The organism is Pseudomonas sp. xss_2 (assembly GCF_043104195.1).
GTDB classification, from domain to species: domain Bacteria; phylum Pseudomonadota; class Gammaproteobacteria; order Pseudomonadales; family Pseudomonadaceae; genus Aquipseudomonas; species Aquipseudomonas urmiensis.
On the sequence record NZ_JBICKL010000117.1, the window covers coordinates 56,133 to 97,315 of the forward strand.

The 41,183-nt window shown below is 60.3% G+C and carries 37 protein-coding genes (1 of these 37 only partly in view); all 37 read left to right on the top strand.

What is annotated here, in order from left to right; translation table 11 throughout:
• Positions 1-188: the final stretch of a flagellar basal-body rod protein FlgG gene (gene flgG / locus ACF8K2_RS26260; protein ID WP_186555947.1), read on the top strand. 598 nt of this gene lie to the left of the window's left edge; only the last 188 of its 786 coding nucleotides appear in the window; the start codon falls outside the window, past its left edge; its stop codon occupies positions 186-188.
• Positions 189-235: 47 nt separating this feature from the next.
• On the top strand, positions 236-931 hold the full coding sequence (gene flgH / locus ACF8K2_RS26265; RefSeq protein ID WP_186555948.1) for a flagellar basal body L-ring protein FlgH: 696 nt from the start codon (positions 236-238) through the stop codon (positions 929-931).
• A 12-nt stretch (positions 932-943) separates the two neighbouring features.
• Complete coding sequence (locus ACF8K2_RS26270) at positions 944-2,053, top strand: flagellar basal body P-ring protein FlgI (RefSeq protein WP_392468885.1); 1,110 nt, start codon at positions 944-946, stop codon at positions 2,051-2,053.
• A gap of 9 nt (positions 2,054-2,062) precedes the next feature.
• Positions 2,063-3,259 (top strand): flagellar assembly peptidoglycan hydrolase FlgJ, encoded by a 1,197-nt coding sequence (gene flgJ, locus ACF8K2_RS26275; RefSeq protein WP_392468888.1) that lies wholly within the window; start codon positions 2,063-2,065, stop codon positions 3,257-3,259.
• 12 nt (positions 3,260-3,271) lie between these two features.
• Positions 3,272-5,305 (top strand): flagellar hook-associated protein FlgK, encoded by a 2,034-nt coding sequence (flgK, locus tag ACF8K2_RS26280; protein WP_392468891.1) that lies wholly within the window; start codon positions 3,272-3,274, stop codon positions 5,303-5,305.
• A 13-nt stretch (positions 5,306-5,318) separates the two neighbouring features.
• A complete protein-coding gene (locus ACF8K2_RS26285) occupies positions 5,319-6,917 on the top strand; it encodes a flagellar hook-associated protein 3 (protein WP_392468894.1) in 1,599 nt (532 codons plus the stop codon).
• Between the two features lie 158 nt (positions 6,918-7,075).
• Positions 7,076-10,636: a glycosyltransferase gene (locus ACF8K2_RS26290; RefSeq protein ID WP_392468897.1), complete on the top strand. Its 3,561-nt coding sequence runs from the start codon at positions 7,076-7,078 to the stop codon at positions 10,634-10,636.
• A 56-nt stretch (positions 10,637-10,692) separates the two neighbouring features.
• Positions 10,693-13,425, top strand: coding sequence for a glycosyltransferase (locus ACF8K2_RS26295; protein ID WP_392468903.1), 2,733 nt, complete (start codon positions 10,693-10,695; stop codon positions 13,423-13,425).
• A gap of 154 nt (positions 13,426-13,579) precedes the next feature.
• Positions 13,580-14,962 (top strand): methyltransferase domain-containing protein, encoded by a 1,383-nt coding sequence (locus ACF8K2_RS26300; protein ID WP_392468905.1) that lies wholly within the window; start codon positions 13,580-13,582, stop codon positions 14,960-14,962.
• 48 nt (positions 14,963-15,010) lie between these two features.
• Positions 15,011-15,760 (top strand): methyltransferase domain-containing protein, encoded by a 750-nt coding sequence (locus ACF8K2_RS26305; protein WP_392468907.1) that lies wholly within the window; start codon positions 15,011-15,013, stop codon positions 15,758-15,760.
• A gap of 403 nt (positions 15,761-16,163) precedes the next feature.
• Positions 16,164-17,099 (top strand): ketoacyl-ACP synthase III, encoded by a 936-nt coding sequence (locus ACF8K2_RS26310; RefSeq protein ID WP_392468909.1) that lies wholly within the window; start codon positions 16,164-16,166, stop codon positions 17,097-17,099.
• Between the two features lie 297 nt (positions 17,100-17,396).
• Positions 17,397-18,248: a flagellin domain-containing protein gene (locus tag ACF8K2_RS26315; protein WP_392468912.1), complete on the top strand. Its 852-nt coding sequence runs from the start codon at positions 17,397-17,399 to the stop codon at positions 18,246-18,248.
• Between the two features lie 71 nt (positions 18,249-18,319).
• Complete coding sequence (locus ACF8K2_RS26320) at positions 18,320-18,691, top strand: flagellar protein FlaG (protein ID WP_392468915.1); 372 nt, start codon at positions 18,320-18,322, stop codon at positions 18,689-18,691.
• A gap of 78 nt (positions 18,692-18,769) precedes the next feature.
• Complete coding sequence (gene fliD / locus ACF8K2_RS26325; RefSeq protein ID WP_392468918.1) at positions 18,770-20,170, top strand: flagellar filament capping protein FliD; 1,401 nt, start codon at positions 18,770-18,772, stop codon at positions 20,168-20,170.
• A 132-nt stretch (positions 20,171-20,302) separates the two neighbouring features.
• On the top strand, positions 20,303-20,698 hold the full coding sequence (fliS, locus tag ACF8K2_RS26330) for a flagellar export chaperone FliS (RefSeq protein WP_392468920.1): 396 nt from the start codon (positions 20,303-20,305) through the stop codon (positions 20,696-20,698).
• 15 nt (positions 20,699-20,713) lie between these two features.
• Entirely contained in the window at positions 20,714-21,010 is a 297-nt protein-coding gene (fliT, locus tag ACF8K2_RS26335) for a flagellar protein FliT (RefSeq protein ID WP_392468922.1), read from the top strand.
• Positions 21,011-21,176: 166 nt separating this feature from the next.
• Positions 21,177-22,652: a transcriptional regulator FleQ gene (gene fleQ / locus ACF8K2_RS26340; RefSeq protein WP_264235056.1), complete on the top strand. Its 1,476-nt coding sequence runs from the start codon at positions 21,177-21,179 to the stop codon at positions 22,650-22,652.
• Between the two features lie 203 nt (positions 22,653-22,855).
• The gene (locus ACF8K2_RS26345) at positions 22,856-24,073 is read left to right on the top strand and encodes a sensor histidine kinase (protein ID WP_392468928.1); all 1,218 of its coding nucleotides are present in this window, start codon (positions 22,856-22,858) and stop codon (positions 24,071-24,073) included.
• Positions 24,073-25,449 carry a sigma-54-dependent transcriptional regulator gene (locus tag ACF8K2_RS26350; protein WP_392468931.1) on the top strand — a complete coding sequence of 459 codons (1,377 nt, stop codon included), beginning with the start codon at positions 24,073-24,075 and terminating at the stop codon, positions 25,447-25,449. The genes ACF8K2_RS26345 and ACF8K2_RS26350 overlap by 1 nt, the downstream gene beginning before the upstream one ends.
• Positions 25,450-25,557: 108 nt before the next feature.
• A complete protein-coding gene (gene fliE / locus ACF8K2_RS26355; protein WP_186555971.1) occupies positions 25,558-25,890 on the top strand; it encodes a flagellar hook-basal body complex protein FliE in 333 nt (110 codons plus the stop codon).
• Between the two features lie 14 nt (positions 25,891-25,904).
• The gene (fliF, locus tag ACF8K2_RS26360) at positions 25,905-27,683 is read left to right on the top strand and encodes a flagellar basal-body MS-ring/collar protein FliF (RefSeq protein WP_186555972.1); all 1,779 of its coding nucleotides are present in this window, start codon (positions 25,905-25,907) and stop codon (positions 27,681-27,683) included.
• Entirely contained in the window at positions 27,676-28,695 is a 1,020-nt protein-coding gene (fliG, locus tag ACF8K2_RS26365; protein ID WP_186555973.1) for a flagellar motor switch protein FliG, read from the top strand. The genes fliF and fliG overlap by 8 nt, the downstream gene beginning before the upstream one ends.
• Before the next feature lie 144 nt (positions 28,696-28,839).
• Entirely contained in the window at positions 28,840-29,607 is a 768-nt protein-coding gene (fliH, locus tag ACF8K2_RS26370) for a flagellar assembly protein FliH (RefSeq protein WP_392468951.1), read from the top strand.
• Positions 29,597-30,955 carry a flagellar protein export ATPase FliI gene (gene fliI, locus ACF8K2_RS26375; RefSeq protein ID WP_186555975.1) on the top strand — a complete coding sequence of 453 codons (1,359 nt, stop codon included), beginning with the start codon at positions 29,597-29,599 and terminating at the stop codon, positions 30,953-30,955. Before fliH ends, fliI begins: the two co-directional genes overlap by 11 nt.
• A gap of 6 nt (positions 30,956-30,961) precedes the next feature.
• Positions 30,962-31,414 (top strand): flagellar export protein FliJ, encoded by a 453-nt coding sequence (gene fliJ / locus ACF8K2_RS26380; protein WP_186555976.1) that lies wholly within the window; start codon positions 30,962-30,964, stop codon positions 31,412-31,414.
• 92 nt (positions 31,415-31,506) lie between these two features.
• The gene (locus ACF8K2_RS26385; protein ID WP_186555977.1) at positions 31,507-31,812 is read left to right on the top strand and encodes an STAS domain-containing protein; all 306 of its coding nucleotides are present in this window, start codon (positions 31,507-31,509) and stop codon (positions 31,810-31,812) included.
• Between the two features lie 8 nt (positions 31,813-31,820).
• Positions 31,821-33,512, top strand: a complete 1,692-nt coding sequence (locus ACF8K2_RS26390) for a SpoIIE family protein phosphatase (RefSeq protein WP_392468966.1) — start codon at positions 31,821-31,823, stop codon at positions 33,510-33,512.
• A gap of 58 nt (positions 33,513-33,570) precedes the next feature.
• Positions 33,571-33,918, top strand: a complete 348-nt coding sequence (locus ACF8K2_RS26395) for an Hpt domain-containing protein (RefSeq protein WP_392468972.1) — start codon at positions 33,571-33,573, stop codon at positions 33,916-33,918.
• 72 nt (positions 33,919-33,990) lie between these two features.
• A complete protein-coding gene (locus ACF8K2_RS26400) occupies positions 33,991-35,310 on the top strand; it encodes a flagellar hook-length control protein FliK (RefSeq protein WP_392468977.1) in 1,320 nt (439 codons plus the stop codon).
• A 244-nt stretch (positions 35,311-35,554) separates the two neighbouring features.
• On the top strand, positions 35,555-36,052 hold the full coding sequence (gene fliL, locus ACF8K2_RS26405; RefSeq protein WP_186555981.1) for a flagellar basal body-associated protein FliL: 498 nt from the start codon (positions 35,555-35,557) through the stop codon (positions 36,050-36,052).
• Between the two features lie 9 nt (positions 36,053-36,061).
• Positions 36,062-37,030, top strand: a complete 969-nt coding sequence (gene fliM / locus ACF8K2_RS26410; protein WP_186555982.1) for a flagellar motor switch protein FliM — start codon at positions 36,062-36,064, stop codon at positions 37,028-37,030.
• A gap of 47 nt (positions 37,031-37,077) precedes the next feature.
• Positions 37,078-37,542: a flagellar motor switch protein FliN gene (fliN, locus tag ACF8K2_RS26415; protein ID WP_186555983.1), complete on the top strand. Its 465-nt coding sequence runs from the start codon at positions 37,078-37,080 to the stop codon at positions 37,540-37,542.
• A 12-nt stretch (positions 37,543-37,554) separates the two neighbouring features.
• Complete coding sequence (fliO, locus tag ACF8K2_RS26420) at positions 37,555-37,989, top strand: flagellar biosynthetic protein FliO (RefSeq protein ID WP_392468995.1); 435 nt, start codon at positions 37,555-37,557, stop codon at positions 37,987-37,989.
• Entirely contained in the window at positions 37,989-38,756 is a 768-nt protein-coding gene (gene fliP, locus ACF8K2_RS26425; protein WP_264235045.1) for a flagellar type III secretion system pore protein FliP, read from the top strand. Before fliO ends, fliP begins: the two co-directional genes overlap by 1 nt.
• A gap of 21 nt (positions 38,757-38,777) precedes the next feature.
• Entirely contained in the window at positions 38,778-39,047 is a 270-nt protein-coding gene (gene fliQ / locus ACF8K2_RS26430; protein WP_392469000.1) for a flagellar biosynthesis protein FliQ, read from the top strand.
• A gap of 7 nt (positions 39,048-39,054) precedes the next feature.
• Complete coding sequence (gene fliR, locus ACF8K2_RS26435) at positions 39,055-39,831, top strand: flagellar biosynthetic protein FliR (RefSeq protein ID WP_392469003.1); 777 nt, start codon at positions 39,055-39,057, stop codon at positions 39,829-39,831.
• A 2-nt stretch (positions 39,832-39,833) separates the two neighbouring features.
• Positions 39,834-40,976, top strand: coding sequence for a flagellar biosynthesis protein FlhB (gene flhB / locus ACF8K2_RS26440; protein WP_392469005.1), 1,143 nt, complete (start codon positions 39,834-39,836; stop codon positions 40,974-40,976).
• Positions 40,977-41,183 lie beyond the last annotated feature (207 nt).

A 41,183-nucleotide genomic window follows, 5' to 3' on the forward strand; every position in this document is an offset into this window, starting at 1 on the left:
CGCCGCAGGTCGGTACCCCAGGCCTGAACGGCTTTGGCACCACCCTGCAGCAGACCCTGGAGAACTCCAACGTCAGCACCGTGGAAGAGCTGGTCAACATGATCACCACCCAGCGTGCCTACGAGATGAACTCCAAGGTCATTTCCACCGCTGACCAGATGCTGTCGTTCGTTACCCAGCAGCTCTAACCCTAAGGTCGCTGTCGCAGCGTCTGTTCCACCGTGAGGTAAGCGTCATGAATCGTCTGTTGTCCGTATTCGCCCTGGGGGGGGCGGTGTTGTTGGCCGGTTGCGTCGCGCCGACGCCCAAGCCTAACGACCCGTACTATGCGCCGGTATTGCCGCGCACCCCGTTGCCGGCGTCGGCCAACAACGGTTCGATCTACCAGGCCGGTTTCGAGCAGAACCTGTACAGCGACCGTAAGGCGTTCCGGGTCGGTGACATCATCACCATCACCCTCAACGAGCGCACCTCGGCGAGCAAGAGTGCCAACTCGCAGATCGACAAGGACAGCACCGCCAACCTCGGTCTGACCTCGTTGTTCGGCGCGGTACCCAACACCAACAATCCGTTTGGCAGCGGCGACCTGTCGCTCGAAGCCGGCTACAGCGGCAGCCGTGCGACCAAGGGTGACAGCAAAGCAGCCCAAGGCAATACCCTGACTGGCTCCATCACTGTGACCGTGGCCGAAGTGCTGCCCAACGGTATCGTCGCGGTGCGCGGTGAGAAGTGGATGACGCTCAATACCGGTGACGAGCTGGTGCGTATCGCAGGGTTGGTGCGCGCCGATGACATTGCCACTGACAACACCGTGCCCTCGACCCGTGTCGCCGATGCGCGCATCACCTACTCGGGGACGGGTTCGTTTGCCGACGCCAGCCAGCCCGGATGGTTGGATCGCTTCTTCATCAGCCCGCTTTGGCCTTTCTGAGTGCGGATGCCCATGTTCAACTTCAGGCAGCTGATTGCCGCAACCGTTCTTTTGTCCGCAGCGTTCGGCGCTCATGCCGAGCGCCTGAAGGACATCGCCAGCATTTCTGGCGTACGTACCAACCAGCTGATTGGCTATGGCCTGGTGGTGGGCTTGAACGGCACCGGTGACCAGACCACGCAAACGCCGTTCACCCTGCAGACGTTCAACAACATGCTCTCGCAGTTCGGCATCAAGGTGCCGGCGGGCTCCGGTAACGTGCAGCTCAAGAACGTCGCCGCGGTGTCGGTGCATGCCGACCTGCCAGCGTTTGCCAAGCCGGGCCAGGTGGTCGATATCACCGTCTCCTCGATTGGTAACTCCAAGAGCTTGCGCGGTGGCAGCCTGTTGATGACCCCACTCAAGGGGATCGACGGCAACGTCTACGCCATCGCCCAGGGCAACCTGGTGGTCGGCGGCTTTGACGCCGAAGGCCGCGACGGCTCGAAGATTACCGTCAACGTACCGTCGGCCGGTCGGATTCCGGGTGGCGCCAGTGTCGAGCGTGCAGTGCCGAGCGGTTTCAACCAGGGCAATAGCCTGACCTTGAACCTCAATCGCCCTGACTTCACCACCGCCAAGCGTATTGTCGACAAGGTTAACGAGCTACTCGGCCCAGGTGTTGCCCAGGCTTTAGATGGTGGTTCGGTGCGCGTGACTGCGCCGATGGATCCAAGCCAGCGGGTCGATTACCTGTCGATCCTGGAGAACCTTGAGATCGATCCGGGCCAGGCGGTGGCCAAGGTCATCATCAACTCGCGCACCGGCACCATCGTTATCGGTCAAAACGTCAAGGTTTCGCCAGCGGCGGTCACCCACGGCAGCCTGACTGTAACCATTACCGAAGATCCGATCGTCAGTCAGCCAGGGCCATTCTCCAATGGCCAGACTGCCGTGGTGCCGCGTTCGCGGGTCAACGCCGAGCAAGAAGCCAAGCCGATGTTCAAGTTCGGCCCGGGCACCACGCTGGATGAAATCGTCCGCGCGGTGAACCAGGTCGGCGCGGCACCCAGCGACTTGATGGCGATCCTTGAAGCGCTCAAGCAGGCTGGCGCGTTGCAAGCTGACCTGATCGTGATCTGAGGACCGAGCATGAACTCCAAGAGCCTGGTTTCCAGCCCAGCCGACAGCGGTGCCTACACCGACCTCAATCGCCTGACGTCACTCAAGCACGGAGATCGCGACAGCGAGGCCAACGTGCGCAAGGTGGCTCAGGAGTTCGAGTCGCTGTTCATCAGCGAGATGCTCAAAGCATCGCGCAAGGCCACCGATGTGCTGGCCGAAGACAACCCGATGAACACCGAGACGGTCAAGCAGTACCGCGACATGTACGACCAGCAGCTGGCTGTGAGCATGTCCCGCGAAGGTGGCGGTATTGGTTTGCAGGACGTGCTGGTGCGCCAGCTATCCAAGCAGAAGAGCCCAGTGGCCAGTACCAGCCCGTTCCCTCGTGGCGAGGGCGCTGGCCCGGCCCTGTGGGGTAACAGGGTGGCCGAACCTGTGCATGCCAATGCCGGCAGCGCCACGCGCAACGATGTGGCGGCGCTCAATTCGCGGCGCCTGTCGTTGCCGGGCAAGCTTACCGATCGGTTGCTGGCGGGTATCGTGCCGTCGGCGGGCAACCCTGCGGTTGCAACCAATTCAGCGGCGATTCCTGCCCGCGATGGGCAATTGGTCAATGGTGTGGTCAAGGGCGACTGGGAGCCGGCGCAGGCCTTCGCTGCTGCCGATGGCGGCACGCGCATCCTCGGCCGGGCCATGGCCCAGCCACCGCTGGCGCCGAAGAAAGCCTTTGGCAACAGCGACGAATTCGTCGCCACCATGTTGCCGATGGCCGAGCAAGCCGCCAAGCGAATCGGCATCGATCCGCGCTACCTGGTGGCCCAGGCGGCGCTGGAAACCGGTTGGGGCAAGTCGGTCATGCGCAACACCGATGGCAGCAGCAGCCACAACCTGTTTGGCATCAAGGCCACCGGGAGTTGGCAGGGCGGTGAGGCGCGGGCGATCACCAGCGAGTTCCGCGATGGCCAGTTCGTCAAGGAGACCGCAGCGTTCCGTTCCTACGACTCCTACCAGGACAGCTTCCACGACCTGGTTAGCCTGCTGCAGAACAATTCGCGCTATCAAGATGCGGTGAAGTCAGCCGATAACCCAGAACAGTTCGTGCGAGAACTGCAAAAGGCCGGGTACGCCACCGACCCGAACTACGCCAGCAAGATCTCGCAAATCGCAAGACAGATGAAGTCGTACGAGAGCTACGCAATGCTCGGTACCACAACGCAACTTTAAGGGTAGGGATCCATGGCGAGTTTGATCAATATTGGCATGTCCGGGCTGGGAGCTGCCCAGTCCGGGATGTATACCCTGGGTAACAACATCGCCAACGCCGATGTCGAGAGCTACTCGCGCCAGCAGAACGTGCAGAAGACCAAGGGCGGCCAGCAGACCGGCCAGGTCTTCATCGGTACCGGGACAACCCTGGCCGACGTGCGCCGGGTGTACAACGCCTACCTGGAAAACCAGCTGCGCACCACCACTTCGCTGTCTAGCGACGCCACTTCCTACCTGAACCAGATCACGCCGCTCGATACCGCCCTGTCGAGCGCCGACACCGGTATCACCGCCGCCCTGCAGAGCTTCTTCAGCGCCATGCAGGATGCCTCGGCGAAACCTACCGAAGATGCTTCGCGCCAGTTACTGCTGACCAGTGCCCAGACCCTGGCCAAGCGCTTCAACACCCTGTCGTCGCAGCTCAATCAGCAGAACAGCAATATCAACAGCAACATGGCCTCGCTCGCCACTCAGGTGAATAACCTGACCAAGACCATTGCCGATCTCAACGAGCAGATCTCCAAGGTCGGCGCCATTACCGGTCAGCCCAATGACTTGCTCGACCAGCGTGACGGCGCAGTGCGTGAGTTGACCGCACTGATCGGTGCCGATGTCGTCGAGCAGAAAAACGGCAACTACGACATCTACCTGAAGAACGGTCAGGCACTGGTGCTGGGCAGTACCACCCAGACCATTGGCGTTGAGCCAAGCGCGACCGATCCGACCCGCATGAGCCTGATCCTCAATCGCGGCTCGACCAAGATGGACATCACCAACAGCACCACCGGTGGTGAGCTGGGCGGGCTGATTCGCTACCGCAAGGAAACCCTCGACCCTGCGCTCAACGAGCTCGGCCGGGTGGCCTTGGTCGTCGCCGATGCGATCAACAGCCAGCTGGCCCAGGGCATCGACAAGAACGGCAACTTTGGCGCCAGCCTGTTCGGTGACATCAACAGCCTCAAGGCCATCAGCGAACGCAGCGTACCTAAGCTGGGCAACAGTGCAGGCTCCGGCAACCTCGATGTGACCATCAAGGACACCGGCAAGCTGACCACCAACGACTATCAGGTGACCTTCACCAGCGCCACCGAATACACCGTGCGCCGCCTGCCCGACAACACCGAGATGGGCAGCTTCGACCTCACCACAACGCCGCCACCGGTGATCGACGGCTTCACCCTGTCGCTCAATGGCGGCGGCTTGGCGGCCGGTGACAGCTTCAAGATCACCCCGACCCGCAATGCTGCAGCGAGCATCGAATCGGTGCTGACCGATCCCAAGCGCCTGGCCTTGGCCTCGCCGTTGACCGCCACCAGTGGCTCGGGCAACAAAGGTACCGGGGTGATCACCCAGCCGACCCTGACCACTGAACTGGACATCTACGATTCGGCCCAGCTCAGCGCCATGCAAAATGGCCTGAAGTACTCGACGCCGGTCAAGCTGGTGTTCGGTGACGACGCCAGCTCGCCGCAGTCGTACACAATGTTCGACGCCCAGGGTAACTCCATCGGCAGTGGCACCATCATTCCAGGCCAGGAAAACAAGCTGCAGCTGTCGGTGCCGATGCGCGACGCCAGCGGCAACGCGACGGGCGAAAGCTTCAGCTTCGAGATGAGCGTCTCCGGTGCGCCGAAGAATGGCGATAACTACACCGTATCGCTGACCGGCGCAGGTTCTGCCGATAACCGCAACGCCCAGTCGGTGATCGACCTGCAGACCAAGTCGACCGTCGATGTCGGGGACAACGGCAAAGGCATCAGCTTTACCGATGCCTACGCCAAACTGGTCTCCAACGTCGGTGGCAAGGCCGGCCAGGCGAAAATGGACAGCGATGCCACCACCGCGCTGCACACCTCTGCACTGGACAGCCGCAACTCGTTGTCGGGCGTCTCGATCGACGAAGAAACCGGCAACCTGATCAAGTTCCAGCAGTACTACACCGCGTCGTCGCAGATCATCAAGGCGGCCCAGGAAACCTTCGCCACCTTGATCAACAGCCTTTAAGGAGCCGTAGACCGTGCGCATTTCCACTTCGCAGTTCTACAACACCAACAGCGCCAACTATCAGCGCAATTTCGCCAACACGGTGAAGACCCAGCAGGAAGCCAGCGACGGCATCCGCGTGCGCACTGCCGCAGACGATCCGGTTGGCGCTGCGCGCCTGCTGCAGCTTGAGCAGCAGCAGAACATGCTCAAGCAGTATTCGGGCAACATCACCAGCGTGCGCAACGCGCTGGGCACGGCCGAAAGCACCTTGAACTCGATTGGCACCATCCTGCAGCGGGTCAATGAGCTTGCGATCAGTTCCGGTAACGCCGGTTTTACGGATGCTGACCGCCAGGCCAATGCCGATGAGTTGGCGTCTCTGGAAACCCAGCTGTTTTCGCTGATGAACAGCAAGGACGAGAACGGCGCCTATCTGTTCTCCGGTTCCAAGGGTGATACCCCGCCCTATGCGCGTAACGCCGATGGGACTTACACCTACCAGGGCGACCAAAGTAATCTGATGCTCCAGGTCGGCGACATGCTCAGCCTGGCTGCCAATGAAACGGGCTACGACGCTTTTGAGCAAGCGCTGAACACCAGCCGTAGCGAAACCAAGCTGACAGCGCCGGCAACCGACGATGGACGCGTGAGCCTGTCCAACGGACAGGTCTCCGGGAGCTCGGTTTTCAATGACCGCTTCCGCAGTGGCGAGCCCTACACCATTGAATTCACCAGCAGTACTCAGTTCAAGATCACCGATACCAATGGCAATGATGTGACGTTGGAAGCTACCCAAGGCGGTCAGTTCGACCCTAAGGGCGCCAATACCTCGATCAACTTCCGCGGCGTCGACCTGCGCCTGAGCGTTAGCTTCCAGGCCGGTGACGAGGCTGACTACGATGCCGCCATTGCAGGCCATACCTTCACTCTTGGCGCCAAGGAAGACACCATCAGCGGTACCCGTAGCCCTGGCAATGGTCCGTCCGGTAGCCAAGTCACCGGCGCCAGCATCACCGATGAGACGCTGTACAAAGCGGCATTCCCCGGTGGCGGCGCGGTGCTTAAATTTTCCGATACCGACCCGACCCAATTCGAGCTTTATGCCGCTCCAGTGAGTGCCAACAGCCGGCCAATCGGCAGTGGTACGCTGGCGGGGACAGGTACCACGGCCGATCCCTACACAGCCACTGCTGGGGGTATCACGTTCACACTGTCAACGGCTCCGGATGCCGGGGACTCGTTCGCGGTGAAAGCTGACACCCATCAGACCCAGAACGTTCTCGACACCATCAGTCAGTTGCGTAAAGCACTCGCCACTCCTGTGGATTCCGATCCGGTGGCGCAGAAGAACTTCCTGGCCTCGCTGGATTCGGCAATCGGCAACATCGCCAGTGCCCAGAACCAGGTCAGCTCCTCGATCAGTGCCATCGGTGGCCGTGGTCAAGCGCTTGACGTACAAGCTGAAACTAACGAAGCGCTGAGTACGGAGAACCTCAAGACCCAGAGTTCGATCCGGGAAAGCGATCCGGCCGAGGTGATGCTGCGCCTGCAGATGCAGACCAACATGCTGCAAGCCTCCCTGCAGGCTTACGCCAAGGTCGCAGGCTTGTCGCTGGTCAATTACATCTAATTGAGTTGCTTGGCGGTAAAAGCCGTTTTGTCTTGAGTTGCCCAAGGCTCGCTTTCTCACGATGGTCGAGAAGGCGAGCTTTCTCTTAGAAACAGCGCAGCGCTGTGATGGAGCAGGCGTTGCTCCGAAAGACTGATTAATTGTCTAAGTGAGTCCTCGTGAGCGCACATCCTCTCGTCAGTATCGCCATTCCAGCGTTCAATTCGGAATTCTTTCGCGGCACGCTAATTAGCGCAGTCAGTCAGGACTATCCAAACCTGGAGGTCATCGTTTGTGATGACAGCGCCGGACCTGAGATCGAAGCGATCTACCAAGAGCTAGCCAACAGCTCGCCAGTGCCCCTGCGCTATGTGCGTAATCCAGGGCGTCTGGGCTTTGCCCGCAATTTGCTGAGTTGTTTGGGCCATGCTCGCGGAGACTTGGTCAAGTTCCTCTGCGACGATGATACGCTGCTCAATCATTGCATCAGCCGCCAGGCCAGCGTGCTGCGCGAGCACGACGATGTCAGTATCGTCATTGGCCAGCGGCTGCTCTGCGATGCGAGTGATACCCTGCTTCCTTCCCGCTTGCTCAACTGCTTGATTTCGCCGACAAGCGCCGTGCTTCACGGTACTGACTTGCTGGCCTGCGTAGCGGATAACACCGTCAACTTGTTTGGTGGAATCAGCCATGCATTGTTCCGTCGTGCTCAGGTCGCAGAGTACCTTGCGACGCTGGTGCAAGAGGGGCAGGGCTTTGCTGCACGGCTGGATATGGCCTTGTATATCTGCTTGCTGCGCCGCGGTCACTTCGCCAGCCTCGATCAGGTACTGAGCTTTGAGCGCATTCATGCGGGCAGGCTCAGTCATCAAGTGGCAATGACCGAAGCCGCAGTCACCGAGAGTGAGTGGTTGTTGCAGATGCTGGCAGCGCGTACCAGCGAGAATGCACCTGCCGAGGGTTATGTGCGTTATCTGCCGCTAAAGCTGTACAGCGCCACTGCCGATCACGCCTGGGAAGAGCTGGATGTACGCAATTACCTGACCAAGCAGATGGCTTCCTTCAGGCAGCAGGTGGGTACGCAAAGCGTCGATTTTTCTGATGTGTATGCCGAGTGGCTGGACTGTCGAGCACTGTCGCAGGGGCAGCTGCGGCTGCTGCCCAAGCGTATTCAGCAGTGGCCCAGTCAGCCACGGATCATGCCTGTGGTGCTGTGTGATGAGGGCGAAGAGCTTGCCCTTCGCGCAACCTTGGACAGCCTGGCTGCGCAGTCTTACCTTGCCAGCTCTATCCTGGTGTTGGGGCCGAGCGACTTGCCAGTCTCTGCCTATCCAGGCGTGAAGCAACAGCTTCGGCAGGGCGATGGCTTCGAGCAGCTCAACAGATTGTTGGGCAAGGGCGATCAGGCCGACTGGATTATGCTGCTGCAAGCCGGTGATCGCTTGCATCCCCAGGCGTTGATCATCATGGCTGAGCGCATGGCACTGCGTACGCAGAGCTTGTGTTTGTACTGCGATGAAGGCGCGCACGATGGGCGTAAGTCCACGCAGCCGGTCTTCAAGCCGGATTTCAATCTCGATCTGATGCGCAGCCTGCCCTATGTCGGGCGGCAGTTGGCGTTCAAGTGTGAGGCTTTGACCGCGCTGGGTGGTTTTGACCCGCAGTTCGCAGCCTTGGCGCCCCACGACCTACTCTGGCGTCTGGTCGAAGCTCATGGCCTGCATGTGGTCGAGCACGTTGGCGAATTGTTGGTTCAAAGTCAGTTCAGCTATGCCCAGTGGATGGAGCAGCCATCCATTCAGGCCTATGCCACTCCTGTGGTGAGGGCGCACCTTCAGCGCCTGGGGATTGATGCTCAGGTAGAGGCGATCGCCGATAGCGCGACGACGCGGGTGCGCTATGTGCATCAGCAGTCCGCCAGCGTATCGATCTTGATTCACGCTGGGGCTGACTTGGCGACATTGCAGCGTTGTGTCGAGTCGCTGTTCGAGCACACCCGCTATGGTTCGTATGAAGTGCTACTCATCAGTAGTGGTGACGAGCCGCCGCAGGTCCGTAGTTGGCTGGCGGCGATGCAGGGGATGGGCGGAGATCAGTTGCGGGTGATCCAGGTTCAGGGGCCGGACCGAGCGCAGAGTCTGAATCAGGCGAGTGCATATGCCCGTGGCGAGTATCTATTGCTACTCGATGCCGGTTGCGCTTTGTTTGATGGGATGTGGCTCGATGAGCTGATGCGTCAGGCCCAGCGTCCAGAGGTCGGAGTGGTCGGGCCGAAACTCTATGCACCTGACGGTGCGATTGCCTCTGGCGCTTTGGTGTTGGGGCTCAGAGGCCCGGCAGGCAACCCGTTTCAGGGGTGTGCGGCCGATGACTGTTACCTAACGCGCCTGCGCCTGGTGCAGAACTGGAGTGCCTTGAGCCTGGATTGTCTGGTTGTGCGGCGCGAGCTGTTCCATGAGTTGCAGGGCCTGGATACGACTGCGCTGCAAGATTGCTGGCTGGATGCTGATCTGTGCCTGCGCGCGCGTGAACTTGGTTATCTGGTGGTTTGGACGCCGTTTTCCAAGGTAGCCCGCATGAATGCGACAGTCAGCGGCGCTCATCAGGCGTTAGATCAACAGGCTTTCTACCAGCGCTGGTTATCCCGCATTGCTTGTGATCCCGCGTACAACCGCAACCTTAGCCTTACCCAAGGCAGTTTCAATCTTGAGCCAGGCACGCTGAGCGGCTGGGATCCTTTCATTGCCCGAGCGATGCCTTCGGTATTGGCATTGCCTTTCAATACCACGGGCGTAGGTCATTATCGAGTCATTCAGCCGTTCACTGAGCTTGAGCGTGAGGGTTGGATTCAAGGGCGGCTCAGTTACAGCATGCCTAAACTGATCGAGACTGAACGTGAAAAGCCGGATGTGATGATTCTGCAGTTGCGTTACAACAGCGACAGTATCAAAGAGATCACTCAGCTCAAGCAGTTTTCCAATGCGCGTCGCATCTTTGAGATCGATGATTACATCCTCGATCCACCAAAAAAGAACGACCATGTGCGAAATTGGCCGAGCAATATCGGGGCATTACTCAGCCAGGCAGTCGGTCTGTGTGATCGCTTGGTAGTCTCTACCGAAACCTTGGCCGATGCACTGTCGCATATGCACCATGACATTCGGGTAGTCCCCAACATGCTCGCCGCGCCCCTGTGGGCGGGGCTCACCAGTCAGCGCCAGACCAGCGTCAAGCCGCGTGTCGGCTGGGCTGGAGGCACCAGTCATCGGGGCGACTTGGAGCTGATGCTGGAGGTCGTCAAGACGCTGGCCGATCAGGTCGACTGGGTGTTCTTTGGCATGTGCCCGCAGATCCTGCGCCCGTATGTAAAAGAGTTCCACAAGGGCGTACCGCTGGCGCAGTATCCGCAGAAGCTGGCCAGCCTCAACCTCGATCTGGCCTTGGCACCGTTGGAGCGAAACCTGTTCAACGACTGCAAGAGTAACTTGCGCCTGCTGGAATATGGCGTTTGCGGCTATCCAGTGATCTGCACCGATACCAAAGCCTATGCCGGTTACCTGCCGTGTACTCGAGTGCCTGACAACTCGACCGAACAGTGGTTGGCGGCCATTCGTATGCATCTGGCCGACCCACAGGCCAGCTACCGTCAGGGCGATGCGCTGCGTGAAGCGGTACTGCGAGATTACGTGCTTACCCCGAGCCATTTGCAGCATTGGGCAAATGCCTGGTTGGCTGACTGAATTCTGATGCTCGGCAAGTCCGGGCGATGAACCCATTTTTTAGAAACAGGTATTTTATGAACGCAAATGCAACTGGGGCGCGCAGTGATGTGACGGTCGTGCTGCTTGGGCACCAGGCCGAACTGCGTGCGCGGGCGCAGCACTTCTACCAACAAGCAGGTGTGCCGTGTCTGGCGTTGGAGGCTTTGCATCCTGACAGCCCCAGTGAGCTGTGTAGTGAGCGCTTGTCAGTGGCACTGCAAGAGGTAGGCACGCCGTTGGTGGTCTTGGCCTTGGATGGTGATTTCTGTTTGCCTGCAGCGCTGGACAGTGCTGCTGCCCAAGTGCAGCGCTCAACCCACTCGATCGGTGCGCAGGGTTACGCATTGGGCTACGCGGTAGGCCGTGAGCAAGTGACCTATCACAAGGTCGGAGCGGCTGTGCATGCCTCTGCTGAGCACGGTGCAGCGGCACGTTTGCAGCAGTATGCTCAAGCCTCTCAACAAGCTTGGCGTGCGGTGTTGCGTGTATCAGCTGTGCAGGCCGCGCTGGCATCCTTGCCTGGCGGTCTGAATTTTGCCGGCTGGCGAGTGGGATTGTCCTATGCGCTCCTGGCTCAAGGGGTGATCGAAACTCTTGAACAGACCGATGTAGTGTCTGAGTACCTGCCTTGCACCTTGGCTGCGGCCAACCGCGAGGAGCGATTGACTCAGACCGTGCGCACTTTGTTCCAGTGGGATGGTGCTGGCTTGGGCGTGTGCAAGGGGGACGCAGGCTTTGCGTTGCTCAATGGTTTTGTTCGCAACACCTATGCGCCGGTTGAACTGCCTTTGTTGTTCACGTCCTCCTGGAAAAGTGTCATCGATGAGCCTGGGCGGGTGTTCGAGCCACGTCAGTTCGTGGAGTTGCCGTACTACAACGGCGCGCTGTTCAGTTGCCTGACTTCGCTGGAGTTCCTCTGCCATGCCTGGCCGGCGGGTCGGCAGCAGTACCAGGCTTTGGAGGGCAGCTGGGTTCGTCAGCGCCAGCTATTGCAGAACCATCCCAACGACACCGCTGAGAGTCTTCAGCATCGTTACTGGCAAGCCTTGACCTTAGGCCTGTTCAATCGTGAAGTGTGTGAGCGGCTTGCGGCATCGTTGGTGAGCGCGGGCGATGCCGTCCGCGCTGGCGAAATGAACGACTGGCTACAGCGTCTAGCTGAAGTCCCGCTACTGGCTGCTGAGCAAGGCTTGGCAGCTACCGTTTCTGGGCAGGTACTGGCAAGGCTCGCGGCGTCGACTCCGGATAACGCTGCGCGTGAGCGTGTGCTGGCGCACCTTGCAGGCTCCACTTCTGCACAGATTGCTTTCGTGGTGCTGGATTTGGGTAACGATGACAGTGCTCTGCAGGCCACTTTTGACAGCTTGCTGAGCGTCGGCATACGCAACTTCAAGCTGTTGGTGCTCAAGGCAGGTAAGTCGCCGGTGATTACCACGCCACGCGATACGCTGCACTTCATCCAGGTGACTGAAGACAACTGGGTTGCCCACCTGAACCAGGCCCTGCAGCATTTGCCCAGTGAGTGGCTGCTGTTGTTGCAGGCTGGCGAACAGCTGCTCAGTGGTGGTTTGCTGCACCTATCGGTAGAGCTGGGCGAGTCCCCGGCATGCCAGGCTATTTGTGCCAACGAAATCCAGCATGACGAACAGGGGCGACTGCACGATGTCGTGCGTCCAGGCGCCGATCTTGATCTGCTGCGTGGTCAGCCCGCGCTGATGTCGCGCCACTGGTTGGTGCGGCGCCAGGCCGTGCTGGAGCTGGGCGGATATAGTGAAGCCCAGCCTCACGCAGTGGAGTTCGATCTTCTGCTGCGCTTGGTGCAAACACATGGCATCGCTAGCCTGGCTCATCTGGATGACTACTTGGTGCTCGGTGAGCAACCCTCGCAGGCATTGCGCACAGACGCTGTACCGGTGCTTGAGCGCCACTTGCGAGACCTCGGCTATCGCGGTCATGTCAGCGATCGGGGAGCGTTGGGGTTGCAGGTTGATTTTCGACACGACAGCACGCCGTTGATCAGCATCCTGCTGGCCAGTGAGCAGGGACTGGCGCCTCTGCAAGCTTGTCTGACCAGTGTGTTGCAGCGAACCCGCTACCCTCGTTATGAGGTGGTGGTGGCGTGTGCGGGGCAGGCAGGTGCCCCAGAAGTCGGTGAGCGCCAAGGGTTGGGTAACCGAGTAAGGCTGCTGACCGGTGAGCCAGACGCATCACGCAATGAGCTGCTCAATCTTGCCGCGAGCCAAGCGCGTGGCGACTACCTGGTGCTGCTTTCGCAGGGCGGTGAGGTGATTAATCCCGCCTGGCTTGAAGGCCTGCTTAACGAAGCCCAGCGGCCGGAAATCGGGGTAGTGGGGGGTGCCCTTTATGACGCGGACGATCAACTGGTGCATGCAGCTTATGGGTTGCTGGATGGCCCGCAGATTCATTCGCTCTGGCAGTGCGCTGATGATCAGTGGCAATTGTCGGTGCGGGGTTGTGCCGCGGTTTGCGGCGAATGTCTGATGGTGAGCAAGCCATTATTCGAACAGTGCGGTGGTTTGCAGGCGATGCCGGGCGCGGACATCGATCTGTGCCTCAATGCACAACAGGCGGGGTTGTTGGTGGTCTGGACACCTCAGGCACAAGTGCGAACCACACAACTTTCGGATGTTGATACAAGCGTCGCCCAGGCCTTGGCGCAGCGTTGGCCACAGGCTTTTAGCGGGCGCGCCTTCGATCGGCCGTTGAGCCCTGAGGCCAGCTTGGCGTGGTTGATGGCATTGACCTGAGCCGAGTCGTCATGCACCGCTCAAGCCTGTTGTGGTTGCTTGCTGAGGTAGGCGGCACAGGCATTGAGCGCTCTTGGTATTGGAGTTGCATGAGATGCTGCGCAGGCGCGCGTGTCTCATGCACTCGTCAAAAATCCAACATTTAAGTGCCCACATGAAACCTATTCGAATTGTTTGTGGAACTCGTGAGTCTCGGCAGGACTTCTCGACCAAGACGGCGCTTGGCCGATCATTGCTGATCCACGAAGCGGCCAACCCTGTGGATCTGATGTTGTTCGCTGAGAACAAGCAGGGACTTTCAAGTATTTACAATCGCGCCATCGATGAAGCGAAAGAAGACCCCGCCATCCTGGTCTTCGTTCACGATGATGTGCACTTGTGTGATTTTTCCTGGAGTGAGCGCCTGCGTGAGGCGGTAGAAACATTCGATGTGATTGGTCTTGCCGGCAACACCCGTCGTCTTGCCGGTCAGCCTGCATGGGCTTTCGTGGATGATCGCTTTACCTGGGATGAGAAGCGTTACCTGAGCGGTATCGTCGGGCACGGCAGCAGTTTCCCTTGCAATGTGTCCAACTTCGGCCCGGTGCCGCAAGCCTGTAAATTGCTCGATGGGTTGTTCCTTGCGGCGGACAGCGAGCGCCTCTGGGAGGCGAATGTACGTTTTGACGAGCAATTCGAATTTCATTTCTATGACATGGATTTCTGCCGCTCAGCCGAACTGGGCGGCCTGAGCATGGGCACCTGGCCGCTAAGTGTCGTCCACGAAAGTGGCGGCGCCTTCGGTACCCCCATGTGGCGCGAAAGTTATCGTCGTTATCAAGCCAAATATGCCGAAGGCGGCGAGCCCACACCTCAGGAGACGAGCGTGCAGAAACAAACTCCGGTCCATCAATTCCATAACCCCGATTTGCTCAAGCTGATGCCGACCAACGCCAAGCGTGTTGTTGAAATCGGTTGCAGTTCGGGTGCGCTTGCCCGCGAATACAAGAAACTGAATCCGGATGTTCACTACATCGGTATCGAGATCGATCCGAGCTATGCCCAGTTGGCGCGTGAGCACTGTGACCGCGTCCTGGATATGAACATCGAAACGGTCAGTGCGCAGTTGCTGGCTGAAGATCTGGCCGCCGACTGCTGGGTGTTTGGCGATGTGCTCGAGCATTTGTACGATCCGTGGCAGCTTCTGCAGAAGATTCGCGAAGCCAGCGCACCGGGAAGTTGTGTCGTGGCGTGCATTCCCAACGCGCAGCACTGGAGCGTGCAGGCTCGACTCAGCGTGGGCGACTTCCGCTATGAGGATTCGGGCTTGTTCGATCGCACGCACATTCGCTGGTTCACGCTTGTGACCATGCTCGAACTGTTTACCCAGGCCGGTTTGACCGTTGAAGCAGGGGTGCCGCGGGTGTTCGATGAGCCTCAGCGCGAAAGATTCCTTCCAGCCATCCACGCTATGGCTGCGGCGGCAGGCAGGGATCCGGAGATGGCTGTGCAGGATGCGTTGCCCTTGCAGTATGTTTTCAGAGCGGTAGTTAGCTGAAGACCAGCGTCAACCTTTTCCTTCCTTGATTTCGAAAGTTGGTACTCGATGCACCCAACAGCCATGCAAAATGGGAAATTGTTTTTCGATACCTACCTGGATGAAGCCCGAGCCTCCAGCGCTACGGTTATCGTGGAAATAGGCGCGCAAGACGTTAATGGTTCGCTTCGTGAGGTCTCACCCGCTGGCGCGCACTATATAGGCGTGGACTTTGTCGTCGGCAACGGGGTGGATGTCGTATTGACAGACCCGTATTGCCTTCCCTTCGAGAGTGAGTCTGTCGATGTGGTGGTCACCTCCTCATGCCTCGAGCATTCGGAGATGTTCTGGCTTTCGTTCAGCGAATGTTTGCGAGTGCTCAAGCCTGATGGGCTGCTCTTCATCAACGTACCGTCGAACGGAGCCTTCCATCGCTATCCGGTAGACTGCTGGCGGTTTTATCCTGACGCAGGCAGCGCGCTGGTCACATGGGCCAAGCGCCAAGGCATGAATCCTGCGCTGCTTGAGTCATATGTGACCCCTCAACAGGTCGACGTATGGAATGATTTCGTGGCGGTTTTCGTAAAGGATGAAGCCTGCGTAGATCGCTACCCGAATCGAATGATCGACGCGGCCGAAGCGTTCGAGAACGGTAAGGTCTATGGCAATAACCGAATCATCAACTTTGCAGAAGATCCGGAGGATATCCGCCAGTTGAACGAAGCTGTGCGCAGGCTCAGTGAGATGCAAGGGCGTGAGGCAATCGTTAAGGATGTCTTGGAAAAGCTGGTGGCATTCACTCAGGTCCAGACGCACTAGTTCTTGTCATGGTCAGGGCAGTTGATATCAGCCTTGAGCACCGCTCACCATGAAAAGGTCGCGGCGCCGAGCTATGCAGCTAGGCGCCACGATGACAACTCCCCGAGTCAGCCATGCCAGCTGGGCATGCGCTGAGCAAAAGCCCCGTCCTTAGTGTGTTGTGGGCGCGCTGCCCCTGCTCATCCAGCAAGCATGCTGATGCAGGTTTTTTCCGTCGCGCCGACAATCTGATTCGACAAAAGCGCGTGACTTGGAAGTCACGGCGGGCATCTTCACTGTTATGATTGCCACAACCGGGAACAGCTGAGCCTTCGACCAGCGTTGCCAGGAGGCCTTACGCCTGAACTGGCTTGGGTTCGTGGTGCACAGTGGGCATTTTGCTTTTTCTGAATTGGGAAGCCATATGATTGGCATTAAAAGTATCGCCAGTTACGTGCCGGCTGAAGGGGTAGACAACTACGCCCAAGGCGCGAAATTCGGTAAGGACCAAGATTTCATTTTCGGCAAGATCGGTTCGACCTTCTTGCCGCGCAAAGAAGCGACTCAGGAAACCTCCGACCTGTGTGTGGAGGCCGCGAGGAACCTGTTTGGCGCCAATCCGTCGCTTGATCCGGCGTCTATCGATATTGTCATTGTCGTGACGCAGAATGGCGATGCCGAAGGGTTGCCGCACACGGCTGCCATCGTCCAGCATAAATTGGGGCTGTCGACTGCCGTGGCGGCATTCGACATCTCCCTGGGCTGCTCCGGCTATGTCTATGGCATTTATGCCATGAAGGGCTTCATGGAGGCTGCAGGCCTCAAGAATGGCCTGCTGATAACTGCTGATCCCTATTCGAAGATCGTCGACCCTGAGGATCGCAACACCACCATGCTGTTTGGTGATGCCGCCACCGCGACCTGGATGGGCGAGGATGCCACTTGGCAGCTCGGCAAGTCGCTGTTCGGTAGCGATGGTGCTGGCGCTGAGCATCTGCGCACCACGGATGGCAAGTTCTTCATGAATGGTCGCCAGGTTTATAACTTTGCCTTGATCAAGGTGCCGGCGCATCTGCAGCAGCTGCTCGAAGCCAGTCAGCTGCAAGCTGAAGACATCGACTTGTACTGCTTGCATCAGGGCAGTGCGGCGATTGTCGATGCCGTGTCGCAGCGCTTCAATGACGGCGAGCACAAGCAGAAGTTCGTCAAGGATATGGTCGAGACTGGCAACACCGTGTCTTCGAGCATCCCGCTACTGCTTGAGAAGCACGTGCTAGGTTCGCAGCACAAGCGCATTGCCATGAGCGGCTTTGGCGTGGGCTTGTCGTGGGGCTCGGCAATCATTGAGCGTCGCGACTGATAACAGCTGCCGATAAAAAACGCCGCCGATTTCCAGGCGGCGTTTTTGTTCGTGTGTATTTTGTGGTCTGTACCGCCACTGTACAAAAGCAGGGATTGGCTCTTGCCAACCAGTCGCCTGTTTCTTGGCGTCAACTCCCTGATTTCATTGGGCTGGCAGGATGCCAGTAAATTTTTTTGAAAATCCGCTAAAGCAACCCGCCTTGACGACGATAACTATTACGAAGGTTCTCTGTGCCACACCCGGCGAATTGCCAAGGCCGGAAGCCGTAGTACCCAATCCAACGAGGAATTCGTCATGGCTTTGACTGTTAACACCAACACCACCTCTCTGGGCGTTCAGAAGAACCTGAACCGTGCTTCCGATGCACTGAGCACCTCGATGAGCCGTCTGTCCTCCGGCCTGAAAATCAACAGCGCCAAAGACGACGCTGCTGGCCTGCAGATCGCTACTCGCATGACCTCGCAGATCAAAGGTCAGACCATGGCGATCAAAAACGCCAACGATGCGATCTCCATCGCTCAGACCGCTGAAGGCGCGATGCAAGAGCAGACCAACATTCTGCAGCGTATGCGTGAGCTGGCCGTTCAGGCACGAAACGACTCCAACACCGAGGAAGATCGTGACGCGCTGGACAAAGAATTCCAGTCGATGCTCAAAGAAATCGACCGTATCGCCAACAGCACCCAGCTGAACAACAAGAACCTGCTGGACGGTAGCAACACCGCCGCCCTGGTCTTCCAAGTTGGCTCCAACACCGGTACCGACAACCAGATCAGCATCACCCTGACCGACGCAATGGACAGCACCGGCGCTCTGAGCGCTCTGGCTAGCAAGTCGATCACTGGCGATAGCTCTCAGATCGAAGCTAACTTCAGCGGCGCAGTAACCGCCATTGACGACGCTCTGAAGAACATCAACAACACCCGTGCTGACCTGGGTGCCGTTCAGAACCGTCTGACCAGCACCATCAACAACCTGCAAAACATCAACGAAAACGCCGAAGCCGCCCGTGGCCGTGTACAGGACACCGACTTCGCTGCTGAAACTGCTCAGCTGACCAAGCAGCAGACCCTGCAGCAAGCTTCGACCGCAGTTCTGGCTCAGGCCAACCAGCTGCCATCCGCTGTTCTGAAACTGCTTCAGTAATCGCTGATGGTCGTTGGCGGGGGAGTGCACTTTGAGGCACTTCCCCGCCTTTTCATTGCGAGGTGGTAGACATGGACATGAGCGTCAAGCTGAATCTATCCTACCCGGCCGCACGTTCGGCCGAGCAGGTCGCCGATAAATCGGTTGCCGACAAATCGGTTACCCGCTCGGCGGACATCAATCGTGACAGTGATCTGCAAAAACCTTCGGTGGTCAACGATGCCGAAAAGGTCAGGGATGCTGTTTCCGAGATAGAAAAATATTTTAGTTCGACCCGACGCAACCTGGAGTTCTCCACGGACGAAGAATCCGGCAAGATCGTGGTCAAGATCATCGCCAGCGACACCGGTGAGTTGATTCGTCAGCTGCCCTCTGAAGAGGCGCTGCGGATCGCCCACAGCCTGAGCGATGTCAATAGTCTTCTGTTCGACGCCAAGGTTTGATCGGCGGCGAACATCATGATGCAGTGAAGGCCAGGTCCGCAGGAGTGCCCCTGGCGCATTGACGAGAGGGAATACAGCATGGCAAGCCCGATTACTTCCAGTACAGGTCTGGGGTCTGGTCTCAATATTACCGAGATCGTTACTGCCCTGGTCCAGTCCGATACGGCCGCCAAGCAGGCGCAGATCACTCGGCAGACCGCGAACAATACGGCGTTCATCTCCGGGATCGGCTCGCTGCGCAGTGCCCTCACGACCTTCACCACCGCCATGAGCAAGCTTAACGACAAGACCGCGCCGTCGTTCAACGCCTATGCTGCCGCATCGGGGAACGAGAACCTTGTCAAAGCTACTGCCAGCAACACCGCGGTGGCAGGCACCTACAGCATTGAAGTGAAAAACCTGGCTACCAGCTCCAAGGTGGCAAGCCAGGCGTTCGAGGAGGGGGCAAGTAAGTCCATTCCGGCGGGCGACCTGATCATTGAGCAGGGCACCAAGAAATACACCGTCACAGTGGGAGACGGTGCGACCCTGCAGAGCGTGCGTGACCAGATCAACAAAGAGCTGGGCATCAGCGGTATTTCCGCAAACATCATCACCGGTGATGACGGTGCACGCCTGGTGCTGGGCTCGACTACCACGGGTGCCAAGACCGATATCTCGGTAACTGGCGATATTACCGAGCTGAACATCGACGGCACCCAGTCGATGAAGACGGCGGGTGCTGGCTATATCACCGACGTCGCCAAGGATGCCGTGCTGGAGATCGATGGCCTGGAGGTTAGCAGTGCCACCAACAAGGTTACTAGTGCGATCAGCGGGATTACCCTTGAGTTGACTGGGGCTGCGGTTGGTACCAAGACCAATGTAACCGTCTCGGCCAACAATGATGGGCTCAAGACCTCGGTCCAGAGTTTCGTAGACGCCTATAACGCGCTGCAAAAAACCATTGCTGCATTGACCAGCACCAGCCGCGATGAAAATGACAATCTCTCCCTGGGCCCGCTGACCAATGATCCGACCACCCGCTCGCTGCTTGCCGATGTGCGTGGCGTATTGGCGGAGGTCGGCTCCGGTGATCGCCTGACCACGCTGAGTCAGCTGGGTATCAACACCCAGAAAGACGGTACGTTGGAGTTCAATAGCACCAAGTTCACCGCGGCGCTGAACGACAAGAAGCTGGGCAGCGAGGTGCAGGAGCTGTTCAGCGGTACCAATGGTATTTTCGAGCGCATGAACAAGGCGATCGAGCCGTACAACGCTGTCGATGGCAGCTTGGCCACGCGCAAGAACAATTTGGACAAGGTCGCCAAGAACCTGAGCGACCAACAGGCGGCTCTGGATCGACGTACCGAGTCGTTGACCGAATCGCTGACCAAGAAGTACGTGGCGTTGGACACCGCCTTGGGCAAGATGAAAGCCCAGGCGGACCAGATCACCTCGATCTTCGAAGCAATCAACGCCCAAGCCAAGAAATCCTGATTCAAGGCTGATGCGTAAAGCCCGGTAGCGTCATATCGACGCACCGGGCTTTTTGTTTTGGCGCTAAAGTTTTTTGACGAGACGGCGATACACAGGGTATACGCAACCTTTTCGCTGCAACGAGGTAGATCCATGAACCCGATGTTGGCCCTTCGGCAATACCAGAAAGTCAACGGCGTGGCGCAGACGTCTGAAGCAAGCCCGCACCGTCTGGTACAGATGCTTATGCAGGGTGGCCTGGACCGCTTGGCTCAGGCCAAAGGCGCCATAGCGCGCAAGGATGTCGCCCAGCGTGGTGTCTTGATCGGCAAGGCCATCGACATCATTGGTGGTCTGCGCGAAGGCCTGGACCTTGAGAAGCACGCCGACAGCTTGTCTGACCTGGATAATTTGTACACCTACATGAGCCGCCGTCTGATCGATGCCAACATCAATGGCGATCCGGCGATCATCGACGAAGTCGCGCGCCTGCTGATCACGGTCAAGGAAGGTTGGGATGCAATCGCCGACCAGCAGCCTGAAGGCTGATTCAAGGAGAGTGTCATGAGCGAGGTTATCGAGCGCATCGAACAGACCCGTGAGGCGTTGTTGGCCGCCCTGGCCGGACGCGATTGGGATGCGGTGGGCGAGCTCGACCTCGAATGCCGCTTGTGCGTCGAGGACGTGCTGGCAGAGGCATCGCAAAACGAAGGTGCGGTGCGGGCAAGTCTTGAGCAATTGCTGGAGACTTACCGGCACCTAATCGAGGTTGCAAGTGGCGAGCGTCAATCAGTAGTCGACGAGATGGCGCAAATCCGTCAGGCGAAAAACGCGGCGAAGGTATACCATCTGTTCAGCTGACACTGAAAGATGCAAAAAGCTGCGCGCCATAAATTTGACTATGTGCTGTTTTTTGACTTTACTAGTGGCTGTTTTCGAATTTCAGACGTCCGAACACTGACCATTCAGTCGGAATGATGTCGAGCACGCCCTCGGGCGCCGATATGACTAGGGAAGTTGCTATTGCATGTGGCGTGAAACCAAGATTCTCCTGATCGATGACGACAGCGCCCGCCGCCGCGATCTGGCGGTGGTGTTGAACTTCCTCGGCGAAGAAAACCTCCCGTGCTCCAGCCAGGATTGGCAGCAAGCGGTGGAGTCGTTGTCTTCCAGTCGTGAAGTGCTCTGCGTACTCATCGGAACCGTAAATGCGCCAGCCAGTGTGTTGGGGCTCCTTAAGACAGTGGCTGCCTGGGATGAGTTCCTTCCAGTTCTGCTTCTGGGTGAAATTTCTTCTGCGGAGTTCCCGGAAGATTTGCGCCGCCGGGTCTTGTCCAACCTGGAAATGCCGCCCAGCTACAGCCAGCTGCTCGACTCGCTGCACCGTGCCCAGGTCTATCGCGAGATGTACGACCAGGCCCGTGAGCGTGGTCGTCAGCGCGAGCCGAACCTGTTCCGCAGCCTGGTCGGGACCAGCCGCGCCATCCAGCATGTGCGCCAGATGATGCAGCAGGTCGCCGATACCGACGCCAGCGTGCTGATCCTGGGTGAGTCGGGCACCGGCAAGGAAGTGGTGGCGCGCAACCTGCACTATCACTCCAAGCGCCGCGAAGCGCCGTTCGTGCCGGTCAACTGTGGGGCGATCCCGGCCGAGTTGCTCGAAAGCGAGCTGTTCGGTCACGAGAAGGGCGCCTTCACCGGGGCGATCACCAGCCGTGCCGGGCGTTTCGAGCTGGCCAACGGCGGCACCCTGTTCCTCGATGAGATCGGCGACATGCCGCTGCCGATGCAGGTCAAGCTGCTGCGCGTGCTACAGGAGCGTACCTTCGAGCGGGTGGGCAGCAACAAGACCCAAAGCATCGATGTGCGCATCATTGCCGCGACGCACAAGAACCTCGAGACCATGATCGAGGACGGCACTTTCCGCGAAGACCTGTACTACCGCTTGAACGTCTTCCCCATCGAGATGGCCCCGCTGCGCGAGCGCGTCGAGGATATCCCGCTGCTGATGAACGAGCTGATCTCGCGCATGGAGCACGAAAAGCGCGGCTCGATCCGCTTCAACTCGGCATCGATCATGTCGCTGTGCCGGCATGGCTGGCCGGGCAACGTGCGTGAGCTGGCCAACCTGGTCGAGCGCATGGCGATCATGCACCCCTATGGGGTGATCGGGGTGTCGGAGCTGCCGAAGAAATTCCGCTACGTCGATGACGAAGACGAGCAGTTGGTCGACAGCTTGCGCAGCGACCTTGAAGAGCGGGTGGCGATCAATGGCCACGCGCCGGACTTCTCCAGCCACGCCATGTTGCCGCCGGAAGGCCTCGACTTGAAGGACTACCTGGGTAGCCTTGAGCAAGGCTTGATCCAGCAGGCGCTGGACGACGCCAATGGCATCGTTGCTCGGGCCGCCGAGCGCCTGCGTATTCGTCGCACCACGCTGGTGGAGAAGATGCGCAAGTACGGTATGAGCCGTCGTGATGGCGAGGAGCAGGCGGAGGATTGACGCCTGTTCGCTTCGGTCCGGGCAAGGGATGGCCCGCCGAAGCTAATGTCCACACCATTTGCAGGGGCGCAAGGCCCCGTATTCAAGGGGCTCCACGCCCACTTGTGGTTTTCTTCGCAACGCCCTCTCGAATCTCCGGCACGGCTATTGCTATATCGCAGGCAACACACCGTTTTTGACGGTCAGTCACGCGAGAGAGCACGATGCCCCAAGTCGCCACGATTTCCCGAGTCCCCGATCCGCAGGGGCGTACCCCGGTCGAGCAGGAAAGTCGACTGGGCCTTGAACAGGCCTTCGCGCTGTTCAGTCAGGTCTCCAGCCAGCTCAGCGAGTCGTACGGCATGCTTGAGGCGCGCGTCAGCGAGCTCAAGGGCGAGCTGGCGGTGGTCAGTGCCCAGCGCATGGCTGAGCTGGACGAGAAGGAGCGCCTGGCCAATCGTTTGCAAAACCTGCTCGACCTGCTGCCCGGCGGGGTGATCGTGATCGATGCCCAGGGCTTTGTGCGCGAAGCCAATCCGGCCGCGTGCGAGCTGCTCGGTGAGCCGCTGATTGGTCAGCTGTGGCGGCAGGTCATCGCCCGCAGCTTTGCCCCGCGCAAGGACGATGGGCATGAGGTGTCGCTGCGTGATGGTCGGCGCTTGTCGATCGCCACCCGTTCGCTGGATGCCGAGCCGGGCCAGTTGGTGCTGCTCAATGATTTGACTGAAACTCGTCGCCTGCAAGATCAGTTGGCCCGTCATGAACGGCTGTCGTCGTTGGGGCGGATGGTCGCTTCACTGGCCCATCAGATCCGTACGCCGTTGTCGGCGGCCATGCTCTATGCCAGTCACCTGGCCGATGCCGAGCAAGAGCTCCCGCGCGACACGCGCCAGCGCTTTGCCGGCAATTTGAAAGAGCGCCTGCATGAGCTGGAGCATCAGGTTCGCGACATGCTGGTATTCGCCCGCGGCGAGCTGCCGGTGTCTGATCGGATCGGCCCAAAGGCCTTGTTCCAGGCGCTGCAGCAAGCGGCGCAATCACATGTGCAGGGGCATGCGGTGCGCTGGCAGTGCGATATTCACCTGGGTGAGTTGCTGTGCAATCGCGACACCTTGGTGGGTGCCTTGCTCAATCTGATCGAGAACGCGTTGCAGGCCTGCCAAGGCCCGGCGCGGGTCAAGGTTCACCTGTTCCGCCGTGGGCAGTCATTGCACCTGAGCGTGAGTGACGCAGGTTCTGGCATTGATGCGCAGCTGTTAGCGCGCCTGGGCGAGCCATTTTTGACCACCAAGGCTACCGGTACCGGTCTGGGGCTGGCGGTAGTTCAGGCAGTGGTGCGGGCCCACCAAGGCGCGCTGAAGGTGCGCTCGAAAGTGGGGCGTGGTACCTGTGTGCAGGTTGTTCTGCCGCTGATCGGCGAGCTGCCTGCGGGGGGCGTGTGATGGGCATCAAGGTGCTGCTGGTCGAAGATGATCGGGTCTTGCGTCAAGCCCTGGCCGACACCCTGGAGCTGGGTGGGTTTGCCTATCACGCCGTAGGTTCTGCTGAAGAGGCGCTCGAAGCCGTGGCAGGCGAAGCGTTCAGCCTGGTGGTCAGTGACGTCAACATGCCCGGCATGGACGGCCACCAGTTGCTGGCCCAGTTGCGCTGTCATCATCCGCAGTTGCCGGTGCTGTTGATGACCGCCCACGCTGCGGTCGAGCGTGCGGTCGAGGCCATGCGCCAGGGCGCTGCCGATTATCTGGTCAAGCCTTTCGAGCCCAAAGCGCTGCTCAGCCTGGTCGAGCGCCATGCCGGTGGGCGGGTGGGCGGCGTCGACGAAGAAGGGCCGGTAGCCTGCGAGCCTGCCAGTCGCCAGCTGCTGGAGCTGGCCGCGCGGGTTGCGCGCAGCGATTCGACCGTGCTGATTTCTGGTGAGTCGGGCACTGGCAAGGAAGTCTTGGCGCGTTACATTCATCAGCAATCGTCGCGCGCGACCCAGGCGTTTGTCGCGATCAACTGCGCGGCGATCCCCGACAACATGCTCGAGGCCACTTTGTTCGGCCATGAGAAGGGCGCCTTTACCGGCGCCATCGCCGCCCAGCCGGGCAAGTTCGAACAGGCTGACGGCGGCACCCTGTTGCTCGACGAGATCTCCGAAATGCCGCTGGGCTTGCAGGCCAAGCTGCTGCGCGTGCTGCAGGAGCGGGAGGTGGAGCGGGTGGGTGGGCGCAAGCCGATCGCCCTGGATATTCGCGTGCTGGCCACGACCAACCGTGATCTGGCGGGCGAAGTGGCGGCGGGGCGCTTCCGTGAAGACCTTTACTATCGTTTGTCGGTGTTCCCCTTGGCCTGGAGTCCGCTGCGCCAGCGCAGTGCCGACATCTTGCCGTTGGCCGAGCGTCTGCTGGCGCGTCACGTGGCGAAGATGAAGCACGCCCCGGTGCGCTTGTCTGCGGATGCCCGTGCCTGCCTGCAGGGGCACCAGTGGCCGGGCAACGTGCGCGAGCTGGACAATGCGTTGCAGCGCGCATTGATTCTGCAGCAGGGTGGCGTGATCGAGGCGGCGGATTTCTGTCTGAGTGGCGCCATTGCCTTGTCGGCACCCGTTGCGGTCAGTAGCGAGCCGGCATCGCCTGAAGCCGCAGGCCAAGCCAGTGGCCTGGGCGACGACATGCGCCGTCATGAATACCAGATGATCATCGACACCTTGCGCGCCGAACGTGGCCGACGCAAAGAGGCTGCCGATCGCCTGGGCATCAGCCCGCGCACGTTGCGCTACAAGCTGGCGCAGATGCGTGATGCTGGGCTGGATGTAGAGGCCAGCCTGTTCGGCTGATCGAGGATTTTTAACGCGATTGTGGATTGGGCTGGCACTCTTGTTGCTAGCTCCAGCCTATCCGCTGCATGAGTGTCAAAAAAATGCGGCCGCCGGAGAGAGAAGTTCATGAGCCAAGGTGTTGAATTCAATCGTCTGATGTTGGACATGCGTGCCATGCAGGCCGATGCCATGTCGCTGCCCAAGGTCGCTGCCGCGCCTGAGCTGGCGCCGGGGCAGAGCAGCTTTGCCGATCTGCTCGGCAGTGCCATTGGTGCCGTGCACAATACCCAGCAGGCCTCGTCGCAGATCGCCAATGCCTTCGAAATCGGCAAGAGCGGTGTCGACTTGACCGACGTGATGATCGCTTCGCAAAAAGCCACCGTGTCCTTCCAGGCGCTGACCCAGGTACGCAACAAAGTTGTTCAGTCGTACCAGGACATCATGCAGATGCCGGTTTGAGGACAGATTGAGTCATGGCCGAAGCAGTCGTCGATAACGCCCCCGCCAAAAGTGGCCCGCCAGCGGCAAAGCCGCCGCTGTTTGGCATGGCGTTCCTGGAAAACATCTCGCAGATGCCCATGCTGCGTCAGGTTGGCCTGCTGGTCGGCCTGTCTGCCAGCGTGGCGATCGGCTTTGCCGTGGTGCTCTGGTCGCAACAGCCGGACTACCGGCCGCTGTACGGCAGCCTGGCGGGCATGGATACCAAGCAAGTCATGGAAGTGCTCGGCGCGGCTGACATTCCTTACAACGTGGAACCCAACTCCGGCGCATTGCTGGTCAAGGCCGACGACCTCTCCCGTGCGCGCCTGAAACTGGCTGCCGCTGGCGTGGCGCCAAGCGATGGCAATGTTGGCTTCGAGCTGCTCGACAAAGAGCAGGGCCTGGGTACCAGCCAATTCATGGAGGCGACCCGCTACCGTCGCAGCCTCGAAGGCGAACTGGCCCGCACCGTCTCCAGCCTGAACAACGTCAAGGCCGCCCGCGTGCACCTGGCGATTCCGAAGAGCTCGGTGTTCGTGCGTGACGAGCGCAAGCCGAGCGCCTCGGTGCTGGTCGAGTTGTATCCGGGCCGGGCCCTGGAATCGGGCCAAGTGATGGCGATCGTCAACCTGGTCGCTACCAGTGTGCCGGAGCTGGACAAGTCGCAGGTCACTGTGGTCGACCAGAAGGGCAACCTGCTCTCCGATCAGTTGCAAGACACTGCCCTGACCATGGCTGGCAAACAGTTCGACTACAGCCGCCGCATGGAAGGCATGCTCACCCAGCGCGTGCACAACATCCTGCAGCCGGTGCTGGGCAACGACCGCTACAAGGCCGAAGTTTCGGCAGACGTCGACTTCAGTGCCACCGAGTCCACCTCCGAGCAGTTCAACCCTGATCAGCCGGCGCTGCGCAGCGAGCAGTCGGTCGATGAGCAGCGCACCAGCAGCCAAGGCCCGCAAGGCGTGCCTGGCGCCCTGAGCAACCAGCCGCCAGCCGGTGCCGCAGCGCCGGAAAACGCGACCGCCGCAGCGCCGCCTGCCGGGGCAGTCCAACCTGGCCAGCCGCTGCTCGATGCCAACGGCGCACAGATCATGGACCCGGTCACCGGCCAGCCGATGCTCGCGCCGTACCCGGCCGACAAGCGCAAGCAGTCGACCAAGAACTTCGAGTTGGATCGCTCGATCAGCCACACCCGCCAGCAGCAAGGGCGTCTGAGCCGCCTGTCGGTGGCCGTGGTAGTCGATGACCAGGCCAAGCTCGATGCCGCCACGGGCGAAATGACTCGTGCGCCGTGGGGCGCCGAAGATCTGGCGCGCTTCACCCGCCTGGTACAGGACGCCGTTGGCTTCGACGCCAGCCGTGGCGACAGCGTGACGGTGATCAACGTGCCGTTCGCCGCCGACCGTGGCACGGAAATCGCTGACATTCCGTTCTACTCGCAGCCGTGGTTCTGGGACATCGTCAAGCAAGTGCTCGGCGTGGTGTTCATCCTGGTGCTGGTGTTCGGTGTGCTGCGTCCTGTGCTCAACAACATCACCGGTGGCGGCAAGCAGGCTGCCAGCGATAGCGACATGGAACTGGGCGGGATGATCGGTCTGGATGGCGAACTGGCCAACGACCGCGTCAGCCTCGGTGGCCCGCAAAGCATTCTGTTGCCGAGCCCAAGCGAGGGTTACGAGGCACAGCTGAACGCAATCAAAGGCCTGGTGGCCGAAGACCCGGGTCGCGTGGCCCAGGTCGTGAAAGAGTGGATCAACGCCGATGAGTGATAACCGAGCCGTTACCGCCAAGCTGAGCCGCACCGACAAAGCGGCGATCCTCCTGCTCTCGCTGGGCGAGACCGATGCCGCCCAGGTGCTGCGGCACATGGGCCCCAAGGAAGTGCAGCGGGTCGGTGTGGCCATGGCGCAGATGGGCAACGTCCATCGCGAGCAGGTTCAGCAGGTGATGAGCGAGTTCGTCGAGATCGTCGGCGACCAGACCAGCCTGGGCGTGGGCTCCGACGGCTACATCCGCAAGATGCTCAACCAGGCGCTGGGTGAGGACAAGGCCAACGGCCTGATCGACCGCATCCTGCTGGGTGGTAACACCAGCGGCCTGGACAGCCTGAAGTGGATGGAGCCGCGCGCCGTGGCCGACGTCATCCGCTACGAGCACCCGCAGATCCAGGCGATTGTGGTGGCCTACCTTGACCCTGACCAGGCCGGTGAGGTGCTGGGCAACTTCGACCACAAGGTGCGTCTGGACATCATCTTGCGCGTGTCCTCGCTCAACACCGTGCAACCGGCGGCGCTCAAGGAACTGAACCAGATCCTCGAGAAGCAGTTCTCCGGCAACTCCAACGCCGCGCGCACCACCTTGGGTGGTATCAAGCGCGCTGCCGACATCATGAACTTCCTCGACAGCTCGGTCGAAGGTCAGCTGATGGATTCGATCCGCGAAATCGACAACGACCTGTCGGAGCAGATCGAAGACTTGATGTTCGTCTTCAACAACCTGGCCGACGTCGACGACCGCGGCATCCAGGCGCTGCTGCGCGAAGTGTCCTCGGACGTGCTGGTGGTGTCGCTCAAGGGCGCCGACGAGCGGGTCAAGGACAAGATCTTCAAGAACATGTCCAAGCGTGCCTCGGAGCTGCTGCGCGACGATCTGGAAGCCAAGGGGCCGGTGCGGGTCAGCGACGTGGAAACGGCGCAGAAAGAAATCCTCACCATCGCCCGGCGCATGGCCGATGCCGGCGAGATCGTGCTTGGCGGCAAGGGCGCCGAAGAGATGATCTAACGAATTCACCGGGTGGTGGCGTTGGCGCGGGCTTGCCTCGCGATAGCATCAGAACAGGCAGCAAGGTTGTCACTGCTATCGCTATCGCGGGGCAAGCCCGCACCCACGCTGCTCTGGTTGAAATTGGTTTCGGGAACATCAAGCATGTCTACTACTGAACACCCCAGCGACCTGATCCGTGCCCGCGACCTCGAGGGCGTCGATGTGTGGGCGCTGCCTAGCTTCGACCCGGCACCTGAGCCGGAACCTGAGCCAGAAGTGATCGAGGAAGAAGTCGAGGAAGTGCCGCTGGAGGAAGTCCAGCCGCTGACTCTCGAAGAGCTCGAAGCGATCCGCCAGGAGGCCTACAACGAAGGCTTCGCCACTGGCGAGCGCGAGGGCTTTCACAGCACTCAGTTGAAGGTGCGCCAGGAGGCTGAAGTGGCCCTGGCGGCCAAGCTGCAAAGCCTGGAACAGCTGATGGGGCATTTGCTCGAGCCGATCGCCGAGCAGGATACCCAGATCGAAAAATCCCTGGTGCATCTGGTCGCCCATGTGACCCGTCAGGTGATCGGTCGCGAACTGCGCAACGACTCCAGCCATATCACCCACGTGTTGCGCGAGGCACTCAAACTGCTGCCCATGGGCGCCGACAACATTCGCATCCATCTCAATCCGCAAGACTTCGAGCTGGCCAAGGCCTTGCGCGAACGGCATGAGGAGAGCTGGAAGTTGCTTGAAGACGAGGCGCTGCTGCCAGGTGGTTGCCGCATCGAGACAGCCCACAGCCGCATCGACGCCACTGTGGAAACCCGTATGGAGAAGGCCGTGGCGCAACTGTTCGACCAGTTGCATGACCAGGCCCTGCATCCGGCGGCGGCAGATCTGTCCATCGAACTGGATGCCCCTTCTGGAGCTACTGATGCGCCTTGATCGCACCAGTTTCGGCAAGCGCCTGGGCGGATACGCCGAGGCGATCAAGTTGCCTGAGCAGCCCGTGGTGGAGGGGCGTCTGCTGCGCATGGTCGGCCTGACCCTGGAGGCCGAAGGCTTGCGCGGCGCCGTCGGTAGCCGCTGCATGGTGATCAATGACGACAGTTATCACCCGGTCCAGGTCGAGGCCGAGGTGATGGGCTTTTCCGGCAGTAAAGTGTTCCTCATGCCGGTCGGCAGCATCGCCGGCATCGCCCCGGGCGCGCGCGTGGTGCCACTGGATGACAGCGGCCGCCTGCCGATGGGCATGAGCATGCTGGGGCGGGTGCTCGACGGCGCTGGCCGTGCGCTGGACGGCAAGGGCGGGATGAAGGCTGAAGACTGGGTGCCGATGGACGGCCCGGTGATCAACCCGCTCAACCGCGACCCGATCAGCCAGCCGCTGGATGTCGGTATCCGCAGCATCAACGGTTTGTTGACGGTCGGTCGCGGCCAGCGCCTGGGCCTGTTTGCCGGTACCGGTGTGGGTAAGTCGGTGCTGCTGGGCATGATGACCCGCTTCACCGAAGCCGAAATCATCGTGGTCGGGTTGATCGGCGAGCGGGGTCGTGAGGTCAAGGAGTTCATCGAGCACATCCTTGGCGAAGAGGGCCTCAAGCGTTCGGTGGTGGTGGCTTCTCCTGCCGACGATGCGCCGCTGATGCGCTTGCGCGCGGCCATGTACTGCACGCGGATCGCCGAATACTTTCGCGACAAAGGCAAGAATGTCCTGCTGTTGATGGATTCGCTCACCCGTTTCGCCCAAGCCCAGCGGGAAATTGCCCTGGCCATCGGCGAGCCGCCGGCGACCCGTGGCTATCCGCCGTCAGTGTTCGCCAAACTGCCCAAGTTGGTGGAACGCGCCGGTAATGGCGAGGCTGGGGGCGGTTCGATCACCGCCTTCTACACCGTGCTCTCGGAAGGTGACGACCAGCAGGATCCGATCGCCGACTCAGCGCGGGGTGTGCTCGATGGTCACTTCGTGTTGTCGCGGCGCCTGGCTGAAGAGGGGCATTATCCGGCGATCGATATCGAAGCGTCGATCAGCCGGGTCATGCCCCAGGTGGTCGATGCCGATCACTTGCGCCAGGCGCAGAAATTCAAGCAATTGTGGTCGCGCCTGTCGCAAAGCCGCGACCTGATCAGCGTGGGTGCCTACGTGGCGGGTGGCGATCCGGAGACGGACCTGGCCATCGCGCTGCAGGCCAAGCTGGTCGGCTTCCTGCGCCAAGGCCTGGACGAAAACGTCAGCATGGCGCAGAGCCGCGAACAGCTGGGTGCGGTGTTCGCTGCGCCGGCGGGCGGTTGATAGGCCATGGCCATGCCCAGTCGAGCCGCGCGCCTGGCGCCAGTGGTGGAAATGGCCGAGGAGGCCGAGCGCAAGGCCGTGCAACGGCTTGGCCATTTTCAGCAGCAGGTGGCTCAGGCGCAGGCCAAGTTAGCTGAGCTTGAGCGCTTTCGCGAAGATTACCAGGCGCAGTGGATCAATCGCGGCGGGCAGGGGGTCAACGGCAGCTGGTTGCTCAACTACCAGCGCTTCCTTGCGCAACTTGAAACGGCCATGACCCAGCAGCGCCAGAGCCTGACCTGGCACCAGACCAACTTGAACAACGCGCGCAATGCCTGGCAGCAGGCTTATGCGCGGGTCGAGGGGTTGCGCAAGCTGGTCCAGCGTTACTTGGATGAGGCGCGCCGGGCCGAGGACAAGCGCGAGCAGAAGCTGCTGGATGAATTGTCCCAGCGCTTGCCTCGGCAGAGCTACATGTAGTACGCGGTGCCCGCACCACCCGCTTGCGGCACAGCCGCTGGCCTGCTAAACCTTCTGAAGTCGCATTCGCCATCATCGAAGGAATCGCTAGCATGGCAGTCGAAACTGATTTTTCACGGGACGAGAAAAAGCTGACGATCAAGGTCAAGGGTCGCTTCGATTTCGGCAGGCACCAGGAGTTTCGAAGCGCCTATGAGCGCCAGCCTGAGCGCCCCGATACTGTTGTGGTCGACCTCAAGGAGGCCACCTACCTGGACAGTTCCGCCCTCGGCATGCTGCTGTTGTTGCGCGATCACGAAGGCGGTGATGACTCATGCATCAGCGTGATCAACACCAGCTCCGACGTGCGCAAGATCCTGGCCATTTCCAATTTCGACAAGCTCTTCGACATCAGCTGACAGCCCCAATGCCAGCCGACCAAGCGCTGCGCGTATTGATCGCCGAAGATGGAGCGGCAGACCGGCTATTGCTTGCGCAAATCATTCGTCGCCAAGGTCACGAGGTGTTCACCGCCGAAAACGGCGAGCAAGCCGTTGCCCTGTTCGCCGAAAAACGCCCGCAGCTGGTTCTGCTCGATGCGCTGATGCCGGTGATGGACGGTTTCGAGGCCGCCCGCCAGATCAAGGCGCTGGCCGGTCAGGCGCTGGTGCCGATCATCTTTCTCACCTCGCTCAGCGAAGACGACGACCTGGTGCGTTGCCTTGAAGCGGGCGGCGATGACTTCGTGGCCAAGCCCTACAGTGCGGTGATTCTCGGCGCCAAGATCCACGCCATGGACCGTTTGCGCAGGTTGCAAGCAACGGTGCTGGAGCAGCGCGACCAGATAGCCCGTCACCACCATCACTTGCTCAACGAGCAGCGGGTGGCCAAGGCTGTATTCGACAAGGTGGCCCACAGCGGTTGCCTGCGCTCACCGAATATTCGTTACTTGCAGTCGCCGTATGCGCTGTTCAATGGCGATCTGTTGTTGGCAGCCTTTACTCCTAGCGGTGACATGCATGTGCTGCTGGGTGACTTCACCGGTCATGGTCTGCCTGCGGCGGTCGGCGCCATGCCCCTGGCAGAAGTGTTCTACGGCATGACGGCCAAGGGCTATGGCCTGGCCGAAACCCTGCGTGAGATGAACGCCAAGCTCAAGCGGATCCTGCCGGTGGACATGTTCTGCTGTGCGCTGTTGCTGAACCTGAGCTTCCAGGGAGCCTGCGTGGAAGTATGGAATGGCGGCATGCCCGACGGCTATCGGTTGTCGGCCAGTGGCGAGCTGCTGGCGACCCTGGCCTCCAGGCATTTGCCGCTGGGTATCCTGGCGCCAGAGCGATTCGATGACAGCACCGAGGTAATGCCGCTGGGCGTGGGCGAACGGCTGCTGTTGCTATCGGACGGGGTGCTTGATACCAGCGATGATCAAGAGCGCTTGTTCGGTGTCGAGCGCTTGCAGGCGGTGATGGCCGAGAACCTTGACCCAGAGCGTTTGTTCGATGATGTGTTGCAGGCGCTGGAGCGTTTTGGCGGGCGTGCTCGCGACGATATCAGTCTGTGCGACATCCGCATGGTTGAACCGGGATTCGAGGCGCCTGCGGCAATGCTCTACTCTGACAGTGGTCGATCTAGCCCGCTGGATTGGTCGCTGGGGTTCACGCTGCGGGGCGATAGCTTGAAGCGCTTCAACCCCGTGCCCTACCTGTTGCAGTTGCTGCAAGAGGTCCATGGGCTGCGGCCAAGCAGCGGGGTGTTGCACAGTGTGCTCAGTGAGCTGTATTCCAACGCCCTGGAGCATGGCGTGCTGGGCTTGGATTCGGGCCTCAAGCGCGATGCCAGCGGCTTTGCCGAATACTATCGGCAGCGCGCAGAGCGCCTGGCGCGGCAGGTCGATGGCGATGTGCGCTTTGATTTAAGGGTTGAACCGCACGGCCAAGGCGGGCGTCTGACCATTGAGGTGCGAGACAGTGGTGCAGGCTTTGATGTCGAACAGGTTTTAGCTCGACCTGCGCATGAGCAAGGCTTCAGTGGTCGTGGAGTGAATCTGGTGCGGCGCTTGAGCCAGCACGCGCAATGGCTGGAAGGCGGGCGCTGCGCGCGGATACAAATCTGTTGGTGAGTGCAGGCCCCGGCAGCCGGCCAATACGTCATACTGGACTTGATCAAGGAGTGAGCAAGTGGTGGACATGCATATCGATCACCAGGTTCTGAGCGACCTGCAAGACGTCATGGAGGGCGGCTATCAACAGCTGCTGGAGACCTTTTTGGAGGACTCAGAACGACGCCTGAGTCAACTGCACGGTGCCAAGAATGCGGCCGAGCTCGGCATGGCTGCCCATAGCTTCAAGGGCAGCAGTAGCAATATGGGCGCTGTTGGCTTGGCGGCGCTGTGTCAGCAGCTTGAAGAGCGGGTGCGCCAGTCGCGGTTGTATGGCATCGAAGATCTGATCAACCGCATCGACCAGGAGTACCGTGAAGTTCAGTGCTTCTACCGCGGTGAATGTGCGCGCATTTCTAGCGGCTGATCAAAACTTGGCGCGACTTTTGCCTGTTTCTGCCCAGACGATTTTTACGCCATCTGGCGCGGAGACTTTTCAATGCCTGTCGCACCCAACCCTTTGTTGCAAGCCAGCGCTGTCGCCAAGCAGTCGCGCGCGACCACTGGCATGGCTGACAAGCCCCAGTCGGCGGTGGCCGAGCAGGGTAAAGGGTTCGATCAGGTCATGGCCAAGCAGGGGCGTGATAGCAGCCCTGTGCGTGACGACAAGGTTGCCCAGGCCAAGCCCAAAGACAAACCGGATGCTGCCGCCAGCGGCAAGCAAGACGCTGGCGATAAGTCATCGATTGCCGATGACGGCAAGAATTTGCCAGCCGCCGATGCAGCCCTTGCAGCAGGCGAAACCGCTCAGGATGACGCTGCCAGTTCACTGGATGCCAGCCTGGTTGCAGGTCAGGTGACCGATGCGCAGCCCGGTGCTCAATTGATCCAGGCGCAAGCCGAGGCAGTGGCACCAGTGCTCCAGGCCGTGGTCCAACAACCCCTGCCAGCGGCACCGTTGGCGCCAACTGTGGGCGACGAAGCGGCCAATGAAACGTTCGATCCTGAGGCTGACCCCCTGGCGGGCTTGCCCACCCTGCGCTTGGCCCTTGAGCAGAGCGCCCAGGCCAAAGGCACCACCTCGGCCCACGCCAATAGTGCTGATAACGCCCAGCCGCAGCCTGACGATGGCCAGTCAGCCGTCAATACCTTGGCGAACCTGATCGGCAAATCGCAAACCGAGGGTGAGCAGTCCGAGCCGGGCGATAAAGCCTTTGGCAGTTTGCTTGAAGATGGCCTGAAGGACATCAAAAGTGCCAGCAGTGACACTCGGGTCGATGACTTCGCCGATCGCCTGGCCAGTCTGACCCAGGCAGCCACGGCGAAAACCGCCAATGCGCTGCCGGTCAACCCGGCGCCATTGCATCAGCCGCTGTCGATGAATCAGAACGCCTGGACCGAGGGCTTGGTGAACCGGGTGATGTACCTTTCCAGTCAGAACCTCAAGTCTGCCGAGATTCAACTGGAGCCGGCTGAGTTGGGGCGCTTGGATATTCGCGTCAATGTAGCGGCGGACCAGGCGACCCAAATCACCTTCATCAGCGGCCATGCTGGCGTGCGTGACAGCCTCGACAGTCAGCTGCATCGCCTGCGCGAGCTGTTTGCCCAGCAGGGCCTGGCCCAGCCTGATGTCAACGTTGCCGATCAGTCGCGCGGTCAGCAACAGCAGGCGCAACAAGATAGCTCGCAGCTATCTGGAGTAGCAGCACGGCGTGCACAAGCGGCCTCCGGCGAGCAAGGCGAGCTGGCAGATGCCGCTGCCCAGCCACTCGAGCAGCAAGTGGTGATCGGCGATAGTGCGGTCGATTACTACGCCTGATCGGGGCTTCGCCCTGGTTCGCGGGCAAGCCCGCTCCTGCAGGGGGCGAGCCGGCCACGCGTTAGAAAGACGACGCTAACTCTGTGCGGGCTTGCCCGCGAACCAGGGCGCAGCCCTGGCCATGCACCGCAGCGGTTTATCATTCACCTGGCCCGGCAATCGCCCCTCCCGGCGATTCTGGCATAACACTTGCTCAAGCCACGTCATCCTCCTTTGAAACCCCGATGGACGACGGATTATTGGCATGGCGAAGAGCGACGCAGTGAAAGACCCCGCCACGAAAGGCAAACTCAAGCTGATCCTGCTGCTGGTAGTAGCCCTGCTACTGGCCGTCGGCCTGTCGGTGGGCGCCACCTGGTTCATCATGCACAAGAGCGAGTCGGCTCCGGCAGCGGACCCAGCCCTGGCCAACATCAAGCCGGCAGCGATCTACGAGCCCCTGGCCCCAGCCTTCGTGGTCAACTTCAATCAGAACGGCCGCCAGCGTTACATGCAGGTGAGCATCACCATGCAGGGCCGCAACCAGGCTGACCTGGACGCGCTCAAAGTGCACATGCCGGTCATTCGCAACAACCTGGTGATGATGTTCTCCGGGCAAGGTTTCGACACCTTGGCCAGCAGCTCGGTCGGCCAGGAAATGCTGCGCCAGAAGGCCACTGCGGTGGTTCAGGAAGTGGCGCAGAAGGAAGTCGGCAAGCCGGTCGTCGACCAGCTGCTGTTCACCAATTTCGTATTGCAGTAGGAGTCCGCAATGGCCGTACAGGACCTGCTGTCCCAGGATGAGATCGATGCCCTGTTGCACGGCGTCGATGATGGGCTGGTACAGACCGAAAGCGCAGCCGAGCCGGGCAGCGTCAAAAGTTATGACCTGACCAGCCAGGACCGGATCGTGCGTGGGCGCATGCCGACCCTGGAGATGATCAACGAGCGCTTTGCCCGTTACACCCGGATCAGCATGTTCAACCTGCTGCGCCGCTCCGCCGATGTCGCGGTCGGTGGCGTGCAGGTGATGAAGTTCGGTGAGTACGTGCACTCGCTGTACGTGCCGACCAGCCTCAACCTGGTCAAGATCAAGCCGCTGCGCGGCACCTCGCTGTTCATCCTCGATGCCAAGCTGGTGTTCAAGTTGGTGGACAACTTCTTTGGTGGCGACGGGCGTCACGCCAAGATCGAAGGGCGTGAGTTCACCCCGACCGAGCTGCGGGTGGTGCGCATGGTCCTGGACCAGTGCTTCGTTGACCTCAAGGAAGCCTGGCAGGCGATCATGCCGGTCAACTTCGAGTACATCAACTCCGAGGTCAACCCGGCCATGGCCAACATCGTTGGCCCAAGCGAGGCGGTGGTGGTGTCGACCTTCCACATCGAACTCGATGGCGGTGGCGGCGACCTGCACGTGACCATGCCGTACTCGATGATCGAGCCGGTGCGCGAAATGCTCGACGCGGGCTTCCAGTCCGACCTGGACGATCAGGACGAGCGCTGGGTCAAGGCCCTGCGCGAGGACGTGCTGGACGTCAGCGTGCCGCTCTCGGCCACCGTGGCGCGGCGTCAGCTCAAGCTGCGCGACATCCTGCACATGCAGCCTGGCGATGTGATTCCCGTGGAGCTGCCTGAGCACCTGGTGCTGCGTGCCAACGGCGTGCCGTCGTTCAAGGCGCGGCTGGGGTCGCACAAGGGCACCCTGTCGCTGCAGATCATCGATCCGATCGAGCGCCGCTGAAGGCGTGCCGCTCGCAACCCCCGAATTGAATGCTTGTCGAGGATATTATGGCTAACGAAAACGAGATCAGCTCCCCCGAGGAGCAGGCTTTGGCAGATGAGTGGGCAGCAGCCCTGGAAGAGACCGGCGATGCCGGCCAGTCCGACATCGATGCACTGCTGGCGGCGGACGCGGGCAACTCCGGTGCCGGCCGACTGCCAATGGAAGAGTTCGCCAGCTCGCCCAAGCCGAACGAAAACGTCAGCCTCGAAGGCCCCAACCTGGATGTGATCCTGGATATTCCGGTGAGCATCTCGATGGAAGTGGGCAGCACCGAAATCAACATTCGCAACCTGCTGCAGCTCAACCAGGGGTCGGTGATCGAGCTTGACCGCCTGGCCGGCGAGCCGCTCGACGTGCTGGTCAACGGCACGCTGATCGCCCATGGCGAGGTCGTGGTGGTCAACGAGAAGTTCGGCATTCGCCTGACCGACGTGATCAGCCCAAGCGAACGTATCAAGAAGCTGCGCTGAGTGAAGGCGCTGATGCGGGCCGCGACGGCCCTGGCGGCGCTGCTCGCCAGTGAGGTAGCGATCGCTGCGACGATCCCTGCCACGCCTGCCCCTGGAACCCCAGGCAGTCTTAGCGGGCAACTGGCGCAGATGGTCTTCGGGCTGTTGCTGGTGGTCGGTCTGATCTTCTTGCTCGCCTGGCTGGTGCGCCGGATGCAAGGCGCCGCGCCGCGTAGTGGGCAAGTGATCGAAATCGTCGGTACGCGCGCCATCGGTCCGCGTGATCGGTTGTTGTTGGTACAGGTGGGCAAGGAGCAGATCCTGATCGGGCATAGCCCGGGCAGCATCGAGGCCCTGCATGTGCTGGCCGAACCGGTCGAGGTGCCCGCGGGTGCCCGTCCGGCCACGCCGGAATTCGCCCAGCGGCTGCTCGAGCTGATGGGCAAGGATCAGAAGGACAAGAAGTAATGAGTGGCGCCCTGCGCATCCTGTTGAGCACCTTGTTGCCAGTCGTGCTGTGGTTGGCGGCGCCGCAGGCCCTGGCCGCCGACCCCCTGTCGATCCCGGCCATCACCCTGTCCAGCGGGGCGGACGGGCAGCAGGAATATTCGGTCAGCCTGCAGATCCTGATGATCATGACGGCGCTGAGTTTCATTCCAGCGTTCGTCATCCTGATGACCAGCTTTACCCGGATCATCATCGTCTTCTCCATCCTGCGTCAGGCCCTGGGTCTGCAGCAGACGCCGTCGAACCAACTGCTGACCGGCATGGCGCTGTTCCTGACCTTCTTCATCATGGCGCCGGTGTTCGACCGGGTGAACCAGACGGCGATCCAGCCCTATCTGAACGAGCAGATGACCGCCCAGCAGGCCATCGACAAGGCCCAGGTCCCGCTCAAGGACTTCATGCTCGCGCAGACCCGGCAAAGCGACCTGGACATGTTCATGCGCTTGTCCAAGCGTACCGATATCGCCAGCCCGGACCAGGCGCCGCTGACCATCCTGGTGCCGGCGTTCGTGACCTCCGAGCTCAAGACCGCGTTCCAGATCGGCTTCATGATCTTCATCCCGTTTTTGATCATCGACATGGTGGTCGCCAGCGTGCTGATGGCGATGGGTATGATGATGCTGTCGCCGCTGATCATTTCCTTGCCGTTCAAGATCATGCTGTTCGTGCTGGTCGATGGCTGGGCGCTGATCATGGGCACCCTGGCTGGCAGTTTCGGCGGCGTCTGACGCCGTCAAGGAGAGCCTTGCATGACACCTGAAGTTGCTGTCGACCTGTTCCGCGACGCTCTGTGGCTAACCACCCTGATGGTGGCCGTGCTGGTGGTGCCGAGCCTGTTGATCGGTCTGGTGGTGGCGATGTTCCAGGCCGCCACCCAGATCAACGAGCAGACCCTGAGCTTCCTGCCGCGTTTGCTGATGATGCTGGTGACCTTGATTGTCGCTGGCCCATGGCTTACCCAGAAGTTCATGGAGTACTTCATTGGTCTGTACACCAGCATTCCGCAGCTGATCGGGTGAGGCGGCCATGCTGGAGCTGACCGACGCGCAGATTGGGACCTGGGTTGCGACCTTCATGCTGCCGCTGTTCCGGGTCACTGCGGTGCTGATGACCATGCCGATCTTCGGCACCAAGATGCTCCCGGCGCGTATTCGCCTGTATGCGGCCCTGGCGATTACTGTGGTGATCGTGCCGGGTCTGCCGCCATTACCCGAGTTCGAACCGCTGAGCCTGCAGGGCTTTTTGCTGTGTGGCGAGCAGGTGATCATCGGTGCGGTGTTTGGTTTCTCATTGCAGATGCTGTTTCAGGCGTTCGTGGTGGCTGGGCAGATCGTTGCGGTGCAGATGGGTATGGCGTTTGCCTCGATGGTCGACCCGGCCAACGGTGTCAACGTGGCAGTGGTTAGCCAGTTCATGACCATGCTGGTGAGTATTCTGTTTCTGTTGATGAATGGCCATCTGGTGGTGTTCGAGGTGTTGACCGAAAGCTTTACCACCTTGCCGGTTGGCAACGCGCTGATGGTCAATCACTTCTGGGAGCTGGCTGGGCGCTTGAGTTGGGTGTTGGGTGCCGGATTGTTATTAGTGCTACCGGTGATTGCTGCGCTGTTGGTGATCAACATCGCCTTCGGCGTAATGACCCGCGCTGCGCCGCAGTTGAATATCTTCTCGATCGGTTTTCCGCTGACATTGGTGATGGGCATGGCCATCTTCTGGGTGGGCCTTGCCGACATTCTCTCCCACTACCAGGCATTGGCCAGCGAAGCGCTGCAATGGCTGCGTGAACTGGCACGGGCGCGCTGAGCATGGCTGAGAGCGAGAGTGGTCAGGACAAGACAGAAGAACCCACCGACAAGCGCAAGAAGCAGGCGCGCGAGAAGGGCGAGGTTGCCCGCTCCAAGGAGCTGAACACCGTCGCCGTCACCCTCGGCGGGGCAGGCGCACTGCTGGCCTTTGGTGGCTATCTGGGCGAGACCCTGATGGAGCTGATGCGGTTGAACTTCAGCTTGCCGCGTGAGGTGTTGATGGCTGAAGGGTCCATGGCCGCCTATTTGCTCAACTCGGGCAAGACGGCCATCTGGGCTACCCAGCCGATCCTGGTGCTGTTGTTCGTGGTCGCCTTCATCGCACCGATTGCTCTGGGTGGGTTCCTGTTCTCAGGCAGCCTGTTGCAGCCCAAATTCAGTCGCATGAATCCCTTGGCGGGGATCAAGCGCATGTTCTCCTTGAACGCTTTGACCGAGCTGCTCAAGGCATTGGCGAAGTTTTTCATGATCTTGGTGGTGGCGCTGGTGGTGCTTTCCAGCGACCGCGAGGCGTTGTTGGCGATTGCCAATGAGCCGCTTGAGCAGGCGATCATTCACAGTGTCCAGGTGGTCGGGTGGAGTGCCTTGTGGATGGCGGCGGGGCTGTTGCTGATTGCCGCGCTGGATGTGCCGTTCCAGCTGTGGCAAACGCACAAGAAGTTGAAGATGACCAAGCAGGAAGTGCGCGACGAGTACAAGGACAGTGAAGGCAAGCCTGAGGTCAAGCAGCGGATTCGTCAGTTGCAGCGGGAGGTTTCGCAGCGGCGCATGATGGCTGCGGTGCCTGAGGCTGACGTGATCATTACCAACCCGACGCACTATGCGGTGGCGCTGAAGTATGACCCCGATAAGGGCTCGGCGGCGCCGCTGCTGCTGGCCAAGGGCACCGACTTCATTGCGTTGAAGATGCGTGAGATTGCTGCTGAGCATAAGGTGCAGATTTTGGAGTCGCCGGAGTTGGCGCGGGCGATCTATTACTCTACCGAGCTTGAGCAGGAGATTCCGGCTGGGTTGTATTTGGCGGTGGCGCAGGTGTTAGCTTATGTGTTCCAGATTCGGCAGTACCGGGCTGGCAAGGGGAAGGCGCCGGATCCGTTGAAGAAGGATTTGCCGATTCCGCCGGATTTGCGGCGTGATTCTTGATTCTTGATTCTTGATTCTTGATTCTTGATTCTTGATTCTTGATTTGTAGTTTTTAGGTTTGGGAGCAGATCCATTTGCGATGGAGACGCTGATTCACCTTTCCGCCCTTACGGCGGGTCACTTTTGGCAAACGCCCCAAAAGTAACCAAAAGGTCTGCGCTCCACCATCCGGCCCTACGCTGCGCTTCGGGTCCCCTCGCTTCGGTG

Bases quoted from the DNA above. Each gene is read 5' to 3' on its own strand.
- ACF8K2_RS26345 (WP_392468928.1), top strand. From the start codon at position 22,856: ATGCCCCAAGTCGCCACGATTTCCCGAGTCCCCGATCCGCAGGGGCGT.
- fliG (WP_186555973.1), top strand. From the start codon at position 27,676: ATGAGTGATAACCGAGCCGTTACCGCCAAGCTGAGCCGCACCGACAAA.
- flhB (WP_392469005.1), top strand. From the start codon at position 39,834: ATGGCTGAGAGCGAGAGTGGTCAGGACAAGACAGAAGAACCCACCGAC.
- fliN (WP_186555983.1), top strand. From the start codon at position 37,078: ATGGCTAACGAAAACGAGATCAGCTCCCCCGAGGAGCAGGCTTTGGCA.
- fliP (WP_264235045.1), top strand. From the start codon at position 37,989: ATGAGTGGCGCCCTGCGCATCCTGTTGAGCACCTTGTTGCCAGTCGTG.
- ACF8K2_RS26315 (WP_392468912.1), top strand. From the start codon at position 17,397: ATGGCTTTGACTGTTAACACCAACACCACCTCTCTGGGCGTTCAGAAG.
- fleQ (WP_264235056.1), top strand. From the start codon at position 21,177: ATGTGGCGTGAAACCAAGATTCTCCTGATCGATGACGACAGCGCCCGC.
- fliJ (WP_186555976.1), top strand. From the start codon at position 30,962: ATGGCCATGCCCAGTCGAGCCGCGCGCCTGGCGCCAGTGGTGGAAATG.
- fliS (WP_392468920.1), top strand. From the start codon at position 20,303: ATGAACCCGATGTTGGCCCTTCGGCAATACCAGAAAGTCAACGGCGTG.
- fliQ (WP_392469000.1), top strand. From the start codon at position 38,778: ATGACACCTGAAGTTGCTGTCGACCTGTTCCGCGACGCTCTGTGGCTA.
- fliD (WP_392468918.1), top strand. From the start codon at position 18,770: ATGGCAAGCCCGATTACTTCCAGTACAGGTCTGGGGTCTGGTCTCAAT.
- ACF8K2_RS26400 (WP_392468977.1), top strand. From the start codon at position 33,991: ATGCCTGTCGCACCCAACCCTTTGTTGCAAGCCAGCGCTGTCGCCAAG.
- ACF8K2_RS26295 (WP_392468903.1), top strand. From the start codon at position 10,693: ATGAACGCAAATGCAACTGGGGCGCGCAGTGATGTGACGGTCGTGCTG.
- ACF8K2_RS26270 (WP_392468885.1), top strand. From the start codon at position 944: ATGTTCAACTTCAGGCAGCTGATTGCCGCAACCGTTCTTTTGTCCGCA.
- fliE (WP_186555971.1), top strand. From the start codon at position 25,558: ATGAGCCAAGGTGTTGAATTCAATCGTCTGATGTTGGACATGCGTGCC.
- flgH (WP_186555948.1), top strand. From the start codon at position 236: ATGAATCGTCTGTTGTCCGTATTCGCCCTGGGGGGGGCGGTGTTGTTG.
- fliH (WP_392468951.1), top strand. From the start codon at position 28,840: ATGTCTACTACTGAACACCCCAGCGACCTGATCCGTGCCCGCGACCTC.
- ACF8K2_RS26310 (WP_392468909.1), top strand. From the start codon at position 16,164: ATGATTGGCATTAAAAGTATCGCCAGTTACGTGCCGGCTGAAGGGGTA.
- ACF8K2_RS26320 (WP_392468915.1), top strand. From the start codon at position 18,320: ATGGACATGAGCGTCAAGCTGAATCTATCCTACCCGGCCGCACGTTCG.
- fliR (WP_392469003.1), top strand. From the start codon at position 39,055: ATGCTGGAGCTGACCGACGCGCAGATTGGGACCTGGGTTGCGACCTTC.
- fliF (WP_186555972.1), top strand. From the start codon at position 25,905: ATGGCCGAAGCAGTCGTCGATAACGCCCCCGCCAAAAGTGGCCCGCCA.
- fliM (WP_186555982.1), top strand. From the start codon at position 36,062: ATGGCCGTACAGGACCTGCTGTCCCAGGATGAGATCGATGCCCTGTTG.
- ACF8K2_RS26390 (WP_392468966.1), top strand. From the start codon at position 31,821: ATGCCAGCCGACCAAGCGCTGCGCGTATTGATCGCCGAAGATGGAGCG.
- ACF8K2_RS26385 (WP_186555977.1), top strand. From the start codon at position 31,507: ATGGCAGTCGAAACTGATTTTTCACGGGACGAGAAAAAGCTGACGATC.
- fliL (WP_186555981.1), top strand. From the start codon at position 35,555: ATGGCGAAGAGCGACGCAGTGAAAGACCCCGCCACGAAAGGCAAACTC.
- fliT (WP_392468922.1), top strand. From the start codon at position 20,714: ATGAGCGAGGTTATCGAGCGCATCGAACAGACCCGTGAGGCGTTGTTG.
- flgK (WP_392468891.1), top strand. From the start codon at position 3,272: ATGGCGAGTTTGATCAATATTGGCATGTCCGGGCTGGGAGCTGCCCAG.
- ACF8K2_RS26305 (WP_392468907.1), top strand. From the start codon at position 15,011: ATGCACCCAACAGCCATGCAAAATGGGAAATTGTTTTTCGATACCTAC.
- ACF8K2_RS26300 (WP_392468905.1), top strand. From the start codon at position 13,580: ATGAAACCTATTCGAATTGTTTGTGGAACTCGTGAGTCTCGGCAGGAC.
- ACF8K2_RS26350 (WP_392468931.1), top strand. From the start codon at position 24,073: ATGGGCATCAAGGTGCTGCTGGTCGAAGATGATCGGGTCTTGCGTCAA.
- fliI (WP_186555975.1), top strand. From the start codon at position 29,597: ATGCGCCTTGATCGCACCAGTTTCGGCAAGCGCCTGGGCGGATACGCC.
- flgJ (WP_392468888.1), top strand. From the start codon at position 2,063: ATGAACTCCAAGAGCCTGGTTTCCAGCCCAGCCGACAGCGGTGCCTAC.
- fliO (WP_392468995.1), top strand. From the start codon at position 37,555: ATGCGGGCCGCGACGGCCCTGGCGGCGCTGCTCGCCAGTGAGGTAGCG.